This is a genomic window from Pyxidicoccus sp. M6 (assembly GCF_055568925.1).
The window spans coordinates 12,122,816-12,177,873 of record NZ_CM145714.1; the positions used below are offsets into that span (position 1 = coordinate 12,122,816).

The 55,058-nt window shown below is 70.1% G+C and carries 53 protein-coding genes (2 of these 53 running past the window's edge); 23 read left to right on the forward strand and 30 right to left on the reverse strand.

Annotated elements, in window-relative coordinates:
• Positions 1-1,654, reverse strand: partial view of a prolyl oligopeptidase family serine peptidase gene (locus tag ACVTJA_RS47745; RefSeq protein WP_465830944.1) — the 5' portion only. The gene continues 425 nt to the left of window position 1, outside the view; 1,654 of the gene's 2,079 nt are visible here — the first part of the coding sequence; the start codon lies at positions 1,652-1,654; the stop codon falls past the left edge of the window.
• A gap of 221 nt (positions 1,655-1,875) precedes the next feature.
• Here ACVTJA_RS47745 and ACVTJA_RS47750 point away from each other — a divergent pair, with 221 nt between their 5' ends.
• Entirely contained in the window at positions 1,876-2,604 is a 729-nt protein-coding gene (locus ACVTJA_RS47750) for a 2OG-Fe dioxygenase family protein (RefSeq protein ID WP_465830946.1), read from the forward strand.
• 37 nt (positions 2,605-2,641) lie between these two features.
• Positions 2,642-3,430 carry a hypothetical protein gene (locus tag ACVTJA_RS47755; protein WP_465830948.1) on the forward strand — a complete coding sequence of 263 codons (789 nt, stop codon included), beginning with the start codon at positions 2,642-2,644 and terminating at the stop codon, positions 3,428-3,430.
• Here ACVTJA_RS47755 and ACVTJA_RS47760 read toward each other — a convergent pair.
• The gene (locus ACVTJA_RS47760) at positions 3,357-4,277 is read right to left on the reverse strand and encodes a serine/threonine-protein kinase (RefSeq protein ID WP_465830950.1); all 921 of its coding nucleotides are present in this window, start codon (positions 4,275-4,277) and stop codon (positions 3,357-3,359) included. The genes ACVTJA_RS47755 and ACVTJA_RS47760 overlap by 74 nt on opposite strands.
• Positions 4,274-5,203, reverse strand: a complete 930-nt coding sequence (locus tag ACVTJA_RS47765; RefSeq protein ID WP_465830951.1) for a helix-turn-helix domain-containing protein — start codon at positions 5,201-5,203, stop codon at positions 4,274-4,276. Before ACVTJA_RS47765 ends, ACVTJA_RS47760 begins: the two co-directional genes overlap by 4 nt.
• A gap of 145 nt (positions 5,204-5,348) precedes the next feature.
• On the opposite strand from ACVTJA_RS47765, the gene ACVTJA_RS47770 reads away from it, so the two are divergent.
• From ACVTJA_RS47770 to ACVTJA_RS47785, 4 genes are all read left to right on the forward strand, one after another.
• Positions 5,349-5,798, forward strand: a complete 450-nt coding sequence (locus ACVTJA_RS47770) for a nuclear transport factor 2 family protein (RefSeq protein WP_465830953.1) — start codon at positions 5,349-5,351, stop codon at positions 5,796-5,798.
• A complete protein-coding gene (locus tag ACVTJA_RS47775; protein WP_465830954.1) occupies positions 5,798-6,652 on the forward strand; it encodes an NAD(P)H-binding protein in 855 nt (284 codons plus the stop codon). The genes ACVTJA_RS47770 and ACVTJA_RS47775 overlap by 1 nt, the downstream gene beginning before the upstream one ends.
• 7 nt (positions 6,653-6,659) lie before the next feature.
• Positions 6,660-7,658 carry an acyltransferase family protein gene (locus tag ACVTJA_RS47780; RefSeq protein WP_465830956.1) on the forward strand — a complete coding sequence of 333 codons (999 nt, stop codon included), beginning with the start codon at positions 6,660-6,662 and terminating at the stop codon, positions 7,656-7,658.
• Between the two features lie 159 nt (positions 7,659-7,817).
• A complete protein-coding gene (locus ACVTJA_RS47785) occupies positions 7,818-9,155 on the forward strand; it encodes an FAD-dependent oxidoreductase (RefSeq protein WP_465830958.1) in 1,338 nt (445 codons plus the stop codon).
• An 11-nt stretch (positions 9,156-9,166) separates the two neighbouring features.
• On the opposite strand, the gene ACVTJA_RS47790 is transcribed toward ACVTJA_RS47785, so the two are convergent.
• From ACVTJA_RS47790 to ACVTJA_RS47805, 4 genes are read right to left on the reverse strand one after another with little or no spacing between them, the layout of a single operon-like run.
• Complete coding sequence (locus ACVTJA_RS47790) at positions 9,167-10,324, reverse strand: ABC transporter permease (protein WP_465830960.1); 1,158 nt, start codon at positions 10,322-10,324, stop codon at positions 9,167-9,169.
• Between the two features lie 3 nt (positions 10,325-10,327).
• The gene (locus ACVTJA_RS47795) at positions 10,328-11,485 is read right to left on the reverse strand and encodes an ABC transporter permease (RefSeq protein ID WP_465840702.1); all 1,158 of its coding nucleotides are present in this window, start codon (positions 11,483-11,485) and stop codon (positions 10,328-10,330) included.
• Between the two features lie 5 nt (positions 11,486-11,490).
• Complete coding sequence (locus ACVTJA_RS47800; protein WP_465830962.1) at positions 11,491-12,186, reverse strand: ABC transporter ATP-binding protein; 696 nt, start codon at positions 12,184-12,186, stop codon at positions 11,491-11,493.
• Positions 12,183-13,424 (reverse strand): efflux RND transporter periplasmic adaptor subunit, encoded by a 1,242-nt coding sequence (locus ACVTJA_RS47805; RefSeq protein WP_465830964.1) that lies wholly within the window; start codon positions 13,422-13,424, stop codon positions 12,183-12,185. Before ACVTJA_RS47805 ends, ACVTJA_RS47800 begins: the two co-directional genes overlap by 4 nt.
• Before the next feature lie 293 nt (positions 13,425-13,717).
• On the opposite strand from ACVTJA_RS47805, the gene ACVTJA_RS47810 reads away from it, so the two are divergent.
• On the forward strand, positions 13,718-16,180 hold the full coding sequence (locus tag ACVTJA_RS47810) for an Ig-like domain-containing protein (RefSeq protein WP_465830966.1): 2,463 nt from the start codon (positions 13,718-13,720) through the stop codon (positions 16,178-16,180).
• Positions 16,181-16,239: 59 nt separating this feature from the next.
• Here the strand turns inward: ACVTJA_RS47810 and sitI6 are convergent, their stop codons facing one another.
• From sitI6 to ACVTJA_RS47835, 5 genes are all read right to left on the reverse strand, one after another.
• On the reverse strand, positions 16,240-16,959 hold the full coding sequence (sitI6, locus tag ACVTJA_RS47815) for a SitI6 family double-CXXCG motif immunity protein (protein WP_465830967.1): 720 nt from the start codon (positions 16,957-16,959) through the stop codon (positions 16,240-16,242).
• 5 nt (positions 16,960-16,964) lie between these two features.
• Entirely contained in the window at positions 16,965-17,654 is a 690-nt protein-coding gene (sitA6, locus tag ACVTJA_RS47820; RefSeq protein WP_465830969.1) for a SitA6 family polymorphic toxin lipoprotein, read from the reverse strand.
• Between the two features lie 68 nt (positions 17,655-17,722).
• Positions 17,723-18,547, reverse strand: coding sequence for a c-type cytochrome (locus tag ACVTJA_RS47825; RefSeq protein ID WP_465830971.1), 825 nt, complete (start codon positions 18,545-18,547; stop codon positions 17,723-17,725).
• A gap of 26 nt (positions 18,548-18,573) precedes the next feature.
• Entirely contained in the window at positions 18,574-19,692 is a 1,119-nt protein-coding gene (locus tag ACVTJA_RS47830) for a metallophosphoesterase family protein (RefSeq protein ID WP_465830973.1), read from the reverse strand.
• Between the two features lie 14 nt (positions 19,693-19,706).
• Positions 19,707-21,020 carry a cytochrome-c peroxidase gene (locus tag ACVTJA_RS47835; protein WP_465830975.1) on the reverse strand — a complete coding sequence of 438 codons (1,314 nt, stop codon included), beginning with the start codon at positions 21,018-21,020 and terminating at the stop codon, positions 19,707-19,709.
• 142 nt (positions 21,021-21,162) lie between these two features.
• Between ACVTJA_RS47835 and ACVTJA_RS47840 the strand changes: the two genes are divergently transcribed.
• The gene (locus tag ACVTJA_RS47840; protein ID WP_465830977.1) at positions 21,163-21,423 is read left to right on the forward strand and encodes a DUF2171 domain-containing protein; all 261 of its coding nucleotides are present in this window, start codon (positions 21,163-21,165) and stop codon (positions 21,421-21,423) included.
• On the opposite strand, the gene ACVTJA_RS47845 is transcribed toward ACVTJA_RS47840, so the two are convergent.
• The 3 genes from ACVTJA_RS47845 to ACVTJA_RS47855 all read right to left on the reverse strand — a co-directional run bounded on the left by ACVTJA_RS47845 (position 21,414) and on the right by ACVTJA_RS47855 (position 25,268).
• Complete coding sequence (locus tag ACVTJA_RS47845) at positions 21,414-22,793, reverse strand: bifunctional lysylphosphatidylglycerol flippase/synthetase MprF (RefSeq protein WP_465830979.1); 1,380 nt, start codon at positions 22,791-22,793, stop codon at positions 21,414-21,416. The genes ACVTJA_RS47840 and ACVTJA_RS47845 overlap by 10 nt on opposite strands.
• A 62-nt stretch (positions 22,794-22,855) precedes the next feature.
• Positions 22,856-24,742: a chloride channel protein gene (locus tag ACVTJA_RS47850; protein ID WP_465830981.1), complete on the reverse strand. Its 1,887-nt coding sequence runs from the start codon at positions 24,740-24,742 to the stop codon at positions 22,856-22,858.
• Positions 24,729-25,268 (reverse strand): MarR family winged helix-turn-helix transcriptional regulator, encoded by a 540-nt coding sequence (locus ACVTJA_RS47855; protein WP_465830983.1) that lies wholly within the window; start codon positions 25,266-25,268, stop codon positions 24,729-24,731. Before ACVTJA_RS47855 ends, ACVTJA_RS47850 begins: the two co-directional genes overlap by 14 nt.
• A gap of 280 nt (positions 25,269-25,548) precedes the next feature.
• Between ACVTJA_RS47855 and ACVTJA_RS47860 the strand changes: the two genes are divergently transcribed.
• A complete protein-coding gene (locus tag ACVTJA_RS47860; protein ID WP_465830985.1) occupies positions 25,549-26,250 on the forward strand; it encodes a hypothetical protein in 702 nt (233 codons plus the stop codon).
• On the forward strand, positions 26,247-26,834 hold the full coding sequence (locus ACVTJA_RS47865) for a hypothetical protein (RefSeq protein WP_465830987.1): 588 nt from the start codon (positions 26,247-26,249) through the stop codon (positions 26,832-26,834). The genes ACVTJA_RS47860 and ACVTJA_RS47865 overlap by 4 nt, the downstream gene beginning before the upstream one ends.
• Before the next feature lie 4 nt (positions 26,835-26,838).
• Here the strand turns inward: ACVTJA_RS47865 and ACVTJA_RS47870 are convergent, their stop codons facing one another.
• Positions 26,839-27,507 carry a hypothetical protein gene (locus tag ACVTJA_RS47870; RefSeq protein ID WP_465830989.1) on the reverse strand — a complete coding sequence of 223 codons (669 nt, stop codon included), beginning with the start codon at positions 27,505-27,507 and terminating at the stop codon, positions 26,839-26,841.
• Positions 27,508-27,626: 119 nt separating this feature from the next.
• Between ACVTJA_RS47870 and ACVTJA_RS47875 the strand changes: the two genes are divergently transcribed.
• The gene (locus ACVTJA_RS47875; RefSeq protein WP_465830991.1) at positions 27,627-28,922 is read left to right on the forward strand and encodes an amino acid permease; all 1,296 of its coding nucleotides are present in this window, start codon (positions 27,627-27,629) and stop codon (positions 28,920-28,922) included.
• A gap of 7 nt (positions 28,923-28,929) precedes the next feature.
• Here ACVTJA_RS47875 and ACVTJA_RS47880 read toward each other — a convergent pair whose 3' ends face one another.
• From ACVTJA_RS47880 to ACVTJA_RS47895, 4 genes are all read right to left on the reverse strand, one after another.
• Positions 28,930-29,088, reverse strand: a complete 159-nt coding sequence (locus tag ACVTJA_RS47880) for a hypothetical protein (protein ID WP_465830993.1) — start codon at positions 29,086-29,088, stop codon at positions 28,930-28,932.
• 89 nt (positions 29,089-29,177) lie between these two features.
• Positions 29,178-30,125, reverse strand: coding sequence for a monofunctional biosynthetic peptidoglycan transglycosylase (gene mtgA, locus ACVTJA_RS47885; protein ID WP_465830994.1), 948 nt, complete (start codon positions 30,123-30,125; stop codon positions 29,178-29,180).
• A gap of 71 nt (positions 30,126-30,196) precedes the next feature.
• The gene (locus tag ACVTJA_RS47890; protein WP_465830996.1) at positions 30,197-31,087 is read right to left on the reverse strand and encodes an alpha/beta hydrolase family protein; all 891 of its coding nucleotides are present in this window, start codon (positions 31,085-31,087) and stop codon (positions 30,197-30,199) included.
• 6 nt (positions 31,088-31,093) lie between these two features.
• Positions 31,094-31,873: a crotonase/enoyl-CoA hydratase family protein gene (locus tag ACVTJA_RS47895; protein WP_465830998.1), complete on the reverse strand. Its 780-nt coding sequence runs from the start codon at positions 31,871-31,873 to the stop codon at positions 31,094-31,096.
• A 93-nt stretch (positions 31,874-31,966) separates the two neighbouring features.
• Between ACVTJA_RS47895 and ACVTJA_RS47900 the strand changes: the two genes are divergently transcribed.
• Positions 31,967-32,557: a TetR/AcrR family transcriptional regulator gene (locus tag ACVTJA_RS47900; protein ID WP_465831000.1), complete on the forward strand. Its 591-nt coding sequence runs from the start codon at positions 31,967-31,969 to the stop codon at positions 32,555-32,557.
• Between the two features lie 11 nt (positions 32,558-32,568).
• On the opposite strand, the gene ACVTJA_RS47905 is transcribed toward ACVTJA_RS47900, so the two are convergent.
• The gene (locus ACVTJA_RS47905; protein WP_465831002.1) at positions 32,569-33,240 is read right to left on the reverse strand and encodes a CHAP domain-containing protein; all 672 of its coding nucleotides are present in this window, start codon (positions 33,238-33,240) and stop codon (positions 32,569-32,571) included.
• A 363-nt stretch (positions 33,241-33,603) separates the two neighbouring features.
• Here ACVTJA_RS47905 and ACVTJA_RS47910 point away from each other — a divergent pair, with 363 nt between their 5' ends.
• From ACVTJA_RS47910 to ACVTJA_RS47930, 5 genes are all read left to right on the forward strand, one after another.
• Positions 33,604-34,137 (forward strand): hypothetical protein, encoded by a 534-nt coding sequence (locus tag ACVTJA_RS47910; protein ID WP_465831004.1) that lies wholly within the window; start codon positions 33,604-33,606, stop codon positions 34,135-34,137.
• Between the two features lie 66 nt (positions 34,138-34,203).
• Positions 34,204-36,756: a M1 family metallopeptidase gene (locus tag ACVTJA_RS47915; RefSeq protein WP_465831006.1), complete on the forward strand. Its 2,553-nt coding sequence runs from the start codon at positions 34,204-34,206 to the stop codon at positions 36,754-36,756.
• Complete coding sequence (locus tag ACVTJA_RS47920) at positions 36,753-38,117, forward strand: DUF6986 family protein (RefSeq protein WP_465831008.1); 1,365 nt, start codon at positions 36,753-36,755, stop codon at positions 38,115-38,117. Before ACVTJA_RS47915 ends, ACVTJA_RS47920 begins: the two co-directional genes overlap by 4 nt.
• 151 nt (positions 38,118-38,268) lie before the next feature.
• Positions 38,269-39,672 (forward strand): hypothetical protein, encoded by a 1,404-nt coding sequence (locus ACVTJA_RS47925; protein ID WP_465831009.1) that lies wholly within the window; start codon positions 38,269-38,271, stop codon positions 39,670-39,672.
• A 223-nt stretch (positions 39,673-39,895) separates the two neighbouring features.
• Positions 39,896-40,303, forward strand: coding sequence for a hypothetical protein (locus ACVTJA_RS47930; protein WP_465831010.1), 408 nt, complete (start codon positions 39,896-39,898; stop codon positions 40,301-40,303).
• A 10-nt stretch (positions 40,304-40,313) separates the two neighbouring features.
• On the opposite strand, the gene ACVTJA_RS47935 is transcribed toward ACVTJA_RS47930, so the two are convergent.
• The 7 genes from ACVTJA_RS47935 to ACVTJA_RS47965 all read right to left on the reverse strand — a co-directional run bounded on the left by ACVTJA_RS47935 (position 40,314) and on the right by ACVTJA_RS47965 (position 49,734).
• Positions 40,314-41,381 carry a DUF2804 domain-containing protein gene (locus ACVTJA_RS47935; protein ID WP_465831012.1) on the reverse strand — a complete coding sequence of 356 codons (1,068 nt, stop codon included), beginning with the start codon at positions 41,379-41,381 and terminating at the stop codon, positions 40,314-40,316.
• Positions 41,382-41,467: 86 nt separating this feature from the next.
• Positions 41,468-41,974, reverse strand: a complete 507-nt coding sequence (locus ACVTJA_RS47940) for a DUF2378 family protein (protein ID WP_465831014.1) — start codon at positions 41,972-41,974, stop codon at positions 41,468-41,470.
• 110 nt (positions 41,975-42,084) lie between these two features.
• Complete coding sequence (locus ACVTJA_RS47945) at positions 42,085-43,257, reverse strand: ABC transporter permease (RefSeq protein ID WP_465831016.1); 1,173 nt, start codon at positions 43,255-43,257, stop codon at positions 42,085-42,087.
• Positions 43,254-43,988 (reverse strand): ABC transporter ATP-binding protein, encoded by a 735-nt coding sequence (locus ACVTJA_RS47950; protein WP_465831018.1) that lies wholly within the window; start codon positions 43,986-43,988, stop codon positions 43,254-43,256. Before ACVTJA_RS47950 ends, ACVTJA_RS47945 begins: the two co-directional genes overlap by 4 nt.
• Before the next feature lie 50 nt (positions 43,989-44,038).
• Entirely contained in the window at positions 44,039-45,025 is a 987-nt protein-coding gene (locus ACVTJA_RS47955; RefSeq protein WP_465831019.1) for a hypothetical protein, read from the reverse strand.
• The gene (locus tag ACVTJA_RS47960; protein WP_465831021.1) at positions 45,022-48,087 is read right to left on the reverse strand and encodes an eCIS core domain-containing protein; all 3,066 of its coding nucleotides are present in this window, start codon (positions 48,085-48,087) and stop codon (positions 45,022-45,024) included. The genes ACVTJA_RS47955 and ACVTJA_RS47960 overlap by 4 nt, the downstream gene beginning before the upstream one ends.
• Before the next feature lie 117 nt (positions 48,088-48,204).
• Positions 48,205-49,734: an alpha/beta hydrolase gene (locus ACVTJA_RS47965; protein ID WP_465831023.1), complete on the reverse strand. Its 1,530-nt coding sequence runs from the start codon at positions 49,732-49,734 to the stop codon at positions 48,205-48,207.
• 118 nt (positions 49,735-49,852) lie between these two features.
• Here ACVTJA_RS47965 and ACVTJA_RS47970 point away from each other — a divergent pair, with 118 nt between their 5' ends.
• From ACVTJA_RS47970 to ACVTJA_RS47985, 4 genes are all read left to right on the forward strand, one after another.
• Positions 49,853-50,695, forward strand: a complete 843-nt coding sequence (locus ACVTJA_RS47970; protein WP_465831025.1) for an LEA/WHy family protein — start codon at positions 49,853-49,855, stop codon at positions 50,693-50,695.
• Between the two features lie 106 nt (positions 50,696-50,801).
• Complete coding sequence (gene panD, locus ACVTJA_RS47975) at positions 50,802-51,194, forward strand: aspartate 1-decarboxylase (protein WP_465831027.1); 393 nt, start codon at positions 50,802-50,804, stop codon at positions 51,192-51,194.
• Positions 51,195-51,290: 96 nt separating this feature from the next.
• Complete coding sequence (locus tag ACVTJA_RS47980) at positions 51,291-51,737, forward strand: hypothetical protein (protein ID WP_465840704.1); 447 nt, start codon at positions 51,291-51,293, stop codon at positions 51,735-51,737.
• A 31-nt stretch (positions 51,738-51,768) separates the two neighbouring features.
• A complete protein-coding gene (locus ACVTJA_RS47985; RefSeq protein ID WP_465831029.1) occupies positions 51,769-52,401 on the forward strand; it encodes an EcsC family protein in 633 nt (210 codons plus the stop codon).
• A 38-nt stretch (positions 52,402-52,439) separates the two neighbouring features.
• Here ACVTJA_RS47985 and ACVTJA_RS47990 read toward each other — a convergent pair whose 3' ends face one another.
• Positions 52,440-53,195 carry an NlpC/P60 family protein gene (locus ACVTJA_RS47990; RefSeq protein WP_465831031.1) on the reverse strand — a complete coding sequence of 252 codons (756 nt, stop codon included), beginning with the start codon at positions 53,193-53,195 and terminating at the stop codon, positions 52,440-52,442.
• 321 nt (positions 53,196-53,516) lie between these two features.
• On the opposite strand from ACVTJA_RS47990, the gene ACVTJA_RS47995 reads away from it, so the two are divergent.
• Complete coding sequence (locus ACVTJA_RS47995; RefSeq protein ID WP_465831033.1) at positions 53,517-54,116, forward strand: MarR family winged helix-turn-helix transcriptional regulator; 600 nt, start codon at positions 53,517-53,519, stop codon at positions 54,114-54,116.
• A gap of 41 nt (positions 54,117-54,157) precedes the next feature.
• On the opposite strand, the gene ACVTJA_RS48000 is transcribed toward ACVTJA_RS47995, so the two are convergent.
• Entirely contained in the window at positions 54,158-54,475 is a 318-nt protein-coding gene (locus ACVTJA_RS48000) for a hypothetical protein (RefSeq protein ID WP_465831034.1), read from the reverse strand.
• A 323-nt stretch (positions 54,476-54,798) separates the two neighbouring features.
• Here ACVTJA_RS48000 and ACVTJA_RS48005 point away from each other — a divergent pair, with 323 nt between their 5' ends.
• Positions 54,799-55,058: the beginning of a hypothetical protein gene (locus tag ACVTJA_RS48005; RefSeq protein WP_465831036.1), read on the forward strand. It continues 343 nt past the right edge of the window; the window shows 260 of its 603 coding nt (coding positions 1-260); the start codon lies at positions 54,799-54,801; the stop codon falls past the right edge of the window.

The following is a 55,058-nucleotide window of genomic DNA, read 5'->3' on the forward strand; positions in this document are numbered from 1 at the left end:
TGGAGCGCCCGTAGATGCCCATGCGGCGCGGCGAGCTGAGCTTCCGCTTGATGCTGTCCTCCAGCACCGCCGCGAAGTCGTCGAACGCGCGCTGGCGGTGCTCGCGCAGCGCGGCCTGGTGCCAGCGCGGGCCGAACTCGCCGCCGCCCCGGATGTTGGCGACGACGTAGGCGCCGCCGCGCTCCAGCCAGAGCTTCCCCACCTCGGGCTGGTACACGGGCGTCTTGGATACCTGGAAGCCGCCGTAGCCGTGCACCAGCGTGGGCGTGCTGCCATCCAGCTTCGCCGTCTTCGGGCGCACCACGAAGTAGGGAATCCGCGTGCCGTCCTTCGACACCGCCTGGTACTGGTCCACCCGGTGCGTGGACGCGTTGAAGCGCGCCGGCAGCGACTTCACCTTCTTCACCGACGGCGCCGTCGCGTCCCCCAGCCACAGCGCCGTGGGCTCGAGGAAGCCTTGAGACTTCACGAAGAAGCGGTCATGCGCTGACGACGTGGTGGTGATTCCGACGGACGCGTTCTTCGGCAGCTCCAGCCGCGTCCGCGTCCAGCGGTCCTTGATGGGGTTGTAGACGTCGATGAAGCCCTTCACGTCCTCGTACAGGTTGACCAGCAGCCGCTGCTGCGTCGCGGACACGCCGTCGATGGACTGGCGCGGACCGGGCTGCAGAATCAGCCGGGGCTTCGCCGACGCGGAGTCCTTCTGCAGCTCCGCGAGGTCATAGGAGAGCAGCGCGCCCTGCTTGAAGCGCCCCCAGTCCTCCTCGAGCGTGAAGACGACCTGGCCCACCACGAAGGCGTGGTAGGACGCCTTCCCCGGCAGGGGCACGCGCGTGGGGACCTTGTCGCCGAGCAGGTAGAACTCGGACTCGAAGAACGTCACGCCGCGGTTGACGAGCACGCCCCGGAGCTGGCCCTCGGAGTCCCGCAGCAGGGTGGCCGAGGACTGCACGTCCGTGCGCTCACCTCGGAACACCTCCTGTGCCTCCGACAGCGGCGTGCCGCGCTTCCAGCGCTTGAGCACGAAGGGGTAACCGGACTCGGTGAGCGTGTCGCCGCCCCAGTCTCGGCCCACCAGCAGCGTGTCCGCGTCCAGCCAGTCCGCGGACTGCTTGCCCTCCGGAAGCTGGAAGCCTCCTTCCACGAACTTCCCAGAGGCCGCGTCGAACTCGCGCAGCGTCACCGCGTCCTTGCCGCCATCCGACAGCCGCAGCATGCACCGCTGGTCCACGGGTGGGAGGCAGTCACTGCCCTTCCATATCCAGTGGATGCCCTCGGCCTTGGACAGCGCGTCCAAATCCAGCACCGTCGTCCACTCGGGGGCGGGGCTCGCGTAGCTATCGAACGAGGTGTGCCTCCACACGCCGTGCGGGTTCTTCGCGTCCTGCCAGAAGTTGTCCACGCCGCCCGCGCGCAGGTCGGGGGTGGGGATGCGGTCGGTGGCGGTGAGGAAGGCGAGCGCCTCCTGGTGGAAGGCCTCGAAGCGCGGGTCCTTCTCCAGCACGGCCAGGGTCTTCGCGTTCTGCGCCTTCACCCACTCCAGCGCCCGCTTCCCCTGCACCTCCTCCAGCCAGAGGAAGGGGTCCTCCTCCGCCAGGGCCGCGGGGGCGGCCAGCAACCCGGTCAGCATCGACGCGATGAACACCCTGTGCATGTCCTCATCTCCCATTGCCGGAGGCGGGCCCCAACAGCCCACGGAGTCCGCCATTCCCACGGCGTGACGCCTCGCCAGCGCCTCGGGAGTCTCGTCCGCACGGCCCCACCCCACCAGCCGCGCGCGGTGCGGCGCGGCGCGACGCCCATCACCGTCGCGCGAAGAATGACTGTGCTTGCAACGTGCGGCCCCTGGGTCCATGGTCCGCCGCCAGTACGCCCATGAGCTTCTCGCCGCCCGTCACGTCTCCCTCGAATGTCCTCTCCGTCCTCCGCGAGCGCGGCTACGCCGTCCTGAGTCGCGCGGGCCTGTCCGAGTTGGTGCACACGCCCGGCTCCGAGCTCGACGCGCTGCTGCCGACGTGGAACGACCTGCCGCTCGACGGCTACCTGAGGGACGGCGGGCGCTACCGCTCGCGCAGACACTCGTGCTTCGTCGTCGACGGAGCCTCCATCTCCCAGGTGCCGCACCGCGCGCACTGGCAGCCCGTCGAGTACAACGCGCTGCACGGTGGGCTGGAGCGCTGGTTCGAGCCGGTCTCTCCGGCCGTCATCGCCCAGCCCGCGTGGTCCAACCTGCTGCGTGAATTGGGCGCGTGCTGCTCGGCGCTGAAGGGAAAGCAGCCCTGGTACGTGGAGGCGCACCAGTTCCGCATCGACACGACGGACGGCATCGGCCGGCCGACGCCCGAGGGCGCGCACCGCGACGGCGTGGACTTCGTCGCCGTGCTGCTCACCGGACGCGAGGGCATCAAGGGCGGCGAGACGCGCGTGTTCGAGGCCGCCGGCCCCAACGGCATCCGCTTCACGCTCACCGAACCCTGGTCCGCGCTGCTGCTCGATGACGAGCGCGTGATTCACGAGAGCACGCCGATTCAGCCGCTGGATGCCAAGGGGCATCGCGACACGCTCGTGCTCACCTTCCGCGCGAAGAGCTTCCAGGGGCCTTGAGCGACTGGGGCGGCCGTTCGCATAGACTCTCCCGTCCATGCGAAGCCGGCTTCTCTCTCAATGGAGCGCCCTCCGCGAGGCGCATCGGGCGCTGCCGCTCCTCCTGCGCCTGCACGTCTTCGTCCTCTTCATCAGTGTCCTGACCATCGCGACGGGGATGCTGTTCTCCCTGCCCCCGGGGCCGCTGTGTGACGAGGGAATGGTCCTCTTCATGGAAGGGGGCTGCGACTGGGGCGAGAGCAACGTCTTCTTCTTCGAGAAGCTCAACCTCCTCTTCGCGGCGAACCTCGCCTTCGCCCTCTGCCTGCGCAGGCGGGAAGCCCCGCTGCGGGCGTGGCTGCCGCACCTCGCCGTGCTCTGCACCCTGGGCTGGTTGATGCGCGATGGCGGCCGCTGTGACACCTACTACGGACACCCCAACGGCAGTGAGGGGCAGATGGTGCTGGAGCTGGCGGCCTTCTCGACGCTGGGAATCGCGCTCCTCCGCCCGCTCGCGCCCCGCCCGCGCCTCATCCAGGTGCTCGCGGGCGCCGGATGGAATGCGGCGTATGTCGGCGTCTTCTACCTGTGGCTGAGCGTCACGGACCACTGGACCTGGACGCACACGGCGCTCATCTGTCTCACGCTGCTCGCGGCGGCGCTGCCCGTGCTGCTGCTTGCGCCTTCCACGGAACAAGCGGGGAACACGAAGCACACACTCGCCACCGCGGGCCGTGGTCGCCCTGGGGCTGGCGCAGACGGAGTAGGGCACCCTAGCGAGGTGGCGAGACGTAGCGGGCGAGGGACTCCGGGCGGGCCTCCTCCGTCCACCCCTGGCTGGCGATGAGCTCCTCCAGGCTGAGCTGGAACTGGCGTGCATCGCGGTAGCGCGCGTCCGGCGCCAGGGCCAGCGCCTTCGACACCACGAGGTCCACGGCCGGCGACACGGGCGTGAGCGAGGACGGCGGCGGAGGCTTGCACTGAATCACCGCCTGCAGCGACTCCAGCTCCGTCTCTCGTTGGAAGGGATTCACGCCGGTGAGCAGCTCGTAGAGCACCCTCCCGGTGGAGAAGAGGTCCGCGCGGGCATCCGACACGGCCTTGTGCGCGAGCTGCTCCGGCGCCAGGGTGGCGATGGGGTCCTTCAGCACGCCGGCCGTGGTCATGTCCATCGCCTGCAGGAGGCGCTGCCGGCGCCCGAAGCCCACCAGCTTCACCGCGCCGTCCTGGCCGATGAGGATGTTCTCCAGCGAGATGCTCTGGTGTGACAGCTCCGACGGGCGGCCATGCTCATCCGTACCGCCGTGCGCATGAGCCAGCCCCGCGCAGATGCGGGCCGCGATGTGGAGCGCCAGCGCGGGAGACAGCGGCCGTCCCCGGCTCCGGGCCCGCTGCGCCACCGCGTCGAGCCGCTCGCCGGGGACGTACTCCATGACGATGTATGGGTAGCCCTCGTGCTCCCCGCACTCGTGCACGCGGGCGATGTTGGGATGGAGGAGGCGCAGGGTGCGCCGCGCCTCGGCCATCAACAGCTCCACGAGGTCCGCGTCCTCGCTCACGTAGGGCAGGTAGCGCTTGAGGGCCACGCTCCCCGGGACGGGTCCGCGCGCCAGCCACACCTCCGCGTAGGTGCTCGACGAGAGCAGGCTGTGCAGCGCGTACCGGCCGAAGGGCCTTGGCCGCTCCTCCGTCACCGGACCGGCTCCGCGGCGACACCGTTGCGGTGGGTCCGCCGCCACGCCGTGGGGCTGGTGCCCCGCTCGCGGGCGAAGGCGCGGGCGAAGGCCGACTCGCTGTCGTAGCCCACGCGCGCGGCGATGGTCTTCACCGGTGTATCCGTCGTCACCAGCAGCGTCGCGGCCCGGTCGATGCGCAGGCGGCGGAGGTAGTGGCCCAGCGGCTCGCCCAGGAGCGCCGTCGTCCGCTCCGCCAGCACCGAGCGGGACACGCCCACGCGCGCCGCGAGCGCCCCCAGCTCCCAGTCCTCCTCGGGACGCGCGCGGGCCTGCACCAGCGCGGCAACGACTGCCTCATCGCGCACGGCATCCGCGCCGGGTAGGGACGCGCTCGCGTCGCGCAGCGAGTGCGCGAAGAGGGCATGGGCCCACGTCGTCGCGATTTCCTGCCGCAGCGAAGCGGACAGCTCATGCGCCCCGGCGAGCAGCGACATCGTCTCCCGCAGCCACCGGCCGAGGCCGTTCTCTTCCCCGGACACCACGACCAGCGGCGACAGCAGGTCGAGCCACGGCGCATCCCGCGTGTCGAGCTCGAAGTCGACGATGACGAGGCGCGCGCCGGGCTCCTTCGTGTTCGCCCATGCATTCGCGGACACCTGACGCATGCCCTCGCAGGCGCTGCCGCCGCGCGCGACGTGCGTCGTCGGGGCGTCCCGGACGACGTGCGACTCGTTGCGAGGCAGGAAGGCCAGCTCGCCCGCGCGCAGTTGGACGCGCTGCCGGGGCAATTCCAGCACCCCCTCGCCGCCAAGCGTCGCGTACAGGCGAGCCCTGCCGGGCTCCTGCGCCCGGTGCTTGCCCCATCGCCCCGAGAGCTCCAGGTGGGTGATGGCACTGCCACGCACGGCCAGGGAGCGGGACAGCTCATCGAACGCGGACATCATGGACGGAAGGTAACACCGGCCCCGGCTCCTGGCTTGGCCGGACGCGCGGAACGGCACTGCGGACGCCCTGCACAGCCGACCTTCCTACTCTCCCCTCACACGCAAGGCGCCTCCACGGCGCCGCGAAACCCGAGAGGAAACAGCCATGTCGCATGACTCCAAGCCCCGGAATGCCCAGGAAGCCCTCGACGCGCACCTCGCGCTGATTGGAACCGACATCGAGCGCTGGCTCACGCTCTTCGCCGACGACGCCACGGTGGAGTTCCCCTACGCCACCGGCACCAGCCTGCCGCCCCGGCTCGTGGGCAAGGAAGCAATCCGGGAATACTTCTCCCGCGCGCCGGAGGTGTTCAAGGACCTCACCTTCAGCAACGTGCGCCGGTACAGCACCGGCGACGCGGACCTCGCCATCGGAGAGGCCCACGGCACGGCGACGATTGCGACGACGTCGAAGCCGTACGCGCAGGACTACGTCTTCTTCGTCCACGTCCGCGACGGGCGCATCGTGCGCTACCGCGAGTACTGGAACCCGCTCGCCGCCTTCGAGTCCTTCGGCGGCACGGCCCACGTGGCCCAGAGCATGGGGGTGAAGTGATGCGGGTGCTCGTCCTCGGAGGAACGGGGCAGACGGGAGCACTCGTGGCCCGGGGCCTGCGCGAGCGCGGCGTCCAGGTGCGCACCGCGAGCCGGAGCCCGGGTAGCGGAGACCACGCGGTGTTCGACTGGGAGCGCCCCGAGACGCACGACGCGGCCCTGCGCGACGTCGACGCCGTGTACCTCCTGGCGCCCGCCGTGAGCGGGGACCCGTCCCACGTGATGGTGCCGTTCATCGACCGGGCCATCGCGCGGGGCGTGCGGAGCTTCGTCCTGCTGAGCTCGTCGGCCATCGAGGAGGGACCTACGGGGCTCGGCGCCGTGCACGCCGCACTGCGGGCCCGGGCGCCCGGGTGGACGGTGCTGCGCCCCTCGTGGTTCATGCAGAACTTCTTCGACTCGCGGCACCACCTCGCGCAGGGGCTCGCGAGGAACGGCCGGATGGTCACTGCCACGGGACAGGGGCGCGTAGGCTTCATCGACGTCGCGGACATCGCCGCCGTCGCCGTCGAGGCACTGCTGACGCCCCTCAACGCGGCCCCGGTGCTCACGGGCCCCGAGGCGCTCTCGTACGACGACGTCGCGGCCCTCCTGTCCGGGGCGCTGGGCCGACGCATCGAGCACCATGCGGTCTCCGTCGAGGAGTCCCGCGCCGCCATGGCCGCCGCCGGCATTCCCGACGCGTACGCGGCGCTGCTGGCTGGCATGGAGGGCGCGATTGCCGGCGGCACCGAGGACCGCACCACGGACGCCGTGCTCCGAATCACCGGCCGACGGCCCCGCGCGCTCCGAGAGGTCATCGCGGGCGTCGCGGCCGAAGCCCACCCTGGCGAACGCCGGGCAGGTGGGGCATGACGGAGGCGTGACGACCACCGAAAGAGTGTCCCTCATCGAGAACGTGCGCGGCGTGCTCATCGCGCTCGTGGTCATGGGGCACTCCCTGGAGCCGCTCCTCGCCCGCGAGTCGCTTGCGCGCGCTCTCTACACGGCCATCTACCTGTTCCACATCCCCGCCTTCGCGTTCCTCTCCGGGCACCTGTCGCGCGCGGAGTGGAGCCGGAAGGCGCTGGCCAACATCGCGTGGTCGCTGCTCGCGCCGCTCGTCATCTTCCAGGCGCTGTACGTGGCGTTCGACGCGTGGGTGCTGGGCCGGGGCCTGAGCCGCGTCTGGCTGGTGCAGCCGTACTGGCTGCTCTGGTTCCTGTGGAGCCTCGCGTGCTGGCGGCTCGTGCTGCCCCTCATCCGCCGCCTGCCCGCCCCCTTCGTGGTGTCTGTCATTGTCGCCCTCGGCGCGGGCCTGCTGCCGTGGGTGGGCTACCTCTTCGGCCTCTCGCGAACGCTGGTGTTCCTCCCCTGCTTCGTCGCGGGACACCTCGTCCGGCGCGAATGGTTGTTACAGAACAGCCCCCGGCACCGCGGGGCCGCCGGGGCCCTTTTCATCGCGCTGGGAATCTTCGTCTGGCTGATGGCCACCGGGCACGTCGCCTCGCCGAACCCACAATGGCTGTATGGCAGTGCCAGCTATTCCGCGCTCGGGGCGACACCAATCACTGGCATGACGACACGGCTCGCGCTCCTCGGCTGCTCGCTCGCCGTCACCTGGGCTGTCTTCATGCTGTGTCCCCGTAACACCGGCCTCCTCACGGGCCTGGGGGGACGCAGCCTGGCGCCATTCCTGCTGCACGGCTTCGTGGTGCGCGGTGTCGACAAGGCCGGTGGCTTCGCGTTGCTGTCTGGGATTCCTGGGGTTCTGATTTCATTTATCGGAGGCGCGGTGCTCGCGCTGCTGCTCGCGCACCCGCTCGTCGTGGGACTCACGCGTCCACTGTGGGAGCCGAAAAGGCTCTTCGGACGGGTGTGAGGGATTGCGGTCCCCAAGGACCCGCCCGTTGCGCGTTTATAGTGATGCCGGGTCTCCGGTGCGCAGAGCGTCCCGCTTCCCCCAAGCGTGAGGTGTCGCATGAGTCCTTCCTCCTCCAAGGATGTATCCCCCCGTCACGCCATCGTGTGCGGGAGCAGCATGGCCGGCCTGCTGACCGCGGGGCTGCTCGCGCGGCGCTTCGAGCGCGTCACGGTGGTGGAGCGCGATGGCCTGGAGAACACTCCCACCGTGCGCAAGGGCGTCCCGCAGGGCACGCAGACGCACGTGGTGCTCAAGCGCGGAATGGACATCGCCGCGGCCATCTTCCCCGGGCTCCTGGATGACCTGCAGGGCCATGGCGCCCAGGCGTTGGATATGACATTGGACGGCGCCTGGCACGTGGCCGGCGTGTGGCGCAAGCGCGTGCCCAGCGACGTCACCCTGTACTCGATGACGCGCCCGCTCTTCGAGTGGCGCGTGCGCGCGATGCTCGCAGCGCTGCCCAACGTGCGCATCCTGGACCGGCATGACATCACGGGCTTCCTGCACGTCGCCGCCGGTACGCGCATCACCGGCCTGAAGGTCCGCGCGCACGGGAGCACCGAGGAGACACGGCTGGAGGCGGACCTGGTGGTGGACGCCAGCGGCCGAGGGAGCCGGACGCCGCAGTGGCTGGAGGCCCTCGGCTACCCGCGCGTGGAGGAGTCGCGCATCCAGATTGATGTCGGCTACACCACGCGCCTGTATCGGATTCCCCAGGGCTTCGACCCGGGGTGGAAGTCCCTCATCATCTCCGCGGAGCTGCCCACCCACCGCTTCGGCAACCTCCTCCCCGTCGAGAACAACCGGTGGACGGTGACACTGAGCGGCTGGCTCAAGGACTACCCGCCCACGGACGAGGAGGGCTTCCTCGCGTATGCGCGCTCGCTGGCGCAGCCCCACATTCATGAGGTGCTGAAGAACGCCGAGCCGGCGGGGCCGCTCCACAGCTATCGCTTCTCCCATAGTCAGTGGCGCCACTTCGAGCGGCTGCCCCGTGTCCCCGAGGGGCTGGTGGTGGTGGGCGACGCGTTCTGCTCCTTCAACCCCATCTACGGCCAGGGCATCACCTCCAGCGCCTTGCAGGTGGAGGCGCTGGGAGAGTGTCTGCGCGACGGCCTCCATGGCTTGTCGCGCCGCTACTTCGCGCGCGCCGGAAGTCTGCTGAAGGTGCCGTGGGCGCTGTCCACCACCGAGGACTTCCGCCTGCCCGCGCTCGCGGACCTGCGGTCCTTCGCGAGCAGCGTCCTGCACTGGTATGGCGAGCGGTTCCAGCGGCTGACGGCGGTGGATGACGCGGCGGTGCGCACCTTCTCGGAGGTGATGCACATGCTCCGGCCGCCCGAGGCCATCTTCTCTCCGGGCCTGGTCTGGAAGGCCCTGACGCGGCGGCCCGTGTCCACGGAGCTGCCCCGCCGTCCGGAGGCGATGCCCGTGTCCGTCTCCCAGGCGGCCTAGGGTCGACGTGCTCAGGCTCGCAGCGCGTCGAGGATGGACAGGCGCGCGGCGCGCAGCGCGGGCAGCAGGCCGCCGAGGAGCCCCATCAGCGTGCCGAACAGCAGCGCGCCCACGACGATGCCGGGCGTGGGCGTGAAGCCGAAGCTCACCTCGGCGAACGTCTGGAAGTTCAGCGTGCGGATGTGAATCCACCGCGTGGCCAGCGCTCCCAATGCGCCGAGCACTCCGCCCGCGGCGCCCAGCATGGAGGACTCCACCACCACGCTGGCCAGCACGCTGCGCCGCCTGAAGCCCACCGCGCGCAGCATGCCCAGCTCGGCGATGCGCGTCGCCACCTGGGCGTACATCGTAATCATCGCCCCCAATACGGCGCCCAGGCTGAAGACGAAGGACACGAAGAGGCCCAGCACGCGGATGAAGGTGGCGAGCCCGCTGGCCTGCGCCGCCCAGTACTCGCGCTCCGGCTTCGCCTCCAGCGTGAAGCGCGGGTCCGCTTCCACGCGCCTCACGAAGGCGTCCACCTGCGCGGGCGAGCGCAGCCGCACCAGCGCGGAGCTGAACCCGTCGCGCCCGAAGGCCGTCCCCAGGCGCGTGGCGTCTCCCCATAGCTCGGACTCGAAGGCGCCGCCGCGCGCCTCGAAGACGCCCACCACCGGCCAGCGCTGCTGGGCGAAGCGCAGCTCCCCTCCCGACGTGGCGTCCTGGGACGAGCCGACGAGCGCGCGTCCCAGCACCACCTCATTGGTGCCCGGCCGGGGCTTGCGTCCGGAGACGAGCCGCACCTCCGGCCGTGCCGTGAAGCTCTCCACGCCGATGCCCCGCGCGGTGGTGTTCACCGCCTGCATCTCCCCGCGCGGCAGCGCCACCAGCACCACCAGCTCGCCGGACACCAGCGGCGCGCCGTCCGGCCCGGACGCCACCGCCGGGTCCGTGGAGAGGATGCGCACCGCGTCCCGCTCCACGCCGCTCACCAGCTCGCTGGTGGCGCCCTTGCGCAGAATCACCGCGTTGGACGCGTCGCCTCCCGAGGCGAGCGCGGACTCGATGCCGTTGGCCAGCATCAGCACCGAGGAGAAGACGAACACCACCAGCCCGAGGCCCACCACCGTGAGGCCGGTGGACAGCCGCCGCGCCCAGAGGCTGCGCGCGTTGTAGAAGAGCGGCACCATGGCTCAGGCCACCTTCCTCAGGCCTTCCGCCACGGGCAGCCGCACCGCGCGCAGGGCGGGCCCCACTCCCGCCAGCAGCGACACCGCCACCGCCGCGAGCGCGGAGAAGACGAGCGTGCGCCCCCGCATCACGTTGTCCGGTATCTGCCCGAACTGCGAGGCAATGAGCTTCGCGAAGCCATTCACCAGCGACGGCGCGGCCAGCACGCCCAGCGCCGCGGCCGCGAAGCCGATGACGGAGGACTCGGCCAGCACCAGCGCCACCACCGTGCTCGGGCGGAAGCCCATGGCGCGCAGGGTGGCGATGTCGCGCGTGCGCTCGCGCACGCCCATGGCCAGCGTGTTGCCGATGACGAGCAGGATGATGAGCAGGATGACGGTGGACACCACCTTCACCGCCGTGAGGATGGCGGACGACATGGCCACGAAGCCGAGCTGGAAGGCCTTCTCGCTCTCCGTCTTCGTCGGGTACGGGCTGTTGTCGAACATGCCGTCGATGGCCGCCGCCACCTGCGCCGAGCGCGCCGGGTCATCCACGCGCACCGCGTAGATGCCGGCCATGTCCTTCATCGCCTTGGGGAGCTTCTCGCTCTCGTTGATGCAGCGGTAGGCGAACACCAGCGCGGTGGTGTCCGCGCCGGGACGCGTGCCGGTGTAGATGCCTCGCACGTTGAAGGTCCAGTCACCGGGGTATATCTGCCCCTTGAGCGTCACCCGGTCTCCGGGCTTCCAGCCGAAGCGCCGGGCCAGCTTCTCGCCGATGAGCGCGCCGCACGGGTCGCCGCGGAAGGCGGCGAGCTCCGCGGGCGTGGTGGCGTACTCGGGGAAGACCTCGAGGAAGGAGTTGGGGTCGATGGCGAAGTTGGCGAAGAAGTCCTTCTGCGTCTCGCCCAGCGTGCCGCCGAACCACTCCTGGTGCGTGACGGCGGTGACGCCGGGCAGCGCGGCGATGCGCGCGTAGTACGACAGGGGCAGCGGCTGCGTAATCGACACCTTGTTGCGGACGATGAGCCGGTCCACCTGCGCCGCCTGCGCGCCGAAGTAGAAGATGTCGATGACGGTGCGCAGGAAGATGAAGGCCGTCACGCCCACCGCGCCCGCGAGGATGGTGAGCGTCAGGCGCAGCGGGTTGCGCAGCAAATCCCTGCACGCGAGCCGCACGTAGTTCAATGCAGCACCCCCTTCTCCAGTTGGTGCACGCGGCCCGCGCGCTCCGCGGCATGCGGGTCGTGCGTCACCATGACCAGCGTCTTGTGCAAGTCCCGGTGGAGCACGCCGAAGAGGTCCAGCACGGCCTCGGCCGCCTTGCGGTCCAAATCCCCGGTGGGCTCGTCCGCGATGATGAGGTCCGGGTCGGTGACGATGGCGCGGGCGATGGCCACGCGCTGCTGCTCGCCGCCGGACATCTGTGGCGGGCGGTGACTCACGCGGTGGGACAGGCCCACCAAATCCAACGCGGCGCTGACGTGCCGGCGCCGCTCGTTGCGCGACAGCGGCGTGAGGAGCAGCGGGAGCTCCACGTTCTCCGCCGCGGTGAGCACGGGGATGAGGTTGTAGAGCTGGAAGACGAAGCCCACGTGGGCGGCGCGCCAGTCGCTCAGCTCGCGGTCGTCCAGCTCCGCGAGGTTGCGGCCCGCCACCTCGACGATGCCCGTGGTGGGCCTGTCCAGGCCGGAGATGAGGTTGAGCAGCGTGGACTTGCCGGAGCCGGACGGGCCCATGAAGGCCTCGAAGGCGCCGGTGTCGATGGTCAGGTCCACCGCCTCCAGCACGGGCACCTCCACGGTGCCGCGCCGGTACGTCTTGGACACGCCCTCCAGGCGGACCATGGGGGGCAGGGCTGTCACGGCATCCAGGCTCATCCGCTCCCCGCCTCCACCTTCACACGCCGGCCCTCGCGCAGGCGCTTCGTGTCCGGAGCCACCACCACCTGCGTGCCCGCGGGCGGCCCCTCCTCCAGCGAGACCTCCTCCCCCACGCGCTGGCCCACGCGCACCGGCTGCTTCACCACACGGCCGTCCTGGACCATCCACACCACGGGACGGCCGCCGTCCTGCACCACCGCGCTGGAGGGGACGCGCGGGGGATGGGCCTTCGGGTCCAGCGCGTCGGGTGGCAGCGGCTCGCGGAGGAAGGACACCTTGGCGCCCATGTCCGGCAGCGCGCCCCGGGGCACGGATTGGAAGCGGACCATCACCGTGGCGGTGGCCTTGGAGCGGTCGATGGCGGGGCGCACCGTGGACACGCTCGCGGGGAAGGCGCTGTCGGGGAAGGCGTCCAGGAAGATGAGCGCGGGCTGCCCCTCCCGGATACGGGAGAGCTGCTCCTCGCTGACCTCGGCCTCGACTTCCAGCGCGTCCAGGTCCACCAGCTCGATGATGCCGCCCAGGTTGGTGCCGGCGAGCGCGGCCGGCGCGAGCACCGCTCCCTCGTCCGCGAGCTTGCGTGCCACCGTGCCGTCGAAGGGCGCGCGCACCACGGTGTGGGTGAGTTGTAGGCGTGCACTCTCGCGGGCGCGGATGGCGACGCCGAGCTGGGCGTTGGCGGCGTTGAGCTCCTCCTGGGCGGCGCTGCCCGCGGTCTCCACGTCCAGGAGCTCGGCGCTGGGGATGACGCCCTGCTTCGCCAGCCTCTGGGTCCGCTCGGTGGTGCGCAGCGCGTTCTGCGCCTGGGCGCGCGCGGCGGCGAGACGGGCCTTCGCGGCGAGGACTTCCGCCTCGGCGCGGCTCAGGATGACGCGCGCGTCCCGGTCATCCAGGCGGGCAATCACCTGCCCCTCCTTCACGGACTCGCCCTCCTCCACGGTGACGTCGATGAGCCGGCCCGGCACCTGCGGTGCGATGACGGAGCGGCGCCGCGAGTCGACATAGCCGGCGGCGGACAGCTCGGTCTGCTGCTCTCCCGGAAGTGGCTCGCGCACCTCCGCCACGCGCACGGTGGGCGCGCGGCGGGAGACGGAGACGCCCACCAGCACGAGCACGGCGAGCAGCAATACCGAGGGGATGAGCCAGCGGCGCAGCCGGCGGTGTCGCTTGAGCGGTGCGGCGGAGCGGTCGATGCGAAGTGCGCTCAGTGGTGTCTGTGCCTGTGCCTCGGCCACGGATTCCTCCCGCGCGGTTGCTCCGGGCGCTCGGGAATGAATGTAGGAAGGCGTAAAGCACGATGCCCTGTTGGCGGGGGACGCCTTCCCTGGCCTCTGGAGGAGGACGGGGCGCTTCCATGGTGGCTCGCCGCGACGGGGTTGCACCCGCGACGCGGCTCACACGCGAGCAGCGGCGACCGGGATGCACCGGTACCGCTGACGATGGGTACGCTCCCGGCGCCTCGCGGGGGCACCCCGGTTGCGAGTCTCGGGAACCCGCGTAGAGTCGACACTTCACCGAGGGGGAACACATGCGTTCACGTCCGACAGCTTCACGCTGCCTGCTGGCCCTGCTGGTTGCACTCGCCGCCTGCTCCGACTCCAGCGACGGCGATGATTCGAACAACCCGGATGCCGGCTCCGGCAGCGACAACTCGAAGGTCGACCGAATCGTCGTCACTCCGGACCAGGCCTTCTTGTGGACGGGGGAGGAATTCACCCTGGCCGCGTTCGCCTACGACAAGAGCGGCAAGCTGTTGAAGGACGTCACGCTCACCTGGTCCGGCACCGACTCCAGCGTGGCGAGCATCAAGGACGGGCGCGTCCAGGCCGCCGCCAACGGAGTGTCGCTGGTGACGGCGTCCGCCGGAGGCGTCACGAGCACGCCGGTGGCGATGCTCGTCGTCGAGGCGCCGGAGAACGTGGCCAGCTCCGATGAGTCCATCGCCGAGGCCGCCGAGGCGGGTCTGCTCACCCCGGACGAGGTGCTCACCTACCGCGTCTACGCCGCGTTCTCGGACCCGCGCCTGCCCGTCCAGTACAAGGGCCGCTCGAGTGGCGCCTTCGAGACCGATGCGCTCCAGGACGTCATCGACCAGTACGACACGCTGTCCGCCGCGACGAAGGCCGCGTTGGACCCGTACCTCGTGCCGCCCGCGGATGGTGCGAGCTGGCTCGCGCCTCCTGGCGGTGGACAGGGGCTCGCCAGCACCAGCCGCCCCACCTGCAAGGCCAGCACGGACGGGTGGGACTTCGTCAACTCCACGCAGGCGAAGGTCAACGTCTGGTACCAGTTCACCGTCCCCGGCCAGAGGGAGAAGGCCGCCGTCGTTTCGGCGGCCATCGAGAACGACATCTGGCCGAAGCTCATCGGCACGCTCGGCTTTCCCGAGCCGCTTTCGGACTCCGGGACGGGATGCCCGCTCAACAGCCCGAAGCTCGACGTGTTCCTCGTGCGCAACGTCGACTTCCGCGGCCTCACCGTCCCCGAGTTCGCCGCGCCGTATCAGTCCTCCGTGTTCATCATGGTGAACGCGTCGTTGTCCGACCCCGAGCTCAAGGCCTCCGCCGCGCACGAGATGATGCACGCCATCCACTGGGCGTACCGGACGAAGGCCATGCAGGCGACCTACGGGTGGATTCGCGACGCCGTCGCCAACTGGGCCATCGACGCCGTGTACGGGAAGACGCTCCAGCTCGAGCAGGACTTCGCGCCCTGCTACCTGAGCACGCCCGAGCTTCCGCTCCAGGACCGCTCCACGGGCCACTGCGGCGGGAGCAAGGCCGGCGCGGAGCGCGACTATGGCGCGTACCTTTGGATCCAGTACGTGGCCAACACGCTGGGCCCGTCGACGGTGAAGAGCATCCTCGCGGCGACGCAGTCCGTGGATACCGGCGTGGAGGCCGTCGACAACGTGGTGCCCGGCGGCTTCCAGAAGCACTGGCCGCTCTTCGGGAAGATGCTGTGGAACGACGCGCCGGTGGACTCGAAGCCGGCGTCGTTCACGACGTGGGACTCGCTGAACCTGGTGGTGGACCACCAGGCCCAGAGCGGAGACCTCGGGGGCGCGGCGGAGAAGAAGGATGAGCTGGAGTCGGAGCTGAAGAACCTCTCGCACCGGGTCTACCACTTCGACTTCCAGGCCTCGGACACGCGCTCGGTGCTCTTCTACAACGGCTTCTTCGAGCCGAAGAAGGCGGGCAAGCACGTCAAGGTGCAGGCGATGTGGATGGACGCCGCGGGCGCGTGGCAGGAGGAGGACTGGTCCGACTACGAGTTCGTCGGGCTGTGCCGCGACATGAAGAACCAGCGCGCGCAGCACCTGGTCCTCGTCCTGAGCAACTCGGAGACCGAGCCGGGTGGCAGCGTGACGGCGGCGAAGACGCCGTACCTGAAGCGCAACAACGTCGGCTGCTGGAAGGTGCAGGGCACGGCGACCGCCGTGGAGAAGCAGCCGTGGTGGACGGGGGTGGGCCGCAAGGGGGTGGCCCAGGTGAGCTTCGAGGTGGATGCCTCGGGGACGCAGCTCGACTTCAAGAGCCCGCTCTTCCCCGACACGCTCCGGGTGGGCGCGAACGTGCTCATGTTCCCGAGCGGCTCGTTCTCCTTCGAGGTGGCCTACGGCGACAGTCCCTGCTCGTACAGCTTTGGCCCCGCCAACTTCGTGCTCGCGCCGCTCTCGGGCTTCATGAAGACGAATCCGTTCCCCGAGCTGCACAGCCCCGACGCCGCGGCGACTTCGTGGCTGCAGCAGCCGTCGCGCGCGTACGTCGCCGCGCTGGTGGACAACTCGGGCGTCTCCGAGGTGGTGACCGGCAAGGACTGCCAGAGCCCCCACTTCGAAGTCACGGGAGGACTGCTCACCACCAATGATGTGAACAACGATGTGTACGTGAATCCGCCCACCGTCCTGCCCGATGGGCGCTTCGTGAAGACCTTCTCCGAGTCGGGGTTCAATTTCGACTGGAGCTTCACGCCGCAGACACAGCCCTGACGCGCGGGCCCGGGTCCCCGTTCGCGCGGAGGCAGCGGCACGAACGGGGCGCGGATTCTTCAGCGCACCGGTAGCTCGCGGAAGTTCAGCCCGTCCAGCTCGAAGCGCTCCACGACGTCCTTGAAGCGCTCGGTGACGATGAGCACGGTCGCGAAGTTGCGCAGGCGGAAGAGGTCGAGGTCCGCCGGGAGGGAGGCGGCGTCGAGGATGGGCTCCTTCGGGAGGCTGAAGCCGTGACGGCCGCACTTGGGGCACGGGGGCGGTGTGCTCTTCGGAATGCAGTCCGCGTGCAGGAGGCCGCGCGGCTCGATGTGCAGGTTGAGAAGTTCAGGGACGCCCTTCGGGCGAAAGAGCATCTCCGTGCGGCAGCCTTGCAGGCCGCAAAGCCCTTCTCGCCGCAATAGCTCCAGAGCATCGGGCCTAACGAGCAGGGTGTCTCCGTACTGATTGATGAATGCGGAGAACGGCCCCCTCGCCTTTCCCACCAATGGGCCGAACAAGGCTCCGGGCCCAAGCGGATAATCCGGAGGGAGCAATGGACGAACCATGTCGCGCAGACGCTCGAACTCCTCGAAGTCCTCTTCCAGGTAGGCCTTCGATAGTTTTTTTGCGACAGGAAGTCCGGAGAGGTCTACAGCAGGGTAGTTGAGCCCCGTTCGAGCCCATGTTGCCTTGCAGAGGGGGCAGGTGATTCCTGGCAGCCCCCACTTGTACGCGGCGTTGTAGCTACCCTTCTGGGTTCTGTAGTCCGCGAGAGGAAGAGTGAAGAAGCGCGACATGGTCATCAGTACTCGATGGGAGGCCCAACCAGTAGATGGTAGGGCAGAATTGGACCTATCAGATTGAAGCGGATGATCAGCTCCCGTGCGTACCGGTACATGTCTTCCCGGTTCGCAAGCTGGTGCTTGCTGAGGAAGGTCCGCCACGCTTCGTTCCATGGCCCGCCGTTGGGCCCCTTGTGGATGCGATGGTGCGTATCGATGTCGAGCAGCATGGTTTCCTTGTGAATGTTGATGCCCTGTTGCTCGAAGCGCTGCCGGAGTCCTTCCTCTCGAGGAAAGATGTGGTGCTTCTCCCGGGGCTTCGTCGCCAGCGCCTGCGCCATCTCCAGCAGCCGCTTCTGACTCGGCAGCAGCTCCCGCCCATACCACCGGATGACGAACACCGGCTCGGACTGCCCGGGCTGGACCCACGGGTATCCCCAGTTCCGCTGCGGTGACTGAACCGCGCTCGGTGGAAGCACGAAGACGCCGCGCGTCCGGACCACGCGTCCGGGCTCGGGCGGCGCGTCCTCACAGCGGAACAGGCCGCACGCGTCCTGCGCACAGACGAACGTGACGCACGCGCCCTCTTCCAGCCGGGTGTACGCCTCCGGGTACTCCGCAGCGTCCCGCTCCACGGGGGACTCCGGAGTCGACGCGCACGACCACAGCACCGCGCACAGCCACAACCACCAACCGCGCTGCCACACCATGAATCCCCCCAGCCAGCCCCGAAGCCCGGGGCCGGCCGGAGGTCATATCAACCACATCTGCAACTCCGTTACTTCTTCCCGTACTCCAGCGCCGTGCCCTTCCGCTTCGCGTAGATGTACGCCTCCATGGCGCGCATCTTCGGGTCATCGTCCGCGAGCGGCTTGCCGCGCACCGGGTTCTCGATGCACCAGTTGATCATGTCGCGCAGCAGCGCCACGCGGCCCAACTGCACCTGGTACTTCGGATACGTCTCCGGGTGCGTGTTGGATGCGTCCGGGTGGCACATGTCACACGAGACGCCCACCGTGCCACCCAGGAGGTCCGCGTCGTGGAACACGCGGTTGCCCTCCTCCACGAAGGCCTGCGTGGACGCCGCCCAGATGGCCTCGTCCCGCTTGGAGAACGCCCCGTACGTGTGCCCGTCCTGCACGTTGGCGCCCTGCTGCTTCTTCACGTCCTTGCCGCCGCTCTCCGGCTTCACGCCCTCGCCAGTCACGGAGCCTCCCGCGGACGGCTTCTGCGGCGTGGAGGGCACCGCCGGAGGACTGCGCGGTCCCTCCGTCTTCGGCGGCGGAGGCGTCTGCGCCACGGCCGGCGCCGGGTCCCAGTTCGCGTCCGGGTTCTTCTTCAGCCACTCCTCCATCAGGGCCCCCGACACGCGCATCGCCTGCTCACGCGTCAGCTTCTGCCCTTCCTTCACGCCGTCCACCTCGAGCGACGTCACGCCGTCACACAACCCCACGACGAGGTCACCGTCCTTCGAGGCCGGCACCTCGTGCTTCTTCTTCACCTCAGCAGCGGCGGGGGCCTCGGCCTTCGACACGGGGCCGCTGGCCAGCGCCACGCCTCCCGCGAAGGACAGCAGCGCGCCCGTTCCCACAAGCAGCTTCATCCGGATGGTCATCGTGTCCCTCGCGCTCAGTAGCTCGGCAGCTTGGTCCGGGGCGGCACATCCTGCTTCCCGCCCGACGTCAGGTAGCTCGCGCGGACGGTGATGGGGTTGCGCTCCCAGAGGTTGTACAGCTTGTCCACCAACCCCGCCTCCAGCACATCCATCCGCCCGTTGCCGCACCCGTCGAACTGGCTGAACGGGTCCGGCCGGTTCATCTGCACCGTCAGCTTCGGCAGGCCCTCCGGCGCGTACGGCCACGGCCACGCCGTGGACAGCATGCCGTGGAAGCTGATGTTCCCAATCTGGTTGCTGAGCAACTGGTGCGTGTGCCCGTGGATGACGGTGACCTTCTCGAAGGGCTTCAGAATCGCCTGCACCTCGTCCGCGTCGTCCGTCCAGAAGTTCCAGGGCCTGTAGTACTTGTAGAGCGGCGAGTGGCTGAAGACGATGACCGGCGTCTTCTTGTCCACCTTCGCCAAATCCTGCTGGAGCCACTGGCGCTGCTCGCCGCCCACCTCGAAGCGCGACTGGAGGCCGTTGTCCAGGCCCGCGACAATCTTCATGCGCTCCATGGGCGTGAGCTTCTTCTCCGTCCAGAAGTCCTTCTCCAGGATGGAGTTGAGCACCACGAAGTGCACGCCCTTGTGGTCGAACGAGTAGTTCGGCGGGCCGAACAGCTCGCGCCACAGCTCGCCCATGTCGAGGAACCAGTCGTGCTCGCCCACCATCATCTTCACGGGCGCCTTGAGGGTCTTCAGAATCTGCGCGCCCAGCTTCAGCTCGTTGGCCTGCCCGAGCTGCGCCAAATCTCCTCCGAAGAGGACGAAGTCCGGCCGCGGGTCCAACGCATTCACGTCGTCCACCGCCTTGAGGATGGCGCGGACGAAGCGGTCATTCAGCTTCTGGTCATACAGGTGCGTGTCGGAGATGTACGCGAAGGTGAAGCGCGGCTTCGTCTCCTGCGCCTCCGCGACGTTGACCAACTGGAAGCTGTGCGGCGTCCTCAGCCCCATGCCGGCGACGATGCCGGCGGAGATGCCCGCCACGCGCATGAAGGCCCGGCGGTCCAGCTTCTTCAGGTCCTCGAAGAAGGTGTCGCGCTCCTCGTGGTGCTTCGTCTCGATGCTGCGGAACTTGTTGGCCATGGGCGACCACCTCCTCAGGGCTTCTTCGTCGAAGCGGGCTTCACGGACACCTCGGTGCCATACACACCGAGCTCCGCGGGGTTCTTCTGGTTCAGGTCCGGGTTGGGCGCCAGGTCACCCAGGTTCCCCTTCTTCCCCATGGCCACGGCGGTGTCCCGCTCGGGCCGCTGGCTCTTCCGCGCGCGCTGCTCGGCCAGCCGCTTCGTGTTCTGCGACGCGAACTTCTCGTCGGTGAGCGTGAAGAGGAAGGCCACCAGGTCGTCGATTTCAGACTCCGTCAGCCCCAGCCGCTGCATCCCCCCGTCGAGGTAGGGATTGGGCACGCCGCCCTTGTTGTAGTGGTCCATCACGTCCCACAGCGTGGTCAGCGAGCCGTCGTGCATGTACGGGCCGGTGATGCCGATGTTGCGCAGCGTGGGCGTCTTGAAGGCGCCCACGTCGTTCTCCTGCTTCGTCACCAGGAAGCGGCCCAGCTCGGAGAAGTTCGTCTGCAGCGCCAGCTCGTCAATCTGCTTCTCGTCGCCGGTGCGGACGACCTTGAGCCCCTCGCGCGCCAGCTTCACGAAGTCCTGCTTGTGCGCGGCGATGCCGATGTTGTGGAACTTCTGGTCGCTGAACAGCGGGTTGACGGCGTTGCCCGCGTGGCAGGTGTTGCAGCGGCCCTTGCCGTTGAAGAGCGCCCAGCCGCGGCGCTCGGCGTCGCTGAAGGCCTTCGTCTCACCGTGGATGAAGCGGTCGAACTTCGCGTTGCCGGAGAAGAGCGTGCGCTCGAAGGCGCCGATGGCCGCCGCCAGGTCGTCGTAGTTGACGTCGCGGTTGAAGACCTTGCGGAACTCCGCCTGGTACTCGGGGATGGCCTTCACCTTGGCCACCACGGCCTCCGCGTTGGGCTGGCCCATCTCGCGGGGATTGAGGATGGGCAGCTTCGCCTGGTCCTCCAGCGTGGCCGCGCGGCCGTCCCAGAACTGCGAGGCATTGAACATGGCGTTGAGGATGGTGGGGCTGTTGCGCGTCACCTTCTGCGCCTTCACGCCCTCGGACACCGGCTTGCCGTCGGCGAAGCCGAGCTTCTCGTCATGGCAGGTGGCGCACGACGTGGAGTCGTCCACCGACAGGCGCTTGTCATTGAAGAGCTTCTCGCCCAGGGCCACCTTCTCCGGCGTGGGCGCGGCATCCGCGGGGACGCTCAGCTTCCACAGGGCGGGCGACACACCCGGCGGCAGGTCGGCCGGAGGTGGGGCGGCTTGCTTCGGGGGGGGCTCCGCATGCCCGTTCAGGGCGTACAGGAGGGCGATGAGCGACAGGGCAACGCCAGGCGGCGTTCGCATTCAGTGCCTCCCTACCAGCCAGGTGCGCACCGCGAGAAGTTCACGGTGAGAGGCCGGAACGAGTCTCCCGCGAAATCACCACCGTCCCAGGGCTTGCGTCCAGCCGCCCCGGGAACGAGTGTCGGGCACTGGAGGGTTGGCCATGCAGGAGGCGCTCATGGTCGACCCGGGAGAGCTGCGCGAGGGAATGACGGCGAAGGACCTGCAAGGACGGAGGCTCGGCACGGTGGTGCACGTGGGAGACACGCACTTCGAGTTGGAGCAGGGCTGGCCGGCGCGGCGCGAGTTCATGGTGCGCTTCCACGCGGTGGACCGCGTGGAGCACGGCGAGGTGTTCCTCCACCCCGGCCATGGCGTGGACGTCCCCGTCGAGAATGAGGAAGCGAGCGCCGCTCAGCCCTGACGTCCGGGCAGGCGCAGGTCCCGCGACACGAAGAGCAGCGCGGAGGCCGTCGCCGGAGCGAGCACCGCGGCGATGATGACGGCCCAGTCCACCGGGCCGCGCGCCCGCGCGACATTGAACGTCGCGGCCTGCACGAAGGTGAGACACGCGTCCGACGCGGTGAGCATTCCCAGCGCGGTGGCCAGGCTGTCCCGCCAGCGGCGCACCAGCGAGAAGAGGCCGACGGCCAGGCCCACGTCGAACAGCACCCAGCCCCACTGCACCGACAGCGAGGGGAACCAGCGCTCGGTGGCGGGCAGCGCCAGCAGCGCCGTCCACGGCACCAGCAACAGCGCCAGCACGTGCACCAGCAGGCGCGGACGCCGCAGCACCGTGGCCACGCCGAAGCGCAGCAGGCTGCCCCGCGCGAAGGCTCGCAGTGAGTCGTACACGGCGGCGAGCCCGCCGTTGCGCCGCGGGTAGGCCACGTGGATGGGCACCCATTCGTCAGGGCGGAACTTGGCCTTGAAGGCGCGCAGGCCCTCGAAGTCGAACAGCGGCCGGCCACAGACGCGCGCCAGTCGGAGCCAGGGACGCACGGGCCCGGCGAGCGGCGCGAGGCCCAGCGTCACGTAGCGCCGCCCTTCCGCCGCCGCCGCGCGCATGGCCGCGTCCACCAGCGTCTCCGCCATGCCGTTGGGCGCGTCCGGGTCTCGCAGCAAGTCTTGAAGGAACCAGCCCTCGCGTGCGTACACGGGCGACACCGCGAGGAAGCCCACCAGCCTTCCGTCCACCTCGGCGGCGAAGGCACGGCGCTCGCGGGCGAAGGCGTAGGGGCGGAGCTGCACGAGGAAGCCCATGGGAGCCATGCGACGCGACGCCAGCCACCGCGCCTTGAGCGCGTCCAGCGCGCGGCGCGTGGGGTGGGCCGGGTCCTCCAGCACGGGCGCGGGGACTTCCCGCACCGTCACGCCGTGCTTGCGGGCGCGGCGCAGCTGCTCGCGGAGGTTGCGGCTGCCTCGCACGACTTCGTCCCAATGCGTCGGGTCCCATACGGGCTGCTCGCCCACGGGCAGGGCCTGCATCGGCACCAACTGCGTGAAGCGAGGCTCGGTGGCGAAGAAGCACACGCGCCGGCCCGCCGCGCGCGCGGCCTCCTGGAAGTCGGCCGTGACGGCGGGCAGGCGCTCCGGCGAGGCGATGGGCCCGCCCGCGGCCACCCACGCGCCGCCCGTGTCCACGTAGGCCACGCATGCATCGCCCACCGGGTCGAACCAGTAGCGGAAGCCCGGCTGGAGCACCTGGAAGGACGTGGCGTTCCAGCCGTGCTGGCGCAGCAGTTCCAGCACGCGCATGCGCTCGGCAGCGGCGTCCTCGTCCGTTGGCTTCATGCCGGCCGCGGACCGGTCCGCCTCGGGGCTCCCGGTCCGCTCGCCTTCTGTCCCGCTCGACTTCATGCCGGCTGCGGTCCCGTCCGCCGCGGGCCGCCCACGCCGCGCTCCATCCGCCGCGAGTCTTCCAGCCTGCGACGGTTGGCCCCGAGCAAGTCGCTTCGGGTGATGATGCCCACCACGCGCGTGGGCGCATCACGGTGCACCACCGGCAGCCGGCCCACGCCCTCCTCCACCATCAGGTCCGCCGCCTCGCGCAACGAGCTGTCCGCGTACGCCACCGCCGGAGGACGCATCAGCAACTCACGCACACGCCGGCCCGTGGCCTCGCGTCCGTCCAGCAAGTCGCGGCGGGTGACGACTCCGACGAGCGCACCACCCGCCACCACCGGGAAGCCCTGGTGCGTGGTGCCCTGTGCACCAGAGGCGAGCCAGGCGCGCACCTCGTCCAGAGGGCGGTCCGCCTCCAGCGTCACGACGGGACGCAGGCCCACGTCGCGCACCAGCGCCTGTCCCAGCGCGTCCACGCCGTACTCCATGAGCACGCGCCCGCCACGTCGGGCCAGCTTCTCCGTCATGATGGAGTGGCGCATCAGCAGCGCGGACACGAGGTACGCCGCCGCGCAGCCGCCCAGCAGCGGCAGCAGGCCCATGGGCTGGCGCGTCGTCTCGAAGGCGAACACCACCGAGGCCAGCAGCGCGCGCGACGCGCCCGCGAAGATGGCCGCCATGCCCACCAGCGCCGCCATGCGCACGTCCACGCCGAGGCCCGGCGCCACGTACGTCGCCAGCAACCCCAGCCCGGAGCCCAGTCCACCGCCCAGGGTGAAGAGCGGCGCCAGCGTGCCGCCCGAGGTGCCGCTGCCCAGCGCCACCGACCACGAGATGAACTTCATCGCGCAGAACATCAGCATCGCCGTGCCCACGAAGCGGCCGGAGAGGATGTCCTCGATGTTGGTGTAGCCCACGCCCAGCGTGCGCGGCGAGAGGAAGCCGACCACGCCCACCACCACGCCGCCCAGCGCCGGCCACCACATCCAGTGCAGCGGCAGCTTCTCGAAGGCGTCCTCAATCGCATACACCGCGCGAGTGGCCAGCATGGAGGCCACGCCCACCACCGCGCCCAGCACGACGTAGAAGGCCAGCGCGGCGTCCGTCGGAGGCATGAGGTCCGGCATGGCGAAGGCGGGCGCGCCGCCCACGAAGGCCAGGCGCACACCCGTCGCGGTGGCGGTGGCCAGCGCCACGGGGATGACGGAGCGCGGCCGGTACTCGAACAGCAGCAACTCCACCGCGAGCAGCACCGCGGACACCGGCGCGCCGAACGTCGCCGCCATGCCCGACGCCGCGCCCGCGGCCAGGAGCGCCTTGCGCTCGTCCGCCGTGACGTGGAGCAACTGCCCCACCAGCGAGCCCAGCGCGCCGCCCGTGGCGATGATGGGGCCCTCCGCGCCGAACGGGCCGCCGGTGCCGATGGCCACCGCCGCCGACAGCGGCTTGAGGAACGTCATGCGCGGCGGAATCCGGCTCTGGTTGTAGAGCACCTGCTCCATCGCCTCGGGGATGCCGTGCCCGCGAATGGCCCGCGAGCCATAGCGCGCCATGAGGCCGACGATGATGGCGCCCACCACCGGCACCACAATGACCCACGGCCCCAGCGTGTTGTCCGCGGGAGACACCGGTGCCGTGGTGAAGCGGCCGAAGAAGGCCACGTTGGTGAAGAAGTGGATGAGCGAGCCCAACACCTGCGCCACCAGCCCGGCCGCGATGGCGATGACCACGGAGATGCCGCTGATGAAGACCACGCGCCGGTCCACCGGCTCCACGGCGCGCGGCGCGCGCACGCCCGCGAGCGTGGGGCCCATCGACGGGGCCACCGGCAACTTCTCCCGCGCCTCCGGGCCGGTGCCCAGGCCTTCTTCGACGCGTTCTACTTCAGGCCGCTCCATTCACCTTCTCCTTGCGCCGCCTGGGCGGCTTCGATTCTTCCTCGAAGAAGAGCGGCGGCGATTCACCATCCAGCCCCAGCTCCGACACCAGCGCGGACAGTCCGCGCGCCAATCCCTCGCGCACCTCGGGCTTCAGCTTCCGCAGGCCGGCGATGAGCTGCGCCTGCGCCATGGGCGGGGCCTCGCGCAGCACCGCCCGGCCGGCCGGAGCCAGCGACACCTCCACCTTGCGGCCGTCCTCCGGTGAGGGCCGGCGCGTGACGAGCCCCCGCTCGATGAGGCGCGTCACCACCACCGACACGCTGCTCTGGTGTGTGAGGGTGGCTTCCGCCAGGGTGTTGATGGAGCAGGGCCCGGCCTCCGCCAGCCGCTGCAGCACGAAGAGCTGCGCGCCGCTGATGCCCACCAGCCGCTCGGAGGCCCGGGCGGAGACGCGCAAGAGCCGCACGAGGCGACGGATGCCGTCCATCACTTCCCGCACCTCGCCCTGCTCCACGCCCGCGCCGTGATTTGTATGGGAGCCCATGTAACTTGCGCCGAAGGTACGCGCCGGGTGTTTCGCTCGCAATCGAAACGCATCACGCCCGCCGGGCAGGCAGGCACCCGGACTTCCAGCGTGAATCACCCGGACTCATGGATGTGCGGATGCGCCGGACGCGTACACAGGCACCGAGCAGCGGAGCGCAAGGTCATCCGCGACCACTTGGAATACGTCGCCGGTCCGTCGACAAAATCACACGCCGGCGAGCCACTCGCGCCGTCTTCCCGCAACAAGAGACACGCCCTTCTCCTCAGGAGCACGTGGTTTGACATCCACACGTCTGGCCTGCGCACTGGCCACCCTGTTCTCCCCCTTCATCGCCTTCGCCGACGCCGAGCCTGGAGGCGTGCGCACCAACACCGCGCGCCTGATGACGACGGACGCGGCGGAGGTCATCGACGCTCCCGTCCTCGGACTCCAGCGCACCGCCATTCCGCTCTTCGCGGGGCTCGCCGTAGACACGTCGCTATACGCGGACGCGCTGCTGGCCCCCAACCTGGGCCTGCGCTGGGCGCTGGCCGCGGGCCCGCACCGCTTCGTGGTGGGCGCGCGCTACACCGAGTTCATCGGCAAGTCGGTCTACTCGGACGCCGTGACGTCCAACGCGCCCGCCATCAAGAGCTTCGAGCCGGAGCTCTCCGGCCCGTCGTTCTACGGCGTCTACGGCCTCGCGCTCGGGCCGCTCCAACTCCAGGGCGAGGCGCGCTACGGCCACTACACCACCGACTACCTGTCCTTCACCGGTGGAGCCGGGGTCAACTTCGCCGGCCACTGGAGCGTGGTGGCCGAGGCCGGTGTGCGCGTGAAGGGAGGCTCCGCCTTCCGCGCGGCGGCCGGCATCCGCTACGGCGGTGACGGCCTGGGCTTCGGGCTCGGCGCCGCCTACGTGGACATGAGCGACCCGGCCCTCCCCGGCGAGAGCCTCCCCGTGCTTCCCGTCCTCGACCTCTCCTGGACCTTCCGATGATGACCCGCGCCTTCTTCGCTTCGTGCCTCCTCGTGCTGTCCGCGTGCTCGGCGGAAATCTCCGTCCAGACGGAGCCCTTCGACACGACGGTGCCCGTCACCTCCATCCTCGAGCCCGTCTACGCCGAGGTGGCGCTCGACCTGCCGGAGGAGACTGTCAACACCCAGGACCTGGACATCACCGTGGAGGAGGTGGCCGCCACCCTCGCGGTGGTGAACCCATCACCCACGCTGACGCTGCGCACGTCCGCGCGGCTGTCCTTCACCGGCACCGCCACGCCGGACAAGCCGAAGACGTACACGGACCTCAACCGGCCCGCCTACTACGCCACCGCGGCGGAAATCCTCCCCGTGCGCGACTTCGCGCCCAACTCACGCACCGAGGTGCGCATCGACAACCCCGCGCTGAAGGACGCCATCGGCAAGCGGCGCGTCTGGTTCATCGTCAGCAACACGGTGGTGCGCAGCGGCCTCGGCACGCCGGTGCTGCCGGTGAACATCCGGCTCGAGGACGTCATCTTCACGGCGCTCATCACCAAGCCCTTCCCCGGGTTGGGCGGCGCGCTGGAAGTGGGCGGGCTGTAGCGCGTCAGTGGGGGCCGGGCGTGGCGCTCTCTTCCTTCATCCACGCCCGGACCTCCGGCGACAACTGGCCGAGGCACTTCGCGCAGTAGTGGCCGGTGCTGTGGTCCGCGGAGGAGATGGCCTTGCCCTTCGCGTCCGACATGACGCAGCCGTCCGTCTCGCAGTGGTCGAAGCCCAGCGTGTGGCCGAACTCGTGGATGGCCACGTCCCCCACACGCCGCAGCAGCACTGCCCTCGTCTTGCTGTGCTTCCGGTAGATGTGCGTGGACAGCACGCAGGACAGGCCGCCCATGTTGCCCAGCCCGGCGATGCCCCAGTCGGGGATGTCGCCCTTCGTGGTGGAGATTTCCTCCTCGGTGACGGCCACCACCTTCCACGCGCCCGGCGGCGGGGCGGCGTCGATGGCCTCGAGCAGCTTCTCCGCGCGCCAGCGCTTGCGGGGCGCGTACCAGGCTGCCTTCGGCAGCTTGCGGGGCGTCTCGAAGCGCACCTGCACGCGCAGCCGCGCCTGGATTTCGCTGGCCACCCTGTCCAGCACGTCCTGGCTCACCTTGCCCAACGGGAGGATGGCCACCACCGGCTCGGAGGACGGTGACGCGGGCGCCGCGGCGGCGGGCAGCACCGGGAGTAGTACGGAGAGGCACAGCAGCAGCGCACGGGAGTGAAGGCGCATGGCCGCATGCTAGCCCTCCGTCCCGGGGTCGGGGGAAGTGGTCATATCGTCCCGCCGTGGAGTGGCCATTGCTCCGACCACTTCCCTGGACGATACGTGCGCGGGAAAGAGAGGACACCATGTCGTCCACCACCGCGTCCGTCAGCCACATTCCTCCCGCCACCCAGACAGAAGCCCCGACGCTGCGACGAACACTGGGGTTGTGGCAGGGCGTGTCGCTCTACGTCGGCTCGGTGCTCGGGTCCGGGGTGCTGGTGCTGCCGGCCATCGCGGCGGAGACGGCGGGCCCGGCGTCGGTGCTGGCGTGGCTGGGGCTGGTGCTGCTGTCGGTGCCGCTGGCGCTCACGTACGCGGCGCTGTCGCGGCAGCGGGCGGACGCGGCCGGGTTCTCGGATGCGATTGAGCGCGCCTTCGGCCCACACTGGGGCGCCGTCGCGGGCTGGCTCTTCCTGGCGCAGGTGCCCATGGGGACTTCCGTGGTGGTGCTCATCGCCGGTGAGTACGGCGCGAGTGTGCTCGGCGGCGGACAGGACATGGCCTTCGCCTTCGGAGCAGCGATGGTCGTCACCGCATACGCGCTCAACTTCGTGGGCCTGCGCGTCAGCGCGACGGCGCAGCTCGTGACGCTCGCGGTGATTGTCCTCGGGCTGGGGCTGATTGTCGGATGCGCGATGCCGGAGGTGGAGCCCCGGGCCTTCACGCCGTTCTTCTCGAAGGGGCCCGTCGCCGTGGGGCTCGCGGCGGTGCAGCTCTTCTGGGCCTTCGTCGGCTGGGAGGCGATTACGCCGCTGGCCCGCGAGTTCAAGGACCCGCGAGACATCTGGCGGGCGAGCCTGCTCGCGGTGGGCATCGTCGCGCTCGTCTACCTGCCGCTGGCCATCGTCACCATCGGCGCGATTGGACACGGGGACACGCACGCGCAGACGCCGCTCGTGCTGCTGGCGGCGAAGGTCTTCGGGCCGAGCGCCTCGCGCGTGGTGGGCATCGCCGGACTGCTGCTGTCGTTCATCCCGGTGAATGCGTACGTGGCGGGCACCAGCCGCCTCGTCTTCGCGCTGGGCGAGCGGCGCCAGCTTCCCGCGTGGCTCGGCGTCACCTCCGCGTCGGGCACGCCGCACCGGGCGCTCGCGGCGCTGCTCACCGTGGTGCTGGTGGCGCTGTCCGTGACGTGGCTGGGCCGGCTGCGCATCGCGGACCTGCTGCCGTTCTCCACGTCGTCCTTCCTGGCGACCTACGTGCTGTCCATGGCCGCCGCCGTGAAGCTGCTGAAGGGGCCGATGGCCCGCGCGGCCATCCTGTCGCTGGTGGTGTGCACGGCGGTGTTCTTCTTCGTGGGGACGCTCATCGCCTGGGTGGTGGCCGTCTCCATCTGCGCGCTCGCCTACCAGCGCTTCGCCGGCCCGAAGGCGGCGTAGCTCCGACTCACTCGGGCGCGGTCCAGAGCTCGCGTCGTGGACCGCTGACGACCACGTCCCCCAGCCGCAGCGCCTCCTCGAAGTCGTGCGTCGCGATTCGCAGGAGGCTTCGGGCGAACCTTCCCAGGGCCGCGAGATTCCCGCCCCGTCCGGCGCGATAGGCCAATCGCAGGGGCGCCTCCCCGGCACCGGCGAGGCGGTACCGCCGCGTACCGCCCACCCGAACCCTCCCTGAAGCGTCAGGCAAGGCGCGTCTCACCCCTCGTCGGTGTCGTCCTCGTCGGCGGCGCTGTCCGCCGCCGGCTTGCCACGACCCAGCAGCCGGTCGATGTCCGAGCGCGCCTCCGCGGCCTGCCCGGCGCTGATGCGATTCACCGACTCCAGCTGGTCCACAATCCAGTGCGCGCGCTTCCACAGCGCGCGAGAGCCGGAGGACGGTGAGCGCTTGCGAGGCGCCGGCAGCATGGCGGCCATGATGGCCCCCTGCGCCACGGTGAGCTGCGACGCGGACACGCCGAAGTGCTCTCGCGCGCCGGCCTCGATTCCGTAGACGCCCTGCCCCCACTCGGCGACGTTGAGGTACAGCGTGAGGATGCGCTTCTTGGTGAGCGCGTCCTCCAGCCTGCGCGTCAGCACCAACTCCTTCGCCTTGCGCAGCAGGCTGCGGTCCGTGGACAGCCAGAGATTCTTCGCGAGCTGCTGGGTGATGGTGGACGCGCCCCGGCCGAGGTGCTTCTTCTCCCAGGCCTCCTCCAGCGCCTTGCGCATCTCGATGGTGTCCACGCCTTCGTGGACGTAGAAGGCCGCGTCCTCGGAGATGAGCACCGCGGCCACGGCGTGCTTGGAGATGGCATTCAGCGGCACCCACTGCTGGCGGCGGCGGGGCTTCTTCCCCGCCTCCCGCGCCTCCTCCGCGCGCTTCTCGATGAGCGCCGTCGTCTTCGGGTTCTCCTTCTCCAGCGGCGCGGCGTCCGGCAGCGTGACGTACTCGTACACGGCGAAGACGACGAACAGCGCGGCGAGCACCAGCAGGACCTTGCGGCGCAGGGACTTCCGCCCCGTCGGCGCGGCGGCGCCAGACGGCGGCGTCACCGCACTGACAGGCGACGAGGAAGCATTGCCCGGCTCGGGCGCGGCGGGTGCCGGGGGCGAGTGCGCGGGCTCCACGGGGTCTGGAGCGGGCTGACCATCCGATGACGACATCGGGCCCGTGCATAGCGCCTCCCGGACCTCACGTCACCGGGGCACCTCGTCTGCGCAGCCACCGAGCGCCATCAAGCAGGCGGGCAGGCAGGCTGGAGCGCTCCGGGTTGTTCAGCGAACCATGCCAGTGCGCGGTCCCAGAGCGGACGGGCGCTCTTCCGGAAGTAGCCCACGTGCCCAATCGCCCCGAGCTCGCCGGGCTCGAGGTCGACGCGCTCGATGGGCGCATTCGGATAGGCGTTCGAGAGGAACGCATCCCGGGAGCTCGGCGGCGCCCACGCGTCGTCCAACGCGTTGACGGCCACCATCGGCACCCGAACCCGCGCGCATTGCTCACGCAGCTCGGGGACCTCCGGGTCGTCGAGGAAGTAGCGCGGGAAGCGACACCATCGTCGCCACTGGCGATACACGTCCAGCGGCAGGTCCTCCCCCATGCCGATGACACTCCACGGCAGATAGCCCTTCCAGCGAACGAGGGGAGGAAGGATGGCGTTCCAGAGCAGCAGGACCCGGACGCGCTCGAGGGGCGCCATCCAGCCGTGCCACCCGGCTCCCGCCGCGAACACCTGACATCCAGCCACGCGGTGGTGATTCGGAATGAGCCCCAGCGCATGGCCGCCAAACGAGTGCGCGGCGATGAACAGCGGGATGCCGTCATCCGCCATCGAGTCCACCGCGGCGGCCAGGTCGAGGCGCGCCCAGTCGAGGAACGACGCCTTGAAACCCACGAGCGAGCCGGGCTTCGAACGTCCAATCCCGCGATAGTCGAACGTCACGGTCTCGAACCCGCGGCTCGCCGCGTGCGTCGCGAAGTGCGCGTAGAACGTCTGCGGAACGCCCGTCGCGCCCGCGACGAGGATGCGCCCCCGAAGCGGAGCGTTCGAGGCATATCGGGTTGCGCCGAGCGAATAGCCATCCGACGCGCGCAGCGTGGTGGGTTCGCCATGAACGGGGCCGGTCACCGCTGCTCACCGGCCCCGAAACGTCGCGGCCCGTCGCTCCATGAAGGCCATGAGCGCCTCCTGGGCATCCTCGGTCCCCGCGAGCCGCTGGATGGCTGGCAGCAGCTTCGCAGCCGCGGCGCGCTCTCCCTCGAGAACAGCGGTCCTCGCGCTCTCCAGCGTGGCCTTGATGGCGAGGGGAGCCTTCGACGCAATCCGATTCGCGAGGCTCATCGCCGTGGCCATCAGTGCGTCCCGCGCGACGACGCGCTGAACGAGTCCCAGCCGGTGAGCCTCGCGTGCATCCAGCGCGTCGCCCGTGAGCAGGTACTGCATCGCGTTGCCCCAGCCAGCGGTCTGGACCCAGCGGGCCGTGCCGCCGCCGAACGGAAAGATGCCGCGGTCGATTTCAATCTGCTCGAAGGTCGCGTCCTCGGAGGCAACGGTGATGTCGCCCGCGAGCATCAACTCGATGCCGAGCGTGAGGCACTTGCCATGGACCGCGACGACGAGCGGCTTCGTCCGCGCGGGGCCGTGCGTCGCCCAGGGGTCCATCCCCGCCGAGCTGAACAGGCTCTCTGCTTCACCGAGCCGGGGAAACACATCCATGAGGTCGAGGCCCGCCGTGAACATCGAGCCATGCGCGAACAGCACGCTGGCTCGGACGGCATCGTCAGCGTCGGCGCGCGCAATCGCCGCTGAAAGCTGCTCGATGAGCGCGATGTTCATGGCGTTCCGCTTCTCAGGGCGGTTCAGGCCAATCTTCCGCACGAATCCTTCGGTCTCTTCTGTCACGAGCGAGCTCATGGGGCACCTGCCGGGTCCTCCGGCCCTTTACCAAACGGTCGTTAACTTAACGAGCGTTTGCCATTCGCCCTGCTCGATGTCAAGGTTGCGACCATGAGGTACTCGAAGGAGCACGCGGGGGAGGTCCGGCAGCGCCTCGTCACCGAGGGCGGACGCCACATCAAGGAGCGCGGCGTTCAAGGGGCCGGCGTCGACGGCATCGCTCGCGGAGTCGGACTGTCCGGCGCCGCGCTGTACTCGCACTTCGAATCCAAGCAGGAGTTCCTGTGCGCGATTCTCCGCGAGGAGCTCGGAGCGAGCGCACGTCGCTTTCTCTCCGCGAACGCGACGCTCGAGCAGGTGCTCGCGCGGTACCTGAGCCTCGCACACGCACGAGCCCCCGCGGCGGGCTGCGCGCTGCCCGCAATCACTTCGGACATCGCTCGGGGTGACGAGAAGGTTCAGCGGGCGTTCGAGGCCGGCTTCTCCGACGTCGCCGCGGCGCTTGCCGAGAAGCTGGGTAGCCGCGACGAGGCCCTGGGAGTCATCGCCGCGGCCATCGGAGCCGTCACCCTGGCCCGTGCGCTGCCGGATGACGCGGCCGCAACCGAGGTCCTGGAGTCGACACTCCGACTCATCACCGACAGCCTCCAGGTGAAAGCGAAGGGCCCGAACAAACGAACCGGGCGTCGCGTCGAGCGCTGACGCGGCCGCGCTTACCGCCGCTTCGCCGAAGCCACCCTTGGCGTCACCAGCGGCGCCACCCAGCGCTCGTCCACGGACGCGAAGCCCGCCACCAACTCTCCCGCGAGATATCCGCGGTTGCGCTTGTCACGGCGGCGAATCCAGTCATTGAGGACGCGGCCGCTCTCGTCCTTCCGCGCGTCGGGACGGGCCAGGTTGAACTTGCCGCGCTTCACCCCGCCTCCGGCCTTGTGCACGAACGTCACCGTGCCGTCCGGACCGATGCGCTCGACGATGCCGATGTGCGTGAGCCCATCGTCGAGCCGCCCGTTCTTGTTCCGGTCATGCGTGTCCCGGAAGAACACCATGTCCCCGGGCCGGGGCGTCTCGCGCAGCGTGCCCAGCCCCGAGGCCTTCCGATAGATGGCCTTCACGCCATTCTCCCCAGGCAGGGTCCGCTCCGGCATCAGACTGAGCCCGGGCTTGCGGTACGCGAGCTGCGTGAAGCCCGAGCAGTCGTCGTTCACCGTCGTGCTCACTGTCCGCAGCGTGCTCAACCCCACCCACGATTTCGCGCGCCACACGGCCCGCTCCGACAGCGAGACGGACGTCTGACGCTTCGCCGTGCTCCCGCGAGCGGCCCGCGCTTCGCCGCCCCACAGCAGCATCCCCAACACCGCCCCCACCCACACTCCACGATGCATACCCGCGCGCCAGAGCAACGCGCATGCCGCACCCGCCCGGCCGCTGGCTCGTCCACCCGTGGACACCTGCGTGGGACGCCGGTGCGACGCCTGTGAGGAATTGATTTCCCACACGGGACCTTGGGGCGACCCAAGGTGGAAACCTCCGTCCCCGCCGGAGCCCACGGCGGCGTCACGCCGCGCACGCGAAAAGGACTCACGCGCCCGGCCGGGTGCTAGGAAGGGCGGCGGTGCGGGGGAGCGTTTGCCCGTTGCCGCTTCACTGCCTGCCGTACCCACCGGGTGGGCGGCACCGGGACCCGCCCGCACGGGTGCCCCTGACACGGGGCGTCCCTAGCTTCAGGCCGTTGGAGTCAGACCTTCGTGAGCTTCGCCTACTACGACAACCTCTCCACGGCCCAGCAGCGCGTCTACCGGATGAGCGACGGCATCGCCGAGCTGCGCCTGCGCGAGCCCCGCACGCTGGCGCCCCACGTCGAGGCGCTGCGCCAGGCCCTGGCCTCGGGCGAGCGCGCCGCCCTGGAGCGCGCCACCGCGCGGCTGGGTGACGCGCTCTGCGAGCGGCTCGGCGTGGCCCCCGTGACGGTGGAGGTGCTGGAGGTGCGGCCCTCCTCGGAAACGGGCGAGCTGCACGGCCTCTATACGCAGACGCCGGGCCGGCGCCCCCACGTCCAGGTGTGGATGCGGACGGCGAAGCACGGGCGCGTGGTCGCCTTCCGCACGTACCTACGCACCTTCCTCCACGAGCTGTGTCATCACCTGGACTTCATGCTCCTGGAGCTGCCCCACTCCTTCCACACGGAGGGCTTCTTCAAGCGCGAGTCCAGCCTCTTCCACCAGCTCGTCCCACGAGCGCCCACCTCATCACCCCGCCGCCCCCGCCCCTCAAGGGTGTGACGGCGGACAACAAACGCCACATAAGTCAGGGCACGACGCGGCCCGGACGCTACATTCCCCCTCCCTATGGCGCATCCGACCGAAGACAAGAACTTCCGCCTGCCGAACACCATCCGTCCCTGTCGCCACGTGGCCACCGTCACGTTGGACCTGGACGCGCGGGCCTTCTCCGGACAGCAGACCATCGAGCTGGAGCTGGCCGAGCCGGCGAAGGAAATCATCCTCCACGCCATCGCCCTGCAGCTCGGTGAGGTGACGTTCCGCGCGGGCGGCGAGCAGCGCAAGCCGTCCTCCCTCCAGCCCATGGCGCAGAGCGAGACCGTGGTGCTGCGCTTCGACACGCCGCTGCCCAAGGGCCCCGCGACGCTGGACGTGGCGTGGACGGGCCGCTTCACCGAAGGCCTGCGCGGCCTCTATCAGGCGGGCAAGGTGGCGGCCACGCAGTTCGAGGCCGCCGACGCACGCCGCCTCTTCCCCTGCTTCGACGAGCCGGCCTTCAAGGCGAAATGGGCCATCTCCGTGCGCGCGCCCGAGGGGCTCACCGTGCTGGGCAACGGCCCGGTGGTGAAGGACGAGAAGGACGGCAACCTGCGCAAGGTGACGTTCCAGGAGACAGAGGTGCTGAGCAGCTACCTCATCGCCCTCGTCGTCGGCCCGCTGGTGGGGACTCCTGAAGAGAAGGTGCAGGGCGTGCCGGTTCGCACCTGGTCGTTGCCGGAGAAGGGGCACCTGACGCGCTTCGGCCAGGACGTGGCGCTCAACGTGCTGCCCCGCCTCCAGGAGTACTTCGGCCTGCCGTATGCCTTCACCAAGGTGGACCAGGTGGGCATCCCGGACTTCGAGGCCGGGGCCATGGAGAACGCGGGCCTGATTACCTACCGCGAGGTGGCGCTGCTGCTGGACCCGGCCACCGCGCCCCTGTCCGTGCAGAAGCGCGTGGCGGAGGTGGTGACACACGAGCTGGCGCACCAGTGGTTCGGCAACTGGGTCACCATGGTGTGGTGGGACGACCTGTGGCTGAACGAGGCGTTCGCCACGTGGATGGCCTTCAAGATTGTGGACCAGTGGCGCCCCGAGTGGCGCATGTGGCTGGACTTCGACGCGCACCGGGCCAGCGCGCTGCACCTGGACGCGCTCAAGTCCACGCACCCCATCCACGGCGAGGTGCGCAACGCGAGCGAGGCCGGTGAGAGCTTCGACGCGATTACGTACGAGAAGGGCGGCGCGGTGCTGCGGATGATTGAGGGCTTCCTCGGCGAGGGCCCCTTCCGCGAGGGCATCCGCCAGTACATGCGCAAGCACGCGCGCGCCAACGCGGTGAAGGAAGACCTATGGAACGCGCTGGGCGAGGCCGCGAAGCAGCCGGTGGAGGAGCTGGCCACGGCGTGGGTGGGCCAGAGCGGCTTCCCGCTGGTGACGGCGAAGCTGGACGGGCGCACGCTGCACCTGTCGCAGCGGCGCTTCTACTCGGAGCCCGGCGTGAAGAGCGACGAGAAGTGGCCGGTGCCCATGGTGCTGCGCTTCGAGGACGCCTCGGGCGTGCACGAGCAGCGCGTGCTGCTACGGGAGCCGCAGGCCGCGGTGAAGCTGGAGGGCTCGGGCGACGTGAAGTGGCTCACCGCCAACGCGGGCTCCACCGGCTTCTACCGCGTGGCGTATGACAAGCCCGCGCTGGAGAGGCTGGCCGCCAACGTGAAGGCGCTGGCTCCCTCCGAGCGCATCTCCCTGCTGGCGGACCAGTGGGCGCTGGTGCGCTCCGGGCAGGCGTCGATTGCCGACCTGCTCGATTTGGCCGGCCGCTTCGGCGACGAGGAGGACGACTCCGTCCTGGACGAGCTGGTGGGCCGGTTGGGCTACGTGGAGAGCCGGCTGGTGGATGGCGAGGAGCAGGAGCGCTTCCGCCGCTGGGTGGAGCGGCTGCTCGGCCCGGGCCTGAAGAAGATGGGCTGGCAGGCGGCCGCCGGCGAGTCGGACCGGGTGAAGCTGCGGCGCGCGGCGCTGGTGCGCGCGGTGGGCGGCCTGGCACGCAGCCCGGAGGCGCTGGCCGAGGCACGCCCGCGCGTGGCCCGCATGCTCAAGGGCGAGAAGGACGCGCTGGAGCCCAACCTGCTGGACGTGGCGGTGGCCATGGTGGCGCGCGCCGGGGACGCGGAGCTGTTCGAGACGTTCCTCCAGCGGATGCCCAAGGAGCCGGACCCGGCCACGCAGCGCCGCTACCTCATGGCCCTCACCGGCTTCGAGGACAAGGCGCTGGCCGAGCGCGCGCAGGGGCTGCTCTTCACGGACACGGTGAAGACGCAGGACGTGGCGAGCTTCGTGGCGGGCCTCTTGGGCAACCGCACCGGCCGCGAGGCGTGGTGGGCGCAGATGCAGAAGCGGTGGAAGGACGTGACTGCCCGCACGGGCAGCGCGCCCATGCTGCTGCGCCGCATCGTCGAGGCCCTGGGCATGCTCCGCACGCGCGAGCACCTGGAGCAGATGAAGGCGCTCTTGCAGGCTAACCCCGTGCCCGAGGCGCAGCAGGCCACGGCGCAGACGCTGGAGCGGCTGTCCCAGGACGTGGCCCTGCGTGAGCGCTGCGCCGCCGAGGTCTCCGCCTGGCTGAAGAAGCAGCCGTGAAGACGACCCTGACGCCCGCCAGCATCTCCGGCGCCCGCGAGGCCCTGCGCAGGGCCAACACCGCCTTCGCGCGGAGCTACCCCGGCGAGTCACCTCGCCGGCAGCCCGTGCACGTGGTGTACGGAGGCGCGCACCTCTTCCGCGCGAATACGGCGCGGAAGCTGGGGGACCTCGCGCTCGCCGCGCTGAAGGAGTACGCCCCGGACGCGGCCGAGCTGGCCCACAGCCTGGGGCTGCCCCAGCGCGGCCGCTTCGCCCAGCGCGTCTACGGGCGCGTGGTGGACAAGCTCGAGCGCGAGCCGGTGGAGGATTTGCGCATCGACTTCGAGGACGGGTATGGCCACCGCTCCGACGTGGAGGAGGACGGACATGCCATCTCCTCCGCGACGGAGCTGGCTCGCGGACTGGAGGCGGGCTCGCTGCCGCCCTTCATCGGCATCCGGGTGAAGTCCTTCACGGAGGAGCTGTTCGACCGGGCCTCGCGCACGTTGGATTTGTTCCTCACCACGCTGCTGGAGCACACGGGCGGGAAGCTGCCTCCGTCCTTCGTCGTCACGCTGCCGAAGGTGTCTCTGCCGGAGCAGGTGTCGGCGCTGGCGCGCATCCTGGAGGTGCTGGAGACGGAGAAGGGGCTGACGCCCGGCTCGCTGGGCATGGAGCTGATGGTGGAGACGCCGCAGGCCCTGTTCGACACCGAGGGGCGGCTCCACCTGCCCCGGCTGGTGGCGGCGGGCGCGGGGCGCTGCACCAGCGTGCACCTGGGCGTGTACGACTACACGGCCGCGCTCAGCGTCAGCGCGCATGCGCAGAGCATGCTGCACCCGGCCTGTGACTTCCTGCGGGACGCGGTGCAGGTGTCGCTCGCGGGCACGGGCGTCATGCTCGCGGACGGGGCCACCAACGTCATGCCGGTGCCGCCGAACAAGCCGCAGGGCGAGGAGGCGATGCTGCCCACGCACCGGCGGGAGAACATGGAGGCGGTGCATCGGGTGTGGCAGCTCTCGTACCGGCACATCCGGCACTCGCTGGAGCGCGCGTGGTACCAGGGCTGGGATTTGCACCCGGCGCAGCTCCCCGTGCGCTACGCGGCCGTGTATGCGTTCTTCCTGGAGGGGCTGGACGCGGCGTCGCGCCGGCTGAAGGCGTTCCTGGAGAAGGCGGCGCAGGCCACGCTGGTGGGCGATGTGTTCGACGACGCGGCCACCGGACAGGGGCTGCTCAACTTCTTTCTGCGCGGGCTGGGCTGCGGAGCACTGAATCAGGACGAGGTGCTCGCGGCGGGCCTCACGCTGGAGGAGCTGAGGAGCCGCTCCTTCCGCACCATCGTCGAGTCACGCCGGGGACGCGCCACGGGCGGGTGAGCGGGTCCGGGGCGTGCTGTTCGGAAATGTCGGGACATTTCGCGCGCGGAACCCCCGACATTTCCGAACAGGGGGCCCTCGAGACGTCACTGGACCGGCCCTGGGGTTGGTCCACGTCCCCCGCGTTCCTCCTTCCCAGGTGCCTTGAACGATGCGGCGACTCATCCTGCTGTTGTGCCTCACCACCGCCTGCGCGAGCCCGTCACGGACCTCCCGGCCGGGAGCCGGAGAGACTGGGACGAGGGCGGGCGGCACCGCGGAGGGAGCCCCCACCACCGTACCGCGGGAGCCCGAGCCCACGGGCCCGTTCGCGCGTGAGCTGTCACCGCTGCCGAAGCACCGCGTGGACTCACCGGAGCGCATCTTCACCGCCGAGGTGGAGGCGAGCGCCCCGCCCACGCTCGCGCGCAATGAAGGCTCCACGCGCATCGACATCCCGCTGGGCACGGAGGCCGCGCTGGCATGCTTCGTCTATGAGCGGCCGCTCGATGCGGCGGGCGCGCTGCTCGCGGTGGCAAAGGCGGTGCGCGAGGGCCCGGAAGTGACGGTGCGGCGCATGGAGCCCACGGAGGTCTCCGTGGTCGCGGGAGCGCCGGTGCTGTTCCTCCGTGTGGACTACGAATCGACGACACCGGGAGGCACGGGCGCGGGGCAGATGAAGCTGATGGTGAGCGCGAGCCCGGAGCTCCCGCTGCTCTGCGCGCACGACGAGCCCGGCTATGCGAAGACGTTCCGCCGCATCACCCTGGACCTGGCCCGCACGCTCCAGGTGCCGGGCCGCCCGCGTCCTGCCGCACGGAGCGAGGAACTGCACGTGCTGAAGCTGGAGGGAAGGCTCGCCGGCTTCGAGTGGCGTGCGTCGCGAAGCGAAGCTCCCGGTTACACGCGCACCGAGTCCACCACCAGCCTGCTGCTCCCCCGCGCGGACGGCACACTGCGCGCGGAGGACGTCACCACCACCACGCTGACCGATGAACTCGGGCACCTCGGGGAACTGCGCTACGCCCGCGCGGAGGACGGCACCCTGGCCATGCAGGTGACTCTGCGGCGCGAGAAGGAGCCGACGTCTCGCCCGACAGCGGCTGCCGAGGCCGGCTCGAAGAACGCATCAACGGCGGACAAGGACTCCGCCGCGCGGCTCGGGCCTGCGCCTCGCACCACCGAGCCCGCCGGCCCCGAGGGCCTCACCGCCCCCGGTACCACGTACCGCTACGAGGGCCGACAGGGTACACGCGCGCTGAAAGGCACCTTCACGTCGAAGCGGGGACTCGCCACCGACGAAGACATCCGCCTCGCCGTGAGCCGCTGGCTGCTGACAGGCAAGCGGCCACAAATCGTGCTCGACGTATACCGCCCCGGCGACGACGCCAGCGCGCCGGTGGAGCTCCTCCTGCGCAAGGACACCTCTCCGGGCGCCGGGTCCCGCGCGCTCACGTTGACCACGGGCGCACGCACCGCGAGGGCCAGAGCGAACGCCGAAGGACAGCTCGAATGGCTGGAGGTCTCCCGCCCCGAAGGCAGGCTCACCTCCGAGCGCCTCCAGGCCGGGCCCTGACGCCCTCGCGCCTTTCCGCACGCGAGACGGTGCGTCCCAACATCAAGCACTCACGGTTATCGATGGGGCCGCCGCTGGAGCAGTGCCCCCAGCTCCGAGCCGCTCCATGTCACCCTGATGCCCGTCCTATCGATAACCATGAGTTATCGATGAGCGCTCGGCTTGTTTGATGCTGTGAGCGAACCCGACCGCTAGGTTCACGCCTCATTCCTGGGGGTGACCTTTGAACAAGTGGCTGAAGCACGTACCGGGTGTCTTCTTCGACGTGGCATGCCTCGCGGGTGGAGGCTTCGCCGCCTTCTGGGCCTTCTACGGGTGGTACGAGGGAACCCTGGGAGACTTCTGGTTCGTCCGGCTGACGATGATGCTTCTTCCCGCGGCCCTGGTTGCCCTGCTCTCAGCGCTACTGCTCAAGGAGGCCCCGTGGCGCTGCTGGCTGCGCTTCGCGGTGTTCGAGGTCGGGTCCCTCTTCTTCCTCTATGGGGCTGCGGAGCATTCCTGGCGCATCGGATTCTGGAGGTGGTACGAGAGCCCACTCCACATCACGCTGGCCATCCTCGCGGACGCCGCCATCTACGCCGCGATGCTGGCCGCCGTGTGGCTGAGCCGGCGCATGATGCGTCCGGCCTGAAGCCGCCCTCTCACCACAGCATGTCCTGGTCTTCCGTGACGCCGGGCACGTTGGACAATTCGAGCGTCCGCCCGCCCACCTTCACCGTGCCCTCGAAGAAGCCCACCGGCTGCGCGAAGTGACTCACCACGAGGCGCAGGTTCTTCTCCTCACGGTGCACGTGGAACGGCTGGAAGCGCAGGTCCACCGCGCCGTCCACCGTCGTCAGCCGCCACGGCGCCATCAGGTCCTTCGCGTTGTATTCGAACCGCGCCCGGCCCAGCGGGTACAGCCGGTCTCCGAGCCAGAATGCATTCTCGTTCGCCTCGGCGTTGCTCTCGTTGAAGCCCTCCACGAGGTTGATGCCCAGCGGTGTCCCATCCGCCAGCCGCCCCGACGCGAAGGCCCAGCGCCACGCCGTGTGCCGCGCGAGGTAGCCCTGCGTGTAGTCCATTCCGCCCACGCCGCCGTCGAGCCGGAAGCGCTTCCCACCCGCCTCCAGGCTGCCGAAGGTCAGCAGGCCGTTTCGCTTCATCGTCACGTTGACGAGCCCGTCCCCCTCCACTGGCGCAATCACCGTCAGCGCGGGCGGGCCACCGGCCACCAGCAAGTCCCCCGCCCACTGGAAGGACTGGAGGCTCCCGGTGCGAAGCCGGCTGACGTCCACCTCCACGCGGTAGCGCTCGTCCTCCTCACCGCGCCGTATCGCCAGCTTGCCGCCCAGCGTCCGGAAGCACGCGTTGAGCCCCGCACCGGGCTTGTCGCCCAGCTCCACCATGGGCCCGGGCGCGCCCAGGAAGCTCACGTCACACAGCGGCCGGCGCTCCTTCAAATCCAACGCCACCGCGAAGGCGCTCGCCGTGTAGCCCAGGTCCACCACCGCGAAGAGGGCCGCGACCTCCGGCGTGGCCGCGAAGGTGTAGTGCCAGCGCTTGCGCTTCAGCAGGCGCGTGGTGCGCGTCGGGGACCACTGTCCCTGCAGCTTGGGGAGGTCCACCTCGGGCAGCTCGCCCTGGTATGTGCCGAATCGGGGCTCACCCCGCGCCGAGGCCACGGAGGGCGGTGCGGGGGGAAGGGAGGCTTCTCGCTCAGGCGTCATCTCCCCCCATCTGAGGACAACCGCCCGCGGATGTCATCCTGCGTCGTCGGACAAGGGCCAGCCGCCGACATTGCCGCCCCCGGGGGCTACCAGGTGATGTGTAGATCGAAACTCATGGGTGAGTGGCGCTCGGTGGCGATGGTCGCCTCGGTGCGCGCCAGCTTGAGCCCCTCCAGCAGGACGCCCGACATGAAGTCCGGCGTCACCTGGACCTCGTTGCGGAACTCCATGCGGAAGGTGCGCTCACCCACCTGCACCGGCGTCACGCGCAAGGGAGAGCTGTCCATGCGCAGGTGGTCCGGGAAGCGCTTCAGGTAACGCACCGGCCCGAGCATGGGCAGGGCCACCAGCACCACCCGGCCCAGCAACGTCTGACCGAACCCCTGCACGAAGACGCGCCCCAGGTGCCGCCGCGCGTCCTCGATGGGCATTTCCGGGAACAGGTGCCCGCACGCCGCGTCCACGCAGCGGTTGAGCACGCGGATGGGGTACTCCATCTTCAGCGCCCGCACGTCCACGCCCTCGGCGCGCAGCAGGTCCGCGAGCACTCCGTCCGCCCGGAGCCCCTTGACGAAGAGGCTCTCGAAAATCATCGCCCGACTCATCGGCTCGGAAGGCATTGGCGACACAGCCTCACACCGTCTGGAATGAAACGGAAGAGGCGGCAGGCGGGCAGGCAGGCCCCGCGCCTGGCCCCCCACGCTCAGCCACGGCCGAAGATGATGCGCTCCTGGGTGAGCAGCCGCGACGTGACGCGCAGCGCCAGCGCCGCCACCGCGAGGCTCGAGGCCGCGGCGATGATGAAGGGAAGGGGTCCCAAGGACTCGCCTCGCATCACCTCGCCCGCCAGCAGCTCCTGCCCCAGCACCGGCACCGCGAACATCCACGCCTTCGTCTGCAGCGGAGACAGCGCCAGCACCATGCCCGGCAGCATGGGCACCACCATGAGGAGCGACAGGTACGTCTGCGCTTCCTTGAAGGAGCGCGCATACGTGGACACCCACATCTGCACCGAGGACGCGGCCAGCGTCAGCGGCAGCACCGCCGCGGCCATGCCCAGGGCGGCGGGCGCGTCGAAGCGGGCCTTCACGCCCAAGTCCTCCAGCGGCACGCGCCGCACCACGAGCAGGTAGGCCACCAGCGTCAGCAGCACCGCGCCGCACGCCATGGCCACGGTGGCCATCCACTTGCCCGCCACCACCGCGCCGCGAGGAGCGGGGTTGAGCAGCAGCGGCTCCAGCGAGCCGCGCTCGCGCTCACCGGCCATGGTGTCGCTGGCCAACTGCATGCCGCCCGCGAAGGCGGCCAGCACCAGGAAGAGGGGCACCATGTTGAGGACACCGGCGGCGGTGCGCTCGGGCGTGGACAGGTCCAACTCATCCACCCGCACGGGGATGGCCAGCTCCGGGGCGATGCCGCGCGCATAGAGGCGTTGGTTGCCGAGCAGCTCCGCGTAGGCCTCCAACAGCCGCTGCGCGCGCAGGACGGAGTGGCGCGCGGACTGGCGCGAGCTGTCCTGCACGAGCTGCACGTGGGCGGTGCGCCCGGCGGAGAAGTCCTTCCCGTAGTCCTCGGAGACGATGAGCACCGCGTCCAGCGTGCCCGCGCGGATGCGCGCCTCGTAGTCCGCGGGCGCGTCCGTGAGCTTCGCGCCGTAGCGCTCCAGGAAGGCCATCAGGCTGGGAGCGTGCGCGCGTCCCACCACCGGCAACTCCAGCGGCCGGTCCTGCCGGTACCAGGAGGCCAGCAGGTTGAACATCACCATGAACACGGCGGGGCCCAGCAGCGGGAACATCACCGCGGTGAGCACCGAGCGCCTGTCGCGCAGGTGGTCCTTCAACTCCTTGCGGAAGACGGTGACGGCGAGGCGCCTCATTGCATCAGCCCCTGCTCGCTGCCGATGGTGGCCACGAAGGCCTCCTCCAGGCTGTCCTTGCCAGTGCGGGCGCGCAACTCATCCGGCGTCCCGTCCGCCACCACGCGGCCGTGCGCCACCACGACGATGCGGTCGCACAGCGCGGCCACCTCCTGCATGACGTGGCTGGAGAACACCACGCACCGCCCTTCCGACTTCAGTCGCCGCAGCAGCGTGCGCACCGCGCGGGTGCTCATGACGTCCAGCCCGTTGGTGGGCTCGTCGAGGAGCACGTTGCGTGGCCCGTGCACCAGCGCGCGCGCCAGCGCCACCTTCACGCGCTGGCCCTGACTGAAGCCCTCGGCGCGCCGGTCCGCGATGTCCTTCATGTCGAGCAGCTCGATGAGCTCGTCCACGCGCTTCTCGAGCGCGGCGCCGGACAGGCCGTGCAGCTCGCCGTAGTAGCGCGCGTGCTCGCGGGCGGTGAGGCGCGGGTAGAGGCCGCGCGCGTCGGGCAGCACGCCGAGGGCGCGGCGTGCCTCCTCGGGGTGTTGCACCACGTCCACGCCGTCCACCAGCGCGGTGCCGCCGTCCGGGCGCACCAGCGTGTAGAGCATGCGAAGCGTCGTCGTCTTGCCCGCGCCGTTGGGGCCGAGCAGGCCGGTAATCACTCCGTCCTGCGCGGTGAAGGACACGTCCTCCACCGCCGTCACGGCGCCGAAGCGCTTGTGCAAGTTCCTGGCTTCAATCATGCGCGGGGCTTCACATACCACGCCCCGGAGCCACCGCCCGGCCCGCCGTGCTACGGAGGGTCGCTGACGGACGGGCCGTACGAGGGGGCGTTCAGTTTCTGGATGCCGCCCCAGATGGGCAGGGCTCCAGAGAACTTCGTCTGGTCCCGCGCGACCAACTCCAGTTCCGCACGCAGGCCCTCGATGGCAATCCGGCCATCCTCGTTCAGGAGAGCCGCCCGATGTCTGGCTGCCTCATCGAATCGGGCCTCCAGAAGGCCGCGCTTCTCCTCTGCCGCCTGAATACGGTCCGGCAGGGTGGGTGTGATCTCCCCGGTCTGCGTCTCGTAGGTCCGAGCCATGTGCAGCACGGCCAGGAGGTTGAGGTGGATGGAGAAGGCCTCGGGCACATCCGTCGCGGGCAGGACCGACGCCAGCTCTCCAGGCGTTCCCAGGACCAGCGCGTCATAGCGCCCCCTGAACGGCTCCAGGGACTTGATGGGCAGACTGGCCTCATAGGCGAGTGCGTATGCCACACGGCGCCGCCAGGACTGGCCGAACTCATAGGACCACGAGCCCTCCACGCCGATGGCGGCGGACACCGGAAAGGGAATCCGGCCCGAGGCCGCCGCGGCGACCCGGCGCACGGCGTCCACCTCCGGCCCGCGCTCGGCTATCTCAGGGAGCAGCTTCTGCTCCATGGCCCGCGCCATCGCCTGACGCGCCGGGCTCGCCGCCGGGTCCACCGGAGGCAGCTCGTAGTGCAGATACCAATCGCGGAAGAAGCCGATGCCAGGCATGAACGCGAACACCATCGACAGTCCCGGCTCGCTCCACTGACGTGCCCCGTTGGGGCTGAGCCCGGAAGGGCCCCCCACGTAGAGCGATGTGCCCGCACCCACCAGCACCGCTCGCGACCAGCGCGCTCCCAGCCCCAGCTCCCCGGCGACGGTGCCCAGCTTCCGGAGCCCGTCGGCCAACTCCGCCGCGCAGATGCTCCGGGCCGCCTCCAGGGGGTCGAGGTCCGGAATGATGAGGTCCGCGTACATTCCACTCATGGATTCTTCTCCGAGGTGCCGTTCAGCGCGGCCTGCCGCAGTGGCTCGAGGCGGTGCGAGAGCTGCGCGTCCGGGAGTATCTCGATATGCGCTGGCGTCGACCTGTCTGGGACACCGATGCCGTTCTCACTGAGATGCAGTTCCCCGAACTTGCGGGGCGGCGCGACCAGCGCCAGGTGGGGCTCCCGGTTCAGCGCGTACCGGCTCGTGTTCTCCGGCCCCGGGATGTCCAGGTGAACCATGCTGCCGTCTCCGAGCTCCCAGGACAGACGGCTGGCACCATACGGACGGACCTCGAGTTTCGCGTTCGGCGGCCACTTGAGTATCCGCTCGACCTCGGCATAGGTCATCCCCCGCCGGAGGCCGAGCTTCACGCAGTCGAAGTTGAAGCGCCGCCCAAGGCCTTCCACGAACTCCTCGCTCGCCGCTTCCTTGTCCTGCTTCCCCTTCTGCTTCCCACTCTTCCTCTCCAGCGCCGCCGCCTTCGGATCCACCTCCTCCAGCTTCTTCAGCTCGATGGGGTAGCTCAGTTGCCGCGTCTCCTTCGCGGTGCGAATCAGGCTCAGCGAGGTGATGTGCTCCAGCAGCTTCGCGAGCGGCCCCGGCTTGTCCGCGTGCTCGAGCGCCAGGGCGTCGATGCGGTCCAGCACCGCCTGCGCCTTCTTGACCTGGGCCTCATCGTTCTTCGCCAGCGCCTGCCCCAGCTCCTCGAGTGCCTTCAGGTACTCATCGATGTGGCGGTACTCCTCCACGGTCGGCTTGCCGACCTCGACCTCCGCCCGGGCCACGCCCGCGCTGGGCTTGCGGCCATCCAGCTCCACCTCGCAGGGGCTGTCGCAGCGCACCGAGGCCCGCCGGCGCGTGGCCAGCGCGCCCAGCATCACCTCGAGCGCCTTCATCGCGGCGATGTCGGCCACCAGCCCGCGCAGCGGCGTGGCCGCGCGCTCCAGGTAGTCCAGGGACAGCTCGGTGACGGGCTGCCCTTCCTCGCGGCGAACGCGGCTGAGGAAGTAGCCCGCCTCCAGCACGCGCACGAGCGCGCTGCCCTCCAGGTCGAGCTGCATCACATACCCGGCGGCGGTGAGCAGCCCCTTGAGCGCCAACCCCACGGCGGGCCAGGGCGGAGGCATGCGCAGCAGCACGTTGCTCAGCCCGTGCCCGGCGAGGAAGCCCACGAAGGCCGGGAGCATGCCCTTGAACCGCTCGACGACCTCCGCTCCCAGTCCCCGGAGGACGCGTGCCTTCACCTCCTCCACGTTCTCGAAGTACGCCTGCGCTCCGAGCAGCACGCCTCGCGAGGGCTCCGCGATCTGCTGCCGCAGCGAGGTGAGGATGCCGCGCATCATGGGGTCGCTCACGCCGGAGATGTCCACGCCCCACGACATCTGCCGGGTGCCGATGAAGCCCGCGTCCCGCATCCGCGTGCCGCCGAGCGAGGGCATCGGCAATCCCCACGCGTCGTAGAGCAACATGCCGTCGGCGCGGTGGACGATGCCCAGGATGCCCCGCTCGGGCCAGCCCTGGCCGATGCGCAATTGATTGTGCGTGGCTGTGGGGTTGCCCCACGTCGCCTGCTCGAGGATGCGCTCGATGAGGGGCTCGAAGCGCGCGAGCGTCTCGCCTCCCTCGGCGGAGAACTCGCGCCAGCCCTGGGTGAACAGCTCGGTGAGGAACCGGCGCCGCACGTCGCCGCCGATGACCCGCGCGACCTCGTCCTCGGAGAGCCCCTCCGCGCGCGAGCGGGCCTGCTCGCCCCGGCGCTCCACGCCTCCGAAGTGCTCCAGCAGCTTCAGGTAGAGGGCCGCGAGCCCCGCGTCCTTCAGCACCGCCACGTCACCGTGCAGGGCCGCCATCGGCCACTCGGCGTCGCGCTCCTGCGCGAGCTCCCCGGCCACGGCATCCACGCTGGAGCCGCCAAAGCCGGCGAGCTCCAGCCACGTCGCGTCGTCCCCGGAGCCGGCGGCAGGCGTGCTCATCCACTGGAGCGTCTCCACGTCCGTGCCGAAGTACACCCGCATGGCCTCGGTGAACTCGGCATCGAGGGCGAAGACTCCGTCCCTGGAAGCGTTGGACGCGAACGCATCGGGCGACACCTCGACGCCCTCGGCGGAGAAGGTGTTCCCGCGGGCCATCAACAGGTCGGTCACACGTCGGGTCTCTGCCTCGTCACCCGTGAGCCGCAGGAGCCACTCGAAGAAGGAGGCGCGAATGCTCCCCTTCCACGGAATCATCAGCGTCCGCGGCGCGGCTTCGGCCTTGCGCTCCGGCGCGGCGGCGAGCTGCACCCGCGGAGCACCGCACTCCGCAGTACCGCCCGCAGGGGCCTGCGCACCACTCGCCTGCAACGAGGGCACCGCGCCCTGCTGGACGGTATGGACCACCTCGTGCGCGAGCAGCCTCAAGCCCGAGGGTGACTGGGGTGCGAAGCGCTCCGCGCCGAAGAAGATGTCCTGCCCCCGGGTGAAGGCCATGGCGCCGAGGCCGTCCGCCAGCCTCGCGCTCCGGCCATCCGCGTGGATGCGCACGCCGCCCAGGTCATGGCCGAGCCGAGGCTCGAAGAGACGCCGGACCTCGCCCGGCAGCGGCTGTCCACCGCCGTGGGCCGTCTCCAGCTCGGAGAGCGCCTGTCCCATTCCGCCCACCGGCGCGGAATCCAGAATCTTCCGCACCACCCACCGGCCTGCGCGCTCGGAGACTCGCAGGGCGGCGGACTTCGCATTCGCCGCCTCCTCGCACTTCGCGCAGCGGCGCTGGACGTGAAACACACCGCCGGCCGTGGGCTGTTCGCCCGCACACGTCGGGCACGGCGCGGCCCCGCGTATCAACACCTCCGCGAGCCGATCCGCTTCCCGCTCGTACGGGTCATCCGGGCTGCCCACCTTCAGCCGGGCCTGCAGCCCCCAGGCTTCCAGTGACGTGCCTTCCGCCTCCGAGCCAGGCCCGGAGAGGATGTGACGGAGCTGCGCCTGTCCTTCGCGGAGGGCGTGTCCGGCCAGTACCGGAGACGCCGCCTCATTCCGCACCGGAGCGCGGGACGACTCCCGCGCCACTTGAGTCTTCATGTCCACTCCCCCTCAGCGCCAACCCCTCCCGGCCCAACAGGGTGACACGCAGGGAGCCAACCACGGTGAGCGCGCTCGCGAAAGGCCCCGCGAGGTCGGGGACACGGACACGGCCCGTCAAGGCACCGGGCCGGCGAAGGACGTGAAGAAGGGAGGCCGGGTGAGACTCTTCCCGCAGGAGGACGTCAGCCCCTCCACCGTCCCGCGCGTGAGCAAATCATTCATCAACGTGCGCGCGCAGTCCGCGCCCACCGTGTTGTGGCCCACGCCGGGCACCACCACGTGCAGGCTGTGGTGGAGCGTGCGCTTCGCCTCCTCGGCCCATGAAGGCGGCGTCACCGGGTCCAGCTCTCCGGAGAGCAGCAGCGTGGGCACGTCCGACGCCACCCGCTCGCGGTAGCCCACGGGCAGCGAGGCCTTTGGCCAGTCCGCGCAGATGGCCAGCGTCTCCAGCCCCATGTCCGGGCCGAACCACGTCCCCTTCGCCTCGCGCTCCACCGCCGCCGCGTCGTAGTAGGGCGCGTCCTCCGCGCAGACGACGGCGTAGTACAGGCCATGGCTCACCGTGTGGCCCGTGCTCTCGGACTGGCCCACGCTCAGCGCCACGAAGGGCGCCCAGTCACCGCGCGCCGCCTTGTCCAACGTCAGCGGCAGCAGCGACGCCATCTCCGGGCTGTAGAGCTGGCTGAACAACTCAGACACGAAGGCCGAGCGCGACAGCGCGATGTCCTCCGGCACGCCGGTGAGCGGGTGCGGCACGCGCACGCGCGCGGGCTCCGCCTCCAGCTTCGCGAGCAGCGCCTCCGTGCGCGCCCGCAGGTCCGGGTACGCCTTCGCGCACGTCGCGTCCTTCTCGCAGTGGGCCAGCAGCAATTCCATCGCATGCTGCCCGTCGCGCGGCGCATTCAGCGGCAGGTACAGGCCCATGGGCGCCACGCCGTCCAGAATCGCGGTGCGCACGCGGTCCGGGTGCTGGCGCATGTACACCAGCGCCGCGCGCGTGCCGTAGCTCACGCCCCAGAGGTTCACCTTCTCGTAGCCGAGCGCCGCGCGGACCTCGTCCAAGTCGTCCATCGCGTTGGGCGTGGTGTACTGGCGCACGTCCGCGGCCCAGCCCTCGCGGCACTTCCGCACCTTCTCCACCGCGCCGCGCTCGTCGAAGCGCGCGGCCAGTCCCTCCTCCAGCGGGTGCGGCTCGCACTCCAACGGATTCGAGTCCCCGGTGCCGCGCTGATCCACCAGGACGATGTCGCGCTTGCGGCGGATGCGCTCCAGCGCGAGCAGTACCTGGGGAACGCGCGAAGCCGCCTGTCCCGGCCCGCCCGCCAGCAGCACCAGCGGGTCCGGCTCGGCCTGGGCCGCGAGCGCCGGCACCACCACCACGCGCAAGGGAATCTTCCGGCCCGCCTTCGCGGCGCGGTCCTCGAACACCTCGTACGTGCCGCACATCGCCTGGCTGGCCACTCCCTCCAACCGGCAGGGCGTCAGCGCCAGCTTCCGCGAGTCCGGGCCGGACGTGCCGCCCCGCGAGCAGCCCGCGAGCGCCAGCACCGCGAGTCCCAGCGCCAGCCAGCGCCAGTCACGGCGCCGGGGCGGAGAAAGGGAGGGGATGTGTGTCCGGACCCCGGGCAAGGGTGCCTCCGTCATGGTGCGGGGAAGGCCTGCCACATACCACCCGGACGAGCGTGCGCTACAGGCCCCATCTTCCCTGCCCGGACGCGGGGATTGAATCCGGGATAGAACGCGGCCGTCTGATGATACGCCCATGCCCAAGATGAAACGCGCCCTCCTCGTCCTGGCCGTCCTGTCCTTCACCACGCTGACGGGCTGTGCCGCCCTTCAGAACCTGCTGAAGGGGGCCTTCAAGAAGCCCACCGTCACCTTCAAGACGGCCCGCCTCTCCAGCGCGTCGCTGTCCGACGCCACGGTGGACCTCGTGTACGAGGTGAACAACCCCAACGGCTTCGGGCTGGACCTGGCCTCGGTGGACTACTCCTTCTTCGTCGAGGGGAAGCAGGTGGTCGCCGGCAAGCCGAAGAAGGGCCTGTCGCTCAAGTCCAACGGCAAGAGCGAATTGGTGTTCCCCGCCAACGTGAAGTTCGCGGACATCGTCCCGGTGGTGGAGACGTTCCTCAACAAGGACAAGGCCGCCTACAAGGCCGAGGGCAGCGTGGGCATCAAGACGCCCATCGGCGTCATCTCCTTCCCGCTGCAGAAGGAGGGCTCCTTCGAGGTGCCCAAGATTCCGCAGGTCTCCTTCCAGTCGCCCCGCATCAAGGGCATCAGCGGCACCAGCGCCACCATCGAGTTCCCCCTCGAAATCAAGAACCGCAACAGCTTCCCCCTCCCCGTGGCCGGCATCACCGGCGCGCTCAAGGTGGGAGGTGCGAATGTGGGCAACCTGTCCACAGGCAACCTGGGCCTCCTGGACGGGAGCGGGACGAAGCAGGTGACGCTGCCGCTGACCATCAACCTGCTCAGCGCGGCCTCGGCGGCCATGGCCCTGCGCTCGGGCGGCAGCGCCCAGGTGAAATTGGACGGCAAGCTCACCTCGGACGCCCAGTCCGTACCGCTCAACCTGAGTCAGCTCCTGAACTTCGTGAAATGACGCCTGCTTGCACCCCGGGCGGCGAGGACTGAACCGCAGGGTTGTCCCGGGGCGCCCTTGACGTTACGGTGAGTCGTCCTCTTCCCAGGGCCTCCGGACTTCCGCCATGCGCCGCATCCTCTTCAAGTCCAAGATTCACCGCGCGACCGTCACCCAGGCTGACCTGGACTACGAGGGCTCCGTCACCATCGACGTGGACCTGCTGCGCGCCGCCGACATCCTCCCCTACGAGAAGGTGGCCGTCTGGAACGTCACCCGGGGCACGCGCCTGGAGACGTACGCGCTCGAGGGCCCCTCGGGCAGCGGTGTCATCTGCATCAACGGCGCGGCCGCGCATCTCAACCAGCCCGGCGACCTCGTCATCCTCGCCACCTTCGCCGAGGTGGAGGAGGCGGAGCTCGCCGGCTGGAAGCCCACCGTGGTGTTCGTGGACGGAAAGAACCGCATCGTCCCCGGCATCAAGGAAGAGATTCCGGGCCCCCAGCGCCGCTCGGCCTGAGCGGCGTTCCGCCCCGCTTTGCCCCACCGGGGGCCTTTTTGCCATGCTCCGCCCATCCTTAGTGGAGGGGCGTGAAGCCCCGGAGGCATGAAAACGATGAGGCGGATGTGGACGGCGGCCGGCGCGCTGGCGCTGGTGCTCTCGGGTTGTACGGCCATTGGCTCGTTCCGTCCCAACCCCAACGACGAGGACCCCCTCTACGCGGCCGTCCCCGTCGTGAAGGCGCCGCCGAAGGACCGCTGCCAGGCGCATGGCAAGTCGAGCGGCGTGCGCTCCGCGTGTGACGACGCCCTGTACCTGGCCACCGAGTACACGCGGCGCCTGTCCGTGGGCGACGAGGTGTGCATGGAGGGCGGCTACGGCGAGGAGCCCGGCTCCGCGTGCAAGGCGCGCGCGGCCGTCATCGACACGTCTCCCAATCAGGTGAAGCTGGAGGTGCGCGGGGCGAAGCCGGACTCGCGCTGGTTCAACGTGGAGATGCGGCACGCCTGGTACGAAGAGGGCGCGCTGGTGGACCTCTACCTGTCCGAGCGGGGTTATTAGAGGACAGGCGGAACTCGAGGAGGAGTGACGGATGGGCTTCTACGACAGCGTGGCCGAGCGGCTGGCCTTCATGAAGAAGCTGACGCCGAGCGAGATGAAGAAGCTCGGTTCGACGAAGCTGTCGGACATCGTCCTGGCGGAGGTGGCGCGCGCCCGCGTGCGGGTGGCGGAGCTGGAGAAGCGCTACCCCAACACGCCGCCGAAGGAGCTGGCCCAGCGCCTCATCGACGAGAAGAAGAACCTCGCCGGCATGGTGGGCGGCGTCAGCGGCGTCTTCGGCCTGGTGGCGGTGCCGGCGGACCTGCTCTTCATGGCGTACCTGCAAATCATCCTGCTCACCGACGTGGCCACGCTCTACAAGGCGAACCTCAAGACGGAGCGCGCGCGCGGGGAGATGATGGACCTGTTCGGCTACGCCAACGGGCTGGGCCCGATTCACCGCGCGGGGCCGAAGGTGATGGGGAAGCTGGCCGCCATGCTGCTGGAGAAGGGCGGCATGCATACGCTGGGACGGGCCATGCCGCTGGTGGCCGCGCCGATTACGGCCTACTTCAACAACCAGCACATCCAGATGGTGGGCGAGCAGGCCGTGCGCTTCTACGAGGGCTTCGACAAGGCCCACGCCAAGGCCAAGGCCCAGCGACAGAAGGCCAGCGGGAGCTGAGCCGCCCGGCGCTTTCGCCTCGCGGCTCCAGCTTCACCTCACGGCCCGGGCACCTGCGCGTAGCCCAGCAGCCGGTCCATGCGGCTGAAGTCGTAGCTGAAGCCCTGCACGCGCGAGCCGTGGCTGCCCTCCACCGTGTAGAGCACGCCGTACGCCACGTGATGCACCAGCCCCACGTGGTCCTCGCGGCCGTCCGCGTCCGCGCGAGACCAGACGACGAGGTCCCCCGGCTGCGGCATGTACTGCTCGCCGGACAGGTGCGCCCAGCCGCGCTGCCCCAGCTCACCGAAGAGCTTCCGCGCGCTGACGGTATACGGAAAGGGCGGGCCGCCCGGGTCCTGCCAGAAGCACCAGCTCACGAAGGCGGCGCACCACGAGCCGCCCTCGGGCACGAGGCCGTGGAGGTACTTGCGAATCCACGGCCCCGCGTTGGGGCCGCCCTCCTCGCCCGCGCCGGCCTTCATCTCGCCGATGGCCACCTCCAGCGCATGCCGCCCGCGCGCGCTGCCGCCCAATTCGGGCAGCGGCATCCGCGTGAAGTCGATGGCCGGCGGGTGGAGGAGGAAGGGCCGCACGTGCGTGAGGCTCCACCACGTCGCTGGCCCCACCTCGCCGTCTGGCACCAGCGGCTCGCCGTTGGAGTCCAGGTTCTGCGCCTGGTAGGTGACGACGGTCACCCGTGTGACTTCGCCGAAGTCGCCGTCCACGACCAGCGGGTAGCCCCGCCGGGTGAGCAACTCCTGCAGCCGCCGCACCTCCGGCCCCGAGTCCCCCAGGGCCAACCCGCGCGCCATGGTGTGCCGTCCCCCGTCCCTCCCAAGGTGGGACGCCTCGTGCCCCGGGACTCCTGGCGGAAAGGGGCGGCGCGAGCCCGGCGATGAACGTCACGCCCACCCTCCGGGGTGGAGCGGCCGGGCAGGGACTCGCGGTGAATCCGCGGGGCCACGGACGGGGCGGCTCACCGCGCGATTGAGGGTGAATTCCAAGCGGTCCGATATGCCTCCGAGCGCCGGACGTTGTTTCTCCCAGCCGGGGCGCAAGCCCCATCGAAGCTGGGCGGCAGGGCGGACTTCTCGGCCGGAGGAGCCGCGGCCCCCGTGAGCGGAGGCAGGCAGATGTCCGAACTCTCGATGGAAGTGCGGGTGCAGGTCGCGAGGTTGCGGAATCTCATCATCGACGTAGCGCGCTGCGGCGCGCTGAACAGCCCGCTGAGCTCGCTCCCCCATACGGAGCTGGACCCCATGGAAGTCCAGGCGATCTGGTGGCTGAAAGCCGAGAGCCTCCTGCCCGTGAACGCGCTCGCGGAACGGCTGGGCGGCATTGCCCTTCCCCGTCTCAGCCGACTGCTGGACCGGTTGGAGGACGCGAAGCTCGTCCAGCGCGAGCGCTCCGTGCGGCATGACCGCCGCCGCGTGCGGGTGCGTCTCACCGAGCAGGGCCGCGCCCTGGCGGAACAGGCGGACGCGGTGGTGCAGGAGCGCATGGCTCGGCTGTTGCTGCCCCTTGGGGGGGAGCAGCGCAGCGCGCTGGTGGACATGCTGGAGGGTTGGGTGGAGGCCATGGGCTGCTGGAACCGCGCGGAGGAGCTCGGCGCTACCGAGGAGGCCGAGCCGGCGTCCACCGAGCCGGCCGTGGTGGTGCCGCCCGAGACGCGCGCGCCGCGTCCCATGCGCACCCACGCCGAGCCCGACGCCATCACCGCCAACGCGGCCTGATGCGCTGGGAGCCCGGGGATGGGCCCGGGCTCCCAGCCGCATCACCAGCGCACGTCCACCACGCCCGCCGTCTCACAGGCGGCGGAGGCCTCGCGCGGGAGGCAGTGCGCCTGACGAGCTGCCGCTGGTGACGAGTGCTCCGTACACGGGGGCCCCCGCAGTGCCACCGTGCCGCTGACGCCGCCCGAGAAGAGCGCGTCCACGTCGAGCACCACCGACTCCACACGACCCTCGCGCAGCGGCACTTCGATGGGGCCGCCTTCACGGCGGCACGAGGCACTGCGCAGCCACAGCCGCACGGCGGGGGCCGGGGGCAACGGCAGCAGCGAGAGCTCTCCCGCGTCCGACGTCAGCGGCACGCGAGCAGCACGCCCAGGTCCACGAAGCCCGCCGCGGGAGACGGCCGCACGCGAGGAGCCCCCGCGCGAGGTGCGTCCTAGTGGATTCGAGGGGTTACGGGCAACAAGCACCCTCGAAACTTGAGAGACGCCCAAGGTCCAACCGCACCCTTCCGTGAGTCGGATGCCGCCACGCCCTGGCGCCACGCGAAAGACCGCCCCGTAAATGCAACTTGATTGCATATACACCTCAAGTGCATCTTGCGGGCGCGTGCCTCGGGCCCACCCGGGCTCGCACGCGTGTCGCAACGGCAGTCCCCCAACAGTCCAACGAGGAACACCCGATGAAGACCTGGCAGCTATTCGAGAAGTCACTGCTCGCCGCCGGCGCAATCGCCCTGGCCACCGGCTGCGGCGCTCCCGGCGAGGAGCCCACCGCCGACACGGGCTGGGAGGCCACCCTGACGTCGGAGGAGCAGGGCCTGCTCGCCGCCTGCGACCCGGTGGAGCTGGGCGAGGTGGCCGAGCACGCGTGCGTCCACGCGGAGCTCGGGCCCTTCCAGTCCGTCACGGCCGCCACCCTGGGCGCGCCGGTGCTGGTGGA

Bases quoted from the DNA above. Each gene is read 5' to 3' on its own strand.
- ACVTJA_RS47750 (WP_465830946.1), top strand. From the start codon at position 1,876: ATGAGCTTCTCGCCGCCCGTCACGTCTCCCTCGAATGTCCTCTCCGTC.
- ACVTJA_RS47765 (WP_465830951.1), bottom strand. From the start codon at position 5,203: ATGATGTCCGCGTTCGATGAGCTGTCCCGCTCCCTGGCCGTGCGTGGC.
- ACVTJA_RS47785 (WP_465830958.1), top strand. From the start codon at position 7,818: ATGGCCGGCCTGCTGACCGCGGGGCTGCTCGCGCGGCGCTTCGAGCGC.
- ACVTJA_RS47800 (WP_465830962.1), bottom strand. From the start codon at position 12,186: ATGAGCCTGGATGCCGTGACAGCCCTGCCCCCCATGGTCCGCCTGGAG.
- ACVTJA_RS47985 (WP_465831029.1), top strand. From the start codon at position 51,769: ATGGGCTTCTACGACAGCGTGGCCGAGCGGCTGGCCTTCATGAAGAAG.
- ACVTJA_RS47980 (WP_465840704.1), top strand. From the start codon at position 51,291: ATGAGGCGGATGTGGACGGCGGCCGGCGCGCTGGCGCTGGTGCTCTCG.
- ACVTJA_RS47990 (WP_465831031.1), bottom strand. From the start codon at position 53,195: ATGGCGCGCGGGTTGGCCCTGGGGGACTCGGGGCCGGAGGTGCGGCGG.
- ACVTJA_RS47825 (WP_465830971.1), bottom strand. From the start codon at position 18,547: ATGAAGCTGCTTGTGGGAACGGGCGCGCTGCTGTCCTTCGCGGGAGGC.
- ACVTJA_RS47790 (WP_465830960.1), bottom strand. From the start codon at position 10,324: ATGGTGCCGCTCTTCTACAACGCGCGCAGCCTCTGGGCGCGGCGGCTG.
- ACVTJA_RS47995 (WP_465831033.1), top strand. From the start codon at position 53,517: ATGTCCGAACTCTCGATGGAAGTGCGGGTGCAGGTCGCGAGGTTGCGG.
- ACVTJA_RS47895 (WP_465830998.1), bottom strand. From the start codon at position 31,873: ATGAGCTCGCTCGTGACAGAAGAGACCGAAGGATTCGTGCGGAAGATT.
- ACVTJA_RS47870 (WP_465830989.1), bottom strand. From the start codon at position 27,507: ATGCGCCTTCACTCCCGTGCGCTGCTGCTGTGCCTCTCCGTACTACTC.
- ACVTJA_RS47935 (WP_465831012.1), bottom strand. From the start codon at position 41,381: ATGACGCCTGAGCGAGAAGCCTCCCTTCCCCCCGCACCGCCCTCCGTG.
- ACVTJA_RS47840 (WP_465830977.1), top strand. From the start codon at position 21,163: ATGCAGGAGGCGCTCATGGTCGACCCGGGAGAGCTGCGCGAGGGAATG.
- panD (WP_465831027.1), top strand. From the start codon at position 50,802: ATGCGCCGCATCCTCTTCAAGTCCAAGATTCACCGCGCGACCGTCACC.
- ACVTJA_RS47755 (WP_465830948.1), top strand. From the start codon at position 2,642: ATGCGAAGCCGGCTTCTCTCTCAATGGAGCGCCCTCCGCGAGGCGCAT.
- ACVTJA_RS47945 (WP_465831016.1), bottom strand. From the start codon at position 43,257: ATGAGGCGCCTCGCCGTCACCGTCTTCCGCAAGGAGTTGAAGGACCAC.
- ACVTJA_RS47830 (WP_465830973.1), bottom strand. From the start codon at position 19,692: ATGGCCAACAAGTTCCGCAGCATCGAGACGAAGCACCACGAGGAGCGC.
- ACVTJA_RS47925 (WP_465831009.1), top strand. From the start codon at position 38,269: ATGCGGCGACTCATCCTGCTGTTGTGCCTCACCACCGCCTGCGCGAGC.
- ACVTJA_RS47875 (WP_465830991.1), top strand. From the start codon at position 27,627: ATGTCGTCCACCACCGCGTCCGTCAGCCACATTCCTCCCGCCACCCAG.
- ACVTJA_RS47850 (WP_465830981.1), bottom strand. From the start codon at position 24,742: ATGGAGCGGCCTGAAGTAGAACGCGTCGAAGAAGGCCTGGGCACCGGC.
- ACVTJA_RS47900 (WP_465831000.1), top strand. From the start codon at position 31,967: ATGAGGTACTCGAAGGAGCACGCGGGGGAGGTCCGGCAGCGCCTCGTC.
- mtgA (WP_465830994.1), bottom strand. From the start codon at position 30,125: ATGTCGTCATCGGATGGTCAGCCCGCTCCAGACCCCGTGGAGCCCGCG.
- ACVTJA_RS47950 (WP_465831018.1), bottom strand. From the start codon at position 43,988: ATGATTGAAGCCAGGAACTTGCACAAGCGCTTCGGCGCCGTGACGGCG.
- ACVTJA_RS47845 (WP_465830979.1), bottom strand. From the start codon at position 22,793: ATGAAGCCAACGGACGAGGACGCCGCTGCCGAGCGCATGCGCGTGCTG.
- ACVTJA_RS47940 (WP_465831014.1), bottom strand. From the start codon at position 41,974: ATGATTTTCGAGAGCCTCTTCGTCAAGGGGCTCCGGGCGGACGGAGTG.
- ACVTJA_RS47770 (WP_465830953.1), top strand. From the start codon at position 5,349: ATGTCGCATGACTCCAAGCCCCGGAATGCCCAGGAAGCCCTCGACGCG.
- ACVTJA_RS47905 (WP_465831002.1), bottom strand. From the start codon at position 33,240: ATGCATCGTGGAGTGTGGGTGGGGGCGGTGTTGGGGATGCTGCTGTGG.
- sitI6 (WP_465830967.1), bottom strand. From the start codon at position 16,959: ATGTCGCGCTTCTTCACTCTTCCTCTCGCGGACTACAGAACCCAGAAG.
- ACVTJA_RS47855 (WP_465830983.1), bottom strand. From the start codon at position 25,268: ATGGGCTCCCATACAAATCACGGCGCGGGCGTGGAGCAGGGCGAGGTG.
- ACVTJA_RS47955 (WP_465831019.1), bottom strand. From the start codon at position 45,025: ATGAGTGGAATGTACGCGGACCTCATCATTCCGGACCTCGACCCCCTG.
- ACVTJA_RS47835 (WP_465830975.1), bottom strand. From the start codon at position 21,020: ATGCGAACGCCGCCTGGCGTTGCCCTGTCGCTCATCGCCCTCCTGTAC.
- ACVTJA_RS47970 (WP_465831025.1), top strand. From the start codon at position 49,853: ATGCCCAAGATGAAACGCGCCCTCCTCGTCCTGGCCGTCCTGTCCTTC.
- ACVTJA_RS47965 (WP_465831023.1), bottom strand. From the start codon at position 49,734: ATGACGGAGGCACCCTTGCCCGGGGTCCGGACACACATCCCCTCCCTT.
- ACVTJA_RS47960 (WP_465831021.1), bottom strand. From the start codon at position 48,087: ATGAAGACTCAAGTGGCGCGGGAGTCGTCCCGCGCTCCGGTGCGGAAT.
- ACVTJA_RS47915 (WP_465831006.1), top strand. From the start codon at position 34,204: ATGGCGCATCCGACCGAAGACAAGAACTTCCGCCTGCCGAACACCATC.
- ACVTJA_RS47810 (WP_465830966.1), top strand. From the start codon at position 13,718: ATGCGTTCACGTCCGACAGCTTCACGCTGCCTGCTGGCCCTGCTGGTT.
- sitA6 (WP_465830969.1), bottom strand. From the start codon at position 17,654: ATGGTGTGGCAGCGCGGTTGGTGGTTGTGGCTGTGCGCGGTGCTGTGG.
- ACVTJA_RS47775 (WP_465830954.1), top strand. From the start codon at position 5,798: ATGCGGGTGCTCGTCCTCGGAGGAACGGGGCAGACGGGAGCACTCGTG.
- ACVTJA_RS47865 (WP_465830987.1), top strand. From the start codon at position 26,247: ATGATGACCCGCGCCTTCTTCGCTTCGTGCCTCCTCGTGCTGTCCGCG.